This is a genomic window from Streptomyces sp. NPDC054757, from assembly GCF_053612185.1.
In genome coordinates, this window is record NZ_JBSHBW010000050.1 from 1 (window position 1) to 41,545 (window position 41,545).

General features: G+C 70.8%; 35 protein-coding genes and 1 pseudogene. 18 read left to right on the top strand and 18 right to left on the bottom strand.

Going from position 1 to position 41,545, the window contains the following annotated elements:
* Positions 1-73: 73 nt before the first annotated feature.
* The 3 genes from ACWGKJ_RS33840 to ACWGKJ_RS33850 all read right to left on the bottom strand — a co-directional run bounded on the left by ACWGKJ_RS33840 (position 74) and on the right by ACWGKJ_RS33850 (position 2,788).
* Complete coding sequence (locus ACWGKJ_RS33840; protein WP_385033695.1) at positions 74-835, bottom strand: GNAT family N-acetyltransferase; 762 nt, start codon at positions 833-835, stop codon at positions 74-76.
* Complete coding sequence (locus ACWGKJ_RS33845; protein WP_385033692.1) at positions 832-1,752, bottom strand: NADP-dependent oxidoreductase; 921 nt, start codon at positions 1,750-1,752, stop codon at positions 832-834. The genes ACWGKJ_RS33840 and ACWGKJ_RS33845 overlap by 4 nt, the downstream gene beginning before the upstream one ends.
* Before the next feature lie 193 nt (positions 1,753-1,945).
* Positions 1,946-2,788 (bottom strand): DUF1206 domain-containing protein, encoded by an 843-nt coding sequence (locus ACWGKJ_RS33850; protein WP_385033689.1) that lies wholly within the window; start codon positions 2,786-2,788, stop codon positions 1,946-1,948.
* Between the two features lie 153 nt (positions 2,789-2,941).
* Between ACWGKJ_RS33850 and ACWGKJ_RS33855 the strand changes: the two genes are divergently transcribed.
* Positions 2,942-4,090 (top strand): serine hydrolase domain-containing protein, encoded by a 1,149-nt coding sequence (locus tag ACWGKJ_RS33855; protein ID WP_453315897.1) that lies wholly within the window; start codon positions 2,942-2,944, stop codon positions 4,088-4,090.
* A 54-nt stretch (positions 4,091-4,144) separates the two neighbouring features.
* Here the strand turns inward: ACWGKJ_RS33855 and ACWGKJ_RS33860 are convergent.
* Both ACWGKJ_RS33860 and ACWGKJ_RS33865 read right to left on the bottom strand, forming a co-directional pair.
* Positions 4,145-4,870, bottom strand: a pseudogene (locus ACWGKJ_RS33860) (aldo/keto reductase); the annotation flags it as partial.
* A gap of 12 nt (positions 4,871-4,882) precedes the next feature.
* Positions 4,883-5,743, bottom strand: coding sequence for a D-alanyl-D-alanine carboxypeptidase family protein (locus ACWGKJ_RS33865; protein WP_385033683.1), 861 nt, complete (start codon positions 5,741-5,743; stop codon positions 4,883-4,885).
* Between the two features lie 171 nt (positions 5,744-5,914).
* Here ACWGKJ_RS33865 and ACWGKJ_RS33870 point away from each other — a divergent pair, with 171 nt between their 5' ends.
* From ACWGKJ_RS33870 to ACWGKJ_RS33885, 4 genes are all read left to right on the top strand, one after another.
* Complete coding sequence (locus tag ACWGKJ_RS33870; RefSeq protein ID WP_385033681.1) at positions 5,915-6,664, top strand: YqjF family protein; 750 nt, start codon at positions 5,915-5,917, stop codon at positions 6,662-6,664.
* A 74-nt stretch (positions 6,665-6,738) separates the two neighbouring features.
* Positions 6,739-7,404: a TetR/AcrR family transcriptional regulator gene (locus ACWGKJ_RS33875; protein ID WP_385033678.1), complete on the top strand. Its 666-nt coding sequence runs from the start codon at positions 6,739-6,741 to the stop codon at positions 7,402-7,404.
* A complete protein-coding gene (locus tag ACWGKJ_RS33880; protein WP_385033675.1) occupies positions 7,401-8,165 on the top strand; it encodes an SDR family oxidoreductase in 765 nt (254 codons plus the stop codon). The genes ACWGKJ_RS33875 and ACWGKJ_RS33880 overlap by 4 nt, the downstream gene beginning before the upstream one ends.
* 292 nt (positions 8,166-8,457) lie before the next feature.
* Positions 8,458-10,497, top strand: a complete 2,040-nt coding sequence (locus ACWGKJ_RS33885) for an ATP-binding protein (RefSeq protein WP_453315899.1) — start codon at positions 8,458-8,460, stop codon at positions 10,495-10,497.
* A gap of 74 nt (positions 10,498-10,571) precedes the next feature.
* On the opposite strand, the gene ACWGKJ_RS33890 is transcribed toward ACWGKJ_RS33885, so the two are convergent.
* Positions 10,572-12,701, bottom strand: coding sequence for a phosphocholine-specific phospholipase C (locus ACWGKJ_RS33890; protein ID WP_385034007.1), 2,130 nt, complete (start codon positions 12,699-12,701; stop codon positions 10,572-10,574).
* 457 nt (positions 12,702-13,158) lie between these two features.
* Here ACWGKJ_RS33890 and ACWGKJ_RS33895 point away from each other — a divergent pair, with 457 nt between their 5' ends.
* Positions 13,159-13,485, top strand: a complete 327-nt coding sequence (locus tag ACWGKJ_RS33895) for a (2Fe-2S)-binding protein (RefSeq protein WP_453315898.1) — start codon at positions 13,159-13,161, stop codon at positions 13,483-13,485.
* A gap of 161 nt (positions 13,486-13,646) precedes the next feature.
* Here the strand turns inward: ACWGKJ_RS33895 and ACWGKJ_RS33900 are convergent, their stop codons facing one another.
* Positions 13,647-14,342, bottom strand: coding sequence for an SDR family NAD(P)-dependent oxidoreductase (locus ACWGKJ_RS33900; protein ID WP_385030886.1), 696 nt, complete (start codon positions 14,340-14,342; stop codon positions 13,647-13,649).
* A 152-nt stretch (positions 14,343-14,494) separates the two neighbouring features.
* Between ACWGKJ_RS33900 and ACWGKJ_RS33905 the strand changes: the two genes are divergently transcribed.
* From ACWGKJ_RS33905 to ACWGKJ_RS33915, 3 genes are all read left to right on the top strand, one after another.
* A complete protein-coding gene (locus tag ACWGKJ_RS33905) occupies positions 14,495-15,349 on the top strand; it encodes an MmyB family transcriptional regulator (RefSeq protein WP_385030883.1) in 855 nt (284 codons plus the stop codon).
* 136 nt (positions 15,350-15,485) lie between these two features.
* Complete coding sequence (locus ACWGKJ_RS33910) at positions 15,486-16,556, top strand: 3-oxoacyl-[acyl-carrier-protein] synthase III C-terminal domain-containing protein (RefSeq protein WP_385030880.1); 1,071 nt, start codon at positions 15,486-15,488, stop codon at positions 16,554-16,556.
* Positions 16,557-16,827: 271 nt separating this feature from the next.
* Positions 16,828-20,052 carry a GH92 family glycosyl hydrolase gene (locus ACWGKJ_RS33915; protein WP_385030877.1) on the top strand — a complete coding sequence of 1,075 codons (3,225 nt, stop codon included), beginning with the start codon at positions 16,828-16,830 and terminating at the stop codon, positions 20,050-20,052.
* A 28-nt stretch (positions 20,053-20,080) separates the two neighbouring features.
* Here ACWGKJ_RS33915 and ACWGKJ_RS33920 read toward each other — a convergent pair whose 3' ends face one another.
* The 3 genes from ACWGKJ_RS33920 to ACWGKJ_RS33930 are packed head-to-tail and all read right to left on the bottom strand — an operon-like array spanning position 20,081 to position 21,759.
* Complete coding sequence (locus ACWGKJ_RS33920) at positions 20,081-20,356, bottom strand: DUF2087 domain-containing protein (protein WP_385030874.1); 276 nt, start codon at positions 20,354-20,356, stop codon at positions 20,081-20,083.
* Positions 20,357-20,405: 49 nt separating this feature from the next.
* Positions 20,406-21,455 carry an NAD-dependent epimerase/dehydratase family protein gene (locus ACWGKJ_RS33925; protein ID WP_453315900.1) on the bottom strand — a complete coding sequence of 350 codons (1,050 nt, stop codon included), beginning with the start codon at positions 21,453-21,455 and terminating at the stop codon, positions 20,406-20,408.
* Positions 21,456-21,492: 37 nt separating this feature from the next.
* Positions 21,493-21,759: a hypothetical protein gene (locus ACWGKJ_RS33930; RefSeq protein WP_385030871.1), complete on the bottom strand. Its 267-nt coding sequence runs from the start codon at positions 21,757-21,759 to the stop codon at positions 21,493-21,495.
* A gap of 230 nt (positions 21,760-21,989) precedes the next feature.
* Here ACWGKJ_RS33930 and ACWGKJ_RS33935 point away from each other — a divergent pair, with 230 nt between their 5' ends.
* Both ACWGKJ_RS33935 and ACWGKJ_RS33940 read left to right on the top strand, forming a co-directional pair.
* A complete protein-coding gene (locus tag ACWGKJ_RS33935; protein ID WP_385030868.1) occupies positions 21,990-23,270 on the top strand; it encodes an ROK family protein in 1,281 nt (426 codons plus the stop codon).
* Positions 23,270-24,238, top strand: coding sequence for a formylglycine-generating enzyme family protein (locus ACWGKJ_RS33940; RefSeq protein ID WP_385030865.1), 969 nt, complete (start codon positions 23,270-23,272; stop codon positions 24,236-24,238). Before ACWGKJ_RS33935 ends, ACWGKJ_RS33940 begins: the two co-directional genes overlap by 1 nt.
* 77 nt (positions 24,239-24,315) lie before the next feature.
* Here the strand turns inward: ACWGKJ_RS33940 and ACWGKJ_RS33945 are convergent, their stop codons facing one another.
* The 4 genes from ACWGKJ_RS33945 to ACWGKJ_RS33960 form a co-directional block, all read right to left on the bottom strand.
* Entirely contained in the window at positions 24,316-26,589 is a 2,274-nt protein-coding gene (locus tag ACWGKJ_RS33945) for an FUSC family protein (protein ID WP_385030862.1), read from the bottom strand.
* 87 nt (positions 26,590-26,676) lie between these two features.
* Positions 26,677-28,317 (bottom strand): APC family permease, encoded by a 1,641-nt coding sequence (locus ACWGKJ_RS33950; protein WP_385030859.1) that lies wholly within the window; start codon positions 28,315-28,317, stop codon positions 26,677-26,679.
* A gap of 186 nt (positions 28,318-28,503) precedes the next feature.
* The gene (locus ACWGKJ_RS33955; RefSeq protein WP_385030856.1) at positions 28,504-29,205 is read right to left on the bottom strand and encodes an SGNH/GDSL hydrolase family protein; all 702 of its coding nucleotides are present in this window, start codon (positions 29,203-29,205) and stop codon (positions 28,504-28,506) included.
* 285 nt (positions 29,206-29,490) lie between these two features.
* Positions 29,491-29,979 carry a hypothetical protein gene (locus ACWGKJ_RS33960; RefSeq protein WP_385030854.1) on the bottom strand — a complete coding sequence of 163 codons (489 nt, stop codon included), beginning with the start codon at positions 29,977-29,979 and terminating at the stop codon, positions 29,491-29,493.
* 544 nt (positions 29,980-30,523) lie between these two features.
* On the opposite strand from ACWGKJ_RS33960, the gene ACWGKJ_RS33965 reads away from it, so the two are divergent.
* The 3 genes from ACWGKJ_RS33965 (at position 30,524) to ACWGKJ_RS33975 (ending at position 33,492) form a co-directional block, all read left to right on the top strand.
* Positions 30,524-31,288 carry a GntR family transcriptional regulator gene (locus ACWGKJ_RS33965; protein ID WP_385030852.1) on the top strand — a complete coding sequence of 255 codons (765 nt, stop codon included), beginning with the start codon at positions 30,524-30,526 and terminating at the stop codon, positions 31,286-31,288.
* Between the two features lie 85 nt (positions 31,289-31,373).
* Positions 31,374-32,936, top strand: coding sequence for an MFS transporter (locus tag ACWGKJ_RS33970; protein ID WP_385030849.1), 1,563 nt, complete (start codon positions 31,374-31,376; stop codon positions 32,934-32,936).
* A 79-nt stretch (positions 32,937-33,015) separates the two neighbouring features.
* Entirely contained in the window at positions 33,016-33,492 is a 477-nt protein-coding gene (locus tag ACWGKJ_RS33975) for a VOC family protein (protein WP_385030846.1), read from the top strand.
* Positions 33,493-33,577: 85 nt separating this feature from the next.
* Here ACWGKJ_RS33975 and ACWGKJ_RS33980 read toward each other — a convergent pair whose 3' ends face one another.
* The 3 genes from ACWGKJ_RS33980 to ACWGKJ_RS33990 form a co-directional block, all read right to left on the bottom strand.
* Entirely contained in the window at positions 33,578-34,474 is an 897-nt protein-coding gene (locus ACWGKJ_RS33980; RefSeq protein WP_385030843.1) for a hypothetical protein, read from the bottom strand.
* Entirely contained in the window at positions 34,474-35,748 is a 1,275-nt protein-coding gene (locus ACWGKJ_RS33985; RefSeq protein WP_385030840.1) for a VWA domain-containing protein, read from the bottom strand. The genes ACWGKJ_RS33980 and ACWGKJ_RS33985 overlap by 1 nt, the downstream gene beginning before the upstream one ends.
* Positions 35,749-35,868: 120 nt before the next feature.
* On the bottom strand, positions 35,869-36,522 hold the full coding sequence (locus ACWGKJ_RS33990; RefSeq protein WP_385030837.1) for a phosphatase PAP2 family protein: 654 nt from the start codon (positions 36,520-36,522) through the stop codon (positions 35,869-35,871).
* A gap of 249 nt (positions 36,523-36,771) precedes the next feature.
* Here ACWGKJ_RS33990 and ACWGKJ_RS33995 point away from each other — a divergent pair, with 249 nt between their 5' ends.
* Positions 36,772-38,133, top strand: a complete 1,362-nt coding sequence (locus ACWGKJ_RS33995) for an NAD(P)/FAD-dependent oxidoreductase (RefSeq protein ID WP_385030834.1) — start codon at positions 36,772-36,774, stop codon at positions 38,131-38,133.
* 30 nt (positions 38,134-38,163) lie between these two features.
* Here the strand turns inward: ACWGKJ_RS33995 and ligD are convergent, their stop codons facing one another.
* On the bottom strand, positions 38,164-39,195 hold the full coding sequence (gene ligD, locus ACWGKJ_RS34000) for a non-homologous end-joining DNA ligase (RefSeq protein ID WP_385030831.1): 1,032 nt from the start codon (positions 39,193-39,195) through the stop codon (positions 38,164-38,166).
* Between the two features lie 74 nt (positions 39,196-39,269).
* Between ligD and ACWGKJ_RS34005 the strand changes: the two genes are divergently transcribed.
* The 3 genes from ACWGKJ_RS34005 (at position 39,270) to ACWGKJ_RS34015 (ending at position 41,512) form a co-directional block, all read left to right on the top strand.
* Entirely contained in the window at positions 39,270-40,334 is a 1,065-nt protein-coding gene (locus tag ACWGKJ_RS34005; protein WP_385030828.1) for an ATP-dependent DNA ligase, read from the top strand.
* A 198-nt stretch (positions 40,335-40,532) separates the two neighbouring features.
* Positions 40,533-41,033, top strand: a complete 501-nt coding sequence (locus ACWGKJ_RS34010; RefSeq protein WP_385030825.1) for a MarR family winged helix-turn-helix transcriptional regulator — start codon at positions 40,533-40,535, stop codon at positions 41,031-41,033.
* A 275-nt stretch (positions 41,034-41,308) separates the two neighbouring features.
* Positions 41,309-41,512, top strand: coding sequence for a cold-shock protein (locus tag ACWGKJ_RS34015; protein WP_385030822.1), 204 nt, complete (start codon positions 41,309-41,311; stop codon positions 41,510-41,512).
* The last annotated feature ends 33 nt before the right edge of the window (positions 41,513-41,545 follow it).

The following is a 41,545-nucleotide window of genomic DNA, read 5'->3' on the forward strand; positions in this document are numbered from 1 at the left end:
CGCCGGCGGGGTGGGAACCCCCGCCGGCGGCTGCGGGCGCCGGCGCACCGCGGTCTTCAGTACACCGCCGTTTTCAGTGCACCACCGTCGTGCGCACGTCCGCCTCCCCGGCGCCGGCGTCGGCGCGCACGAAGTGCTGCGGTACGAGTGCCGAGAGGAACTCCGTCCTGCGGCGGAGCCCGAACCCCAGGGACTCGTACAGCCGGACGGCGTTGGTGTTGGACTCCGCGGCGTGCAGGAAAGGCGTGTCGCCACGCTCCCTGATCTCGTGGGCGACGGCGCGGATCAGCCGGGTGCCGAGGCCCTGACCGCGCTGGGGCGGGTCCGTGCAGACCGCGCTGATCTCGCTCCAGCCCGGCGGCCGCATCCGTTCACCCGCCATCGCGACGAGCCTGCCCTCGCGGCGGATGCCGAGGTAGCTGCCGAGTTCGACCGTGCGCGGCAGGAAGGGGCCAGGACGGGTCCGTTCGACCAGGTCCAGCATCTCGGGTACATCGTCAGCTCCCAGCCGTACGGCCTCCGGATCGGGGGCGGCGGCCACGCCGTCGTCGACGAGCTGGACACCCGGCGCGTGGAAGACGATTTCCCAGTCGGTGGGCGGCGGCTCGCTGAACGCGGTGAGCGTGACGGCCCCGCCGGGCCCCGCGAGCGCGGCGGCGTCCGCCCAGTCGGCCGCTTCGGGCGCCTCGGGTGTGACGAACCAGGGCGCCACGTCGGACGGGTAGCACAGGACGCGGCCCCGTGAGCGCGCGAAGGGGGCGTGTGGTCCGGTCAGCGCGGTGCGGACCGGGTCGTCCAGGGGATGGGCGGCGCCGGCCGGCCGCGGGACGCTCACGGAGCCACCTCGATCACGATCTTGCCCCGGATGTGCCCGCCCTCCACCGCGCGCAGGGCTTCGGCCGCCTGCTCCAGCGGGTAGGTCCGGGTGACGCAGGCCCGCAGGGCGCCGTCCACGGCGAGGCGCGCCACGGCGTCGAGTACGGCCGCGTTGCGGGCGCGTACGACCGCAGCGCCGCCCAACTCCACCACCAGCTCCTTGCCGCCCGCGCTGATGAGGTTCGCCCGGTCGTCGACCAGCGCGGCCACCTCCTTGAGGGCCGCACCGCCGACAAGGTCGAAGACGGCGTCGACGCCGTCCGCGGCGGCTGCCCGTACCCGGTCCACCACGCCCGGCCCTGAGGGGACGTGCACAGCGCCGAGCGCCTCCACGAACTCCTTCTTCTCCGCACTCGCGGTACCGATGACCTTGACACCGCGGTGCCGTGCGATCTGGACCGCGGCCACCCCCACACCGCCACCCGCGCCGTTGACCAGCAGCGTCGAGCCGGGCGCCGGGTCGAGCTGCTGCATCCCGTCGTACGCGGTGGCTCCCGCGACCGGCAGGGCAGCCGCTTCGGTGAACGGCAGCGCCGCGGGCTTGTGCGCCGTGACGGCGACGGGCATCAGGGTGTACTCGGCGTAGCCGCCGGTCACCGGGTTACCGAAGACGGCCTGGCCCGGTTCGAACCCCTGCACTCCGGGGCCTGTCGCCACCACCGTCCCCGCGGCCTCGCTGCCGAAGACCTCGGGGAACGACGGCTCCGCGCTGCCGGGCCTGCGGTATCCCGTCCGGAGTTTCCAGTCCACCGGGTTCACTCCGGCCGCCCGGACGGCGACGAGCAGCTCTCCCGGACCGGGAACCGGCCTCTCCAGCTCGGCCAGGGCCTCCACCTCGGGGCCGCCGCTGCGGGTGAATACGTACGCCTTGGGCATGAACTCCCTCACTCCGGATCAGGGCACCGGCCCTGCGCACGGCCGGTGGTTCCTCCAGCGAGAAGTCCATTCCGGCTGCGCCTATTCCCGTCTGCCCGCACCCGTTCCAGGAGCTACCGGGACACCGGTCCGACAGCCGTACGCGAGGCCGCCAACGGCACGGTGACGCGGCCCCACGGCGACGCCCCCGGTCTCACACCTCGCGCCACCGGGCGTTCGCCAGGGAGAACGCGCCGAAGGCGGCGAGTCCGACCGCCACCAGCACCAGCAGCCACGGCCCGGCCGGAGTGCCGGTGAACGAGCGCAGGGTGTCGTCCATCCCCTTGGCCCGGCCGGCCTGGTGGTGGACGGCCGCGACGACGGCGAACCCGCCCGCGGCAGCGAAGATGATGCCGCGCGAAGCCCCGCCGAACATCCCGACGGTGTCCACGGCCCGCCGGGTGTTCCTCGACATCGCGGCCATCTTGAGGTGCTTGCGGTACTTGCGCATGACCGCGCGGGCGGCGATCCACAGTCCGGCGCCGGCCACCGCGATCCCCGCGGCACCGACGATCCACTGCCCTCCCGGCCAGCCCAGCGCTGTCGCCGTGACGTCCTGGGACCTCTTGTCCGTCGATCCGCTGCCGCTCCCCCGGTCACCGGCCGCGTAGGACAGCACTCCGTACGAGACGAAGCCGTAGAAGACACAGCGCCCCGCGGCCATGGCCCGTTTGCCGGGCTTGGTGCCATCCGGCCCCGCCTGGCCGAACAGCGCCTCGGACAGCCGCCAGAGGGCCATCCCGGCCAGTGCGATCCCCAGGACCCAGAGGAGTACGTGTCCGAACGGCCGGTGTGCGATCTCGGCGATGGCCCCGCCGCGGTCGGCCTGCGCTCCCCCGCCGTCGGAGAACGCGATCCGCACGGCCAGCACCCCGACCAGGATGTAGATCACGCCCCGTGCGGCGAATCCCGCCCGCGCTCCTGCCGCAACCGCCGTGCTGTCCGCCGCCCGTTTCGCCTGTCTGTGACCGCGCGCTGATGCAGTACCGATGTCCATGCCGTACCGGTTGCCCCGTGGCGGCCCGCCGAAGCCTGGCCTCCGCGCTGCGGGGCTGTGCGGGGCGCGGCAGACTGCGGAGTGTGCCGGCCGATGATTTTCCGCCGCGACCGGGGTCTCCCTCCTGACAGCCCAGCTCACGAAGGCGGACCGATGACCGGCTTGCAGACACTTCTCACGACGTACGTCGACGCGGGTACCGTGCCCGGCGCGGTGGCCCTGGTGGGCGGCCGCGACCGGGCCGAGTTCGCGGTGGCCGGCTCCTCGGACACCGGGGGCTCGGCGCCGATGGACCGGGACTCGGTCTTCCGTATCGCCTCGATCACCAAGCCCGTCACCGCCGCGGCCGTGATGATGCTGGTCGACGAGGGCCGGATCGCGCTCGACGAGCCGGTCGCCCGGCAGTGGCTGCCGGAACTGGCTTCGCCCTCGGTCGTACGCAGGCCGGACAGCCCGGTGGACGATGTCGTGCCCGCTGCCCGCGCCATCACCGTGCGGGATCTGCTCACCTTCCGGGCGGGATACGGATTCCCGTCGGACTTCTCGCTGCCCGCGGTCGGGCTGCTCTTCAGCGAGTTGCGGCAGGGCCCGCCGCAGTCCGAAGCGGTCCCGGCGCCGGACGAGTGGATGGCGGCGCTCTCCCGGATCCCTCTGCTGCACCAGCCGGGGGACGGCTGGCTCTACAACACCTGCTCGGACATTCTGGGGGTGCTGATCGCCAGGGTCTCCGGCAGCTCGCTCCCCGGCTTCCTGGCCGAGCGCATCTTCGAACCGCTCGGTATGACCGACACCGGATTCGCGATCCCCGCCGCCGAACGCCACCGGCTCACCGGCCTCTACCGGCCCACGCCCGGCGGCCTCGAACCGGTCGCCTCGGCCGACGGGGCGTGGGGCGGCCTTCCCGCGTTCCCCTCCGGCGCCGGAGGGCTGTTCTCGACCGCCGGTGACTGGCTGGCGTTCGCCCGGATGCTGCTCGCTGAAGGGGCCTCGGGCGGGCGGCAGTTGCTGTCGCCCGATTCGGTGCGTCTGATGACCGCGAATCATCTGACGCCGGAACAGCGCGCGTCAGGCACCCTCTTCCTGGAGGGCCAGGGGTGGGGCTTCGGCGGATCGGTCGACGTCACGGACGCCGATCCGTGGAACGTGCCCGGCCGCTACGGCTGGATCGGCGGTACCGGTACGGCGGCGCACATCGTCCCGGCCACCGGCACGGTGACCATCCTGCTCAGCCAGGTGGAGATGACCGGGCCGACGCCGCCCCCGCTGATGCGCGACTTCTGGCGGTACGCGGCCGGTGCCTGAGCGGGCCGCACCGGGACACGGACGGGCCGGTTCCGAGAAGCGGCGCCCGAGGGGTCAGCGCTCGCTGTCGAGCTGCGCGAACTGGGCCGGAGCGTAGCGCTCGCCGGCGACGGCGGAGGCGGGCACAGCCTCTTCGATCGCGGCCACGTCATCATCGGTGAGGACCAGTTCGGCCCCGCCGAGCCCTTCGGCCAGCCGCTGCGGGGTCCTGGCGCCGACCAGCGCGACCATGTCGCCGTGCTCACGGCCCTGGGCGAGCACCCAGGCGATCGCCAGTTGCGCCACGGTGGCACCCCGGGCGTCGGCGACCTTGCGCAGTGCGTCGCCCAGCGCGAGGTCGGCGTCGACGTTGTCCGCGTGGAAGCGCGGCAGATGCGAACGGGGGTCGGCGCCCTGTGGGTTCCAGTGGCCGGAGAGCAGCCCGTGCGAGAGCACTCCGTACGCCGTGATCCCGACGCCCAGTTCGCGGCAGGTGTCGAGGATGCCGGACTCGATGCCCCGGCTGAACAGTGAGTACTCGATCTGCAGATCGGTGATCGGATGCACGGCGTGCGCCCGGCGGATGGTCTCCGAACCGACCTCGGAGAGTCCGATGCCGCGCACATGGCCGGCCTCCACCATCTCGGCGATGGCTCCGACGGTGTCCTCGACCGGGACCTCCGGGTCGAGCCGGGCCGGGCGGTAGATGTCCACATGGTCGGTGCCGAGCCGCTGGAGTCCCGACGCATACGCGAACGGGGTCCCCGCGCGGCCGGACGGCCGGGCGAGGATCCCGTCAGCAATGCGGGCAGGCTACTTCTTGAAGCCGTAGTCCATCAGCTTCTTGGCGTCCGCGGTGCGGTTCGCCTCCGATGTGGACGCGAGGACGGTACCGATGACGGTCTTGCTACCCCGGGTGGCGGCGAAGACCAGGCAGTACTTGGCCTCCGGGCCCGACCCGGTCTTCAGGCCGATGGTGCCCGAGTAGCTGCTGAGCAGCTTGTTGGTGTTGGTCCACGACATGTAGCGGTAGCCACCGCTCTTCGTCGTGACCTTCTGCTTGGTCGACTTGGTCTTCACGACCGTGCGGAAGGTGGAGTACTTCATCGCGTTGCTGGCGAGCTTCGTCAGGTCACGCGGGGTCGAGTAGTTGGCACCACTCCCAATGCCGTCGAACGAGTCGAAGTGGGTGTTCTTGAGGCCGAGCGTCTTGGCGGTGGAGTTCATCTTCCCGATGAACGACTTCACCCGCGCGGCCCGGGTGGAACCGGTGCCGAACTTGTCGGCCAGCGCGTACGCCGCGTCACAGCCGGACGGCAGCATCAGGCCGTACAGCAACTGCCGGACCGTGACCTTGTCACCGACGATCAGCCGGGCCGACGACGCGTTCTTGGAGACGATGTAGTCGCTGTACGCCTTCTGGACCGTGACCTTCGAATCCAGGTTGAGGTTCTTCTGCGCGAGCACCACCCGGATCGTCATGATCTTGGTGGTGGAACCGGTGGAACGGCGGGTGTCCGCGGCCTTGGTGAAGAGCGTCTTCGCCGTGCCGTTGTTCATCACGAAGCCGCCCTTGGCGACGATCGTGGGCGCCTTGGGTGCGGCGGCCTGGGCCGAGGCGCCGAATGCCCCGGCCGTCGATACAGCTCCCGCGGTCACGACGACCACAGACATACGACGAATGCCCTGAATACCGATTTTCAAGATGAATACTCCAAATGCCGCTTCATCGCGGCCTCATGAGAGTGCCGCTCGCACATGAGACGAACGAGAGAGCCCGATGGATGCGGCGCGACCCGGGATTTTTCCGGGCACCGCGCGCCTGCGGTCTGCCATGCTGACGTCGTGCCGTACGGACCGAGCAGCCCCGAACCCATCACGGCAGACCCGCCCCGCGAGGAGCCCCGGCCGCTGCTCACCCAGTCCTGGCTGGATCTGGCCTTTCTGCACTGGGCGGCCGACCCGGCGGACGTGGCACCGCTGCTGCCGCCCGGCACCTTCCCCGACCTCCTCGACGGGGTGACGTACGTGGGGCTCGTCGCCTTCCGTATGCACCGGATCGGCTGGCTCGGGCTGCCCGGAGTGCCGTATCTGGGCACCTTCCCGGAGACCAACGTGCGTCTGTACTCCGTGGACGGCCGGGGGCGGCGCGGCGTGGTGTTCCGCTCGCTCGACGCCGCCCGCCTGATCCCGGTGACCGTGGGGCGTACGGTCTTCCGGCTCCCCTACGCATGGTCCCGGATGACCGTGGACCGCGAGGGTGACCACCTCACGTACACGAGCCGCAGACGCCGGCCGGGGCCTCGGGGCGCGTACAGCAGGATCGGGATCCGGGTCGGGGAGCGCGTACGGGAGCCCAGCGAGCTGGAGCATTTCGTGACCGCCCGGTGGGGGCTGCACACGAGTCTGCTCGGCCGTCCGCTGTATCTGCCGAACACCCACCCCCGCTGGCCGCTGTACCGGGCGGAGCTGACCGGGTGCGCCGAGAACCTCGTCGCGGCGGCCGGGCTCCCGGCCCCGGTGGGCGAGCCGGTCAGCGTGCTCCACTCCCCCGGCGTCCCGGTGCGCTTCGGACGGCCTCGGCGCGCCGACTGACACACCCGCCCGTGTTACCTCTGCACTGACCTGCCCGTTCGCCATTAATAATGGCCAGCATTAGAATAGCTGGCATGGCAAGGACATCAGGGCCCGGAACCCGGGAGAAACTGATCCGCGCGGCCGAGGAGATCTTCGCCGCCCAGGGCGTCGACGGTGCACAGCTGCGCGACATCATCCGGCTGGCAGGACAGAGCAATCCATCCGCCGTGCAGTATCACTTCGGCTCACGCGCCGGTCTGCTCGACACCGTGATGGCCGGACGGCAGCGGCGCACCGAAGCCGTCCTGACGGAGCTGCTCGGCGACGGCGGACAGGATCTGCACGGACTGCTCACCGCGCTCGTCGCGGCCGAGGCGACCGAGCTGCGCACCGAGCGCGGCCAGCGCTGTCTGCAGGTCTCCGCGCAGCTCAGCCATGAGAGCGGGGTCCGCACCCGCACCCCGCATCCGACGATCGAGGGCACCGTCTACTGGCAGCTCATCGGCCGGCTCGATGCCTGCCTGGAGGCGCTTCCCGAGCCGGTTCGGCTGGAGCGCGTGGATCTGGCCCTGACGCTGGTCGGCGCCGCGATGGCGGACCGCGCCCGTCAGTACCTCACCGGCGCGGAGCCTCTCACCGGCGAGCGGCTGTTCCTCGCCGATCTCGTCTCGATGACGGCCGCCCTGCTGACGGCCCCCGTACCGCATGAAGCTCCGGACGGAGCGGATGCCCGAGCAGAACGAAGGACTGAATCATGAACGATCTCACCGGAAAGACGGTCATCATCACCGGCGGCGCCCGTGGACTGGGCGCCGAGGCGGCCCGCCAGGCGGTCGACGCCGGGGCCCGGGTGGTGATCACCGACGTCCTCGACGAGGAGGGCGCGGCCACTGCGGCCGAACTGGGCACGGCGGCACGCTTCCTGCACCACGATGTCACGTCCGAGGAGGACTGGACGCGGGTCGTCGCGTTCGCCACCGCCGAGTTCGGCGAGGTGCACGGGCTGGTCAACAACGCGGGCATATCGGCCGGCGCGTATCTGGAGACCACATCGGTGGAGAGCTTCCGCCGGGTGCTCGACATCAACCTCACCGGCGTCTTCATCGGGATGAAGTCCGTCATCCCCGCGATGAGGGAGAGCGGCGGCGGCTCGATCGTCAACATCTCGTCGGCCGCTGGGCTGATGGGCCTGGCGCTCACCGGCGGGTACGGCGCGTCCAAGTGGGGCGTACGCGGACTGACGAAGATCGGTGCGGTGGAGCTGGGCACCGAGCGGATCCGGGTCAACTCCGTGCACCCCGGGATGACATACACCCCGATGACCGCCTCGGTCGGCATCGAGAAGGGTGAGGGGAACTACCCGAACACCCCGATGGGCCGGGTCGGCGAGCCGCCGGAGATCGCGGGCGCCGTGGTGTTCCTGCTCTCCGACGCCGCCTCGTACGTCACCGGGGCCGAGCTGGCCGTGGACGGCGGCTGGACCACGGGACCGACCGTCAAGTACGTCATGGGCCAGTGAGCCGGTGACGGCATGAGCCGCTGTCCCGCCGGAGGAGACCCTGACGCCCGCCGGCGGGGCAGCCCGGCCGCGGTCCACCGCGGCAACCTCCCGGTGCTCCGCCTCCCGGTGCTCCGCGCGGAAGGCATCGTCCACTCTGCCGGGGATCTCTGCAAACCGGGAGCCGATGACGACAGATTCAGCCAACTCTGTTTCACCATCTGATTGTTCACGATTCACTATCGGCCAATTCTGGCCGTTCCTCGTCGCGTGTATCGGCCCGGGATCGCCCCGGGTCCAAGATGTACCCGTGGTGGGAAACCTTCCCGTCGTCGCGACCAGTTTTGTCGGCAGGACCGGCCAGCTGCGCCGTGCGGCACGGGCACTCGAAAAGCACCGGCTGGTCACTCTCACGGGCGGCGGCGGGGTCGGCAAGAGCCGGCTGGCGTTGCGCGCTGCCGAGGAGGCCGGCGACGGGTACGCCGACGGGGTGTGGTGGGCCGACCTGTCGCACCTCTGCGACGAACGGCTCCTGATCGGCACGGTCTCCGACGCCGTCGGCCTCCTCGACCACGATCTGGCCCGCCCGGTGGAAGCGCTCTGCGAACGGCTGGCCGACCGCAATCTGCTGCTGGTCCTCGACTGCTGTGAGCGGATCCTCGCGGCGTGCGGCGATCTCGTGGGCGCGCTGCTGCGCGCGGCTCCGGGACTGTCCGTGCTCGCGACCAGCAGGGAGCCGCTCGGTGTACCGGGCGAGTACCTCCTCGACGTGCCGCCGCTCGCCGCGGACGGCGACGGCGAGGAGGCCATGCGGCTCTTCCGCGACCGCGCCGCCGCGGCGGCGCCCCGTCTTTCGCTCGACTCACCGGGGACGGCGGCGGTGGCCGCGGACATCTGCCGGCGGCTCGAAGGCATCCCGCTCGCGGTCGAACTGGCCTGTGCCCGGCTCGCGGAGTACAGCATCGACCGGATCGCCGAACGGCTCTCCTCCAGGATCGACTTCCTCAGCGAGTCCGACGCTCACCTGTGGCCCCGGCGGCACCGGGCGCTGCGGACCGCCATCGGCTGGAGCCACGAGCTGTGCGCCCCCGCCGAACGGCTGCTGTGGGCACGGCTCTCGGTCTTCCCCGGGACCGTCGCTGAGACCGACGTACAGGCCGTGTGCTCCGGCGGACCGCTGGCCGCAACGGACATCCCCGCGCTGCTGGAGCGGCTGGCCGACCAGTCCGTACTGCAGCGGGACGGCGCCCGGTACCGGATGCTCGACACCCTGCGCGAGTACGGCGCGATGTGGCTGGGCGAGCTGGGCGAGCAGCCGGCGCTCGCCCGCCGGCACGCCGCGCACTTCGCCGAACTGGCGCGCCTGGCCCACAGCGGGTGGCTAGGACCGCGGCAGGTCGACTGGTACCGCCGGATCGCCGAGACCGACGCGGATCTCTGCGCCGCGCTCGACCACCTCCTCACCGAGGACCCGGAGCGTGCTGTGGAGATGGCCGGGTGCACCGGACTCTTCTGGAGCTGCTGCGGTCATCTGCAGCGGGCCCGCGACTTCCTGGAGCGGGCTCTCGCCCTGGAGACGGAGAGAGGCCCGCACCGCACCCGCGCCCTGTGGGCCCTCGGTATCACTCTCACGCTGCAGGGCGACCACGAGACCGCCCGCGGCCTCGGCGAGCGGTGCAGTGTCGCCGCCTGGCACGACCGTGACACGGAGTCGATGCTCTCGGCGGCCCACGCCGTCAGCTTCAACTACCTGATGATGGGCCGCCCGCAGACCGCGCACGACGTCAGCGACCGTGCGCTGCGGAGTCTGCCGGGCGATCCGCTGGACGCGCCGTCGCAGATGCGGTGCCGGGTGATAAGAGTCTTCGCACTCTCCGCCCTGGGCCGTCTGGACGAGGCGTACGAGGACGCGACGGATCTGCAGCAGCTGAGTCTGCGCTACGGCGAGTACTGGGCCCGCGCCTACGCCGATCACCAACTCGCCCTGATACACCTGCTGCAGGGCAGGCCGCACGAGGCGGAGAGCCATGCGCGCTCCATGCTGTCGGGCAAGCACCAGCTCCACGACAGCCTCGGCATCGCCCTCGGGCTCGATCTGCTGGCCGGGGCGATCGCCGCGCGGGGCGACGGTGTGGAGGCGGCGCGTATGTCGGGTACCGGGCATGTCTACTGGCTGATGATCGGCCACCCGCGCCGCGGCACCCCCGAACTGGGGGTGATCCGGGAGGTCTGGGAGCGCAAGGCCCGCGAGGCGGCCGGGACTCCCGCCTATGAGCGGGCCTACCGGCGCAGTCTGACCGGGGATGCCGAGTCCGGCCTGGTCCGCGCGCTCCAGGGGAATCCGCCCGGGTGACCCGCCCGGGGCGGCCGGTGCTGTTCCGGCTGCCCCGGGCGGGGTTACCCGATCGACTGCGCCCCGGCGGGCCGTCAGCCCCGGCGCGGGCCCGGGTCGCTGGTGCTGGGGCGGCCGTTCTCCAGGTGTCCGGACCAGCGCCGGCTGAATCCGTGGTCGCCGTGGCCGGATTCGGTGACCGAGATGTCGTACCAGCCGGAGTGCTCACGGACCGGCAGGGTGACCTCGGTGGTGGCACCGGCACGCAGCCGGTGCGATGTGCCGTTCCGGGACCCGTAGGCATCGGCCACCCGGACCGTGCGGACGGCGCGGCTCCGGTTGGCGATCCTGATCCGTACCCGCTCGCCGCCCTGGTGGGTGAAGGTGGCGTGCAGGGCGTCGTCCGACGAACCGGCGAACTCGCAGACCGTCCCGTTGGGGCCGTAGGCGGAGAGCTGGTAGGCACCGCCGGTGGCGGCCGTGCGCCAGTAGTCGCTCAGGGTGTCCCGGGCGGAGACCGTGTAGCGGCGCGGAGCCGACTGCGGCTGCTTGCGGTCGTAGACGTAGAACGCGGCCCCGGCCCGTCCGCGGTTGGCGAACTCCAGCTGGAACCGGTCCTTGTGCGCGTCACCCTCGTTGACCTGTACGTCGTACGGAAGTGCACGGGCCCGGCGGACGCCCGGCTCCTGCTCGGGCATCCGCTGGTCCAGCGGGACCTGGTAGGGCTTGCCGGAGGAGACGACCGGCGCGGGGACCTGGAAGGAGACGGGCGCGGGGTCGGCGCCCGAGAAGTCGAGCGCCGAGGTGAGGTCGCCGCAGACGGAGCGGCGCCAGGCGCTGATGTGGGGCTCGTGGATTCCGAACCTGGCCTCAAGGAACCGCAGGACCGAGGTGTGGTCGAAGGTCTCCGAGCACACCCAGCCGCCGCGCGACCAGGGCGAGACGACCAGCAGCGGTACCCTCGCGCCCAGGCCGATGGGCTGGAGGCCCCCGGGGTCGGCGCCGGGGACCAGCGGGCTCATCTCGTCCGGGTACTTGCCGAGGTCGAGGATCTCGTCACCGAGGCTGCGCACCAGATCGCGGGAGACCATGCCCTGGGCGCCGGGGCCACTGGTGACCGGCGGCATGGGCGGTACGACATGGTCGAAGAGGCCGTCGTTCTCGTCGTAGTTGACGATGAAGACGGTACGGCCCCACACCTCCGGGTTGGAGGTGAGCGCTTCGAGGACCAGGTTGATGTAGGCGGCGCCGTCCGTCGGCGATGCGGAGGGGTGCTCGCAGTACTTGTAGGGCGGGACGATCCAGGAGACCTGGGGCAGGGTGCCGCGCTCCACGTCCTCGCGCAGTTCCTTGAGCGTGTGGTCCGACGCCCCCTTCTCCACCAGCGGTCCCGTGGCACCCTCGGCGACCTGGTACTGCTCGAAGAACATCAGTGAGTTGTCGGTGTAGTTGTCCGTGGGGCTGCCCGGCTCGCCCGTGCCGCCCTGGTACAGCTTCCAGCTGACCTTCGCGGCCTCCAGCCGTTCCGGGTAGGTGGTCCAGGTGTAGCCGTTGGTGTTGTTGCGCTCCCCGAGGCCGGGGCCGTTGGGGCGGCGCCCGTACACGTTGCGCGGGTCGCAGGTCCCGCTCCACAGGTAGATCCGGTTCGGCGCGGTGTCGGCGTGCACCGAGGCGAAGTAGGAGTCGCAGATGGTGAACGCCTCGGCCAGGGCGTAGTGGTACTGCAGGTCCTGCCGCTTGAGGTGGCCCATGGTGAGGGTGTCCTGTTTCTGGTTCACCCACTGGTCGTGGCGGCCCTCGTTCCAGGCCAGGTGTCCGCTGCTCCAGCCGTGGTCGGTGCCCGCCTGGTACTCCGTGGTGTTCTTGGGGTCGATGTACCAGGGCAGTACCTCGGTCGCGCTGTCCGGGAGTCCGCGCGCGTTGTAGCGCGCGGTGTGCGTGCCCGCGGCCGGCTGGTTCCAGACGGGTCTGCCGTTGGGCAGGAGCGCCGGGCGCGGGTCGCCGAAGCCGCGGACTCCGCGGAGGCCGCCGAAATAGTGGTCGAACGAGCGGTTCTCCTGCATCAGGATCACCACATGGTCGACGTCCTTGATGGAGCGGGTGCGGGAGAGGGCGGGCATGGCCATGGCCTTGCCTATCGCCGGTGGGAAGACCGAGAGCGCGGCGGCCGACGCGGCTGTCGCACCGCTTGCCTGGAGAAAACGCCGGCGATCAAACGTGACCATGTGGCTGCAACCTTCTGTTGGCAACAAGGGGTTTTCGAACACCTCCGATCATTCAGGGCCGCATCCCCTCCTGGGTAGCCCCCGGAAGGACTTGGAGTGATCAACCAGCCAACTCTGTGTTCACCGGGCCTCCATGGGCAGGCCGCTGTTCTGCGGAAATACCGCTCGTTGGCGGGCTGTCGTCCGCTGCCCTGTACCGTTCGGCGGCCGACGCGATGAGCGGCATGGAGCGTCATGGGCGGGAACAGCCGGACTCGGGGCAAGGCGGCGCGCCACGGAATTCCACGTGGAAATATCTGGAATCGCCGGGTCTTCCGGTATATCGGCGGGTCCACGGCGAGACGCCCGTTCCCAACCATCGGTTTTTGCCCAAGCTGTGTCCGAAACTATTCGTTCACCCTGCTGAGCGTCGCTGGGATCTCGACAACGACATATCCACGCCCATAGCGTCTCGCCCATGACAACCCCCCCGGACGACCGGAGATTCCGGCGTGAGATGGCCGTGGCCCACAGGTCTGGATGGCATCTCATCGACTTGCTCAGCGCACTTCCCGAGCCAGGCGATTCCCTGATGGTGACCATCCTGGGCGAGCCCGTCGTCGTCTGCCGCAATGCCGCCGACGGAGAGCTCGAAGCGTACCGGTGCCTGCGCCGGCCCCGTGGCGCGCCGCAGCCCGTACGGTGCGTCATACGCTACGGAATGATCTTTGTGAATCTCCAGCCGAACGATCACGAGGACATATCCGCCGAGAACCTTCGTACTGTTACCCCCCAGAGCGCCTGAGGCGGATCGGCGTCAAGCAGATCGCCCGGGTGCTCTCCCCGGACAGCGGCGCCACCGTGACCTGAACACGGTGGCGCCGCTGCGGTTTCCCGGCTCACCGGCAGAGCGCCGGGCCGGAATGCCGACGCCGTTCGCAGAGACGGCGGCGGCTGGGCAGGAAGTCAGGAGACCATGAGCAGACGGCTTTCCACTCCGATGTATTCGCCGTTGACCCCGTCGGCGTCGGGTGAGGCGAGCAGTTTGACGTTCTTCGCCGCCGCGGCCACCAGCGACGCGTCGACCCGGGTCTGCCAGGCGGACGCCGAGCGCGCGGCACCGCGTACCGAGACACGCTGGCCCAGCGGTGAGTTGAGGGTCACGACGTTGCAGGTGATGCCGTGAAACGCCTCGTCGCGGGCCATCCGGCTGACGAAACCGCGGAGCGCCGCCTCGGAGGTGCTGCCGAACTGCCGCGCGGAGAGACCGTCCTGGGCGGAGGTACAGAGGAAGATGACGCGTCCCTGCCCGCTCTCCCGGAGCGCGGGCAGCACCCTGCGGATCAGCCGGAAGGTACCGATGATCCGGTTGTCGGCGACGGAGACGAAGCGGTCGTCCCTCAGCATCAGATCGCACGACAGGTCGATGGAGGCGATCACGACGCCGACCGGCCCGTGACGCTCCTCGACGAGAGCGAGCGCCCCGTCGATCTGCGACTCGTCCGTCACATCGCAGGCCACGGTCAGGTCGGGGTCGTCGGGGACGTGCGGCCCGGAGTACAGCGCGGCGACGCGGTCACCGCACTCCTGGAGCGCCTTCGTGATCCCCTGACTTACCTCACTGTGACCATCAACGATGAGCACGGACCGCTGGGATGGCATTGCGAGTCCCCTACCTTTCGCGAATGCAGCAGACACTCTGCATTGTTCACCTGCGACAGGTCAGAGTCTTACGGCCGACGGCCGGTCTTTCCACGCAAAAGACATGCAGATAATTGTGAGCCCGCTGCTCAGCGGGCAGTTACGGGGGAAATATGACACTCTCGGCCCAGGACGCGACGGCGCTGCGCACGTTGCTGGAGAGCCGCCGGGCGGCCATCGCGCCCGAGACGGTGGGCTATACCGAGCGCAGCGGAGCCGGCCGCCCGGTCAACGGGCTGAGTCAGGAGCAGATAGACGCGCTGACACACCGGGCCCGGGGCACCTACGGGCGCCTCATCAACGGACCGGAGCACCGGCCGAATCCGACGTATCTCGGCGATCTCGCCCGGTTACTGAGGATGACGGAGCAGGAGTGGACGACGCTGTACTGGCTGACCCGGCGCGAAGTCCCCGCACCGCTCCACAACACCTCGGGCATGGAAGTGCCGGGCGCCTGGAAGGCCGTCGAGCTGATCCACGGCGTCATGGCCTATCTGGTCGACTCCGCCTGGAATCTGATCACGTGCAACAAGGAGTACGAGGAGCTCTTCCCCGGCGGGAAGGCGCCGCGGAACGCCCTGATGTTCATGGCGATCAGTCCGGAACGCCATGCGCTGCTGCTGGACTGGGAGCGCAGCTGGGCACCTTTCGTACTCGGCCAGTTGCGGCGGGCGACCCAGGAACGGCCGGAGAACAAGGACCTGGCGCGGATCGAGGAGTGCGTTCTGCGCGACCCCGTGGCCGGGCCGCTGTACGAGGCAACTCCCTTTCTGGCACTGCCATTTCCGGACGGGGCACAACGCCCTTTGTGGCACCCGAAGTTGGGCGAGGGGATGGTGAACGTCTGCGCCGCGGAGCCGGTCACGTCGGTGGGCTCCCGGCTGATCCTGCTGTCGTTCCAGCCCGGCCCGCCGGGAGAACACCGCAGAAACCCCGATCTGCGCGCGGCCCACAATTCACTGGGCTGAACAGCTTTTTGATGGGTGATCACACGAAGCCGCCCCCACGCATCACAGGTGATCAGACTGCGTAACTTTCGTGAAAGATGTATCGCACTGGCGTACGTTGTTCGTACATGTAATCGAGCATCAATGGGAGCCACCCATGCCCGCCTACGTCAGCCGCCCCGCGATCGTTCTGCCTCAATTCGAGGTGAGCACCCGCGACATCATCGACGACATCGCACGGAACCACCCGGACGACCCGCGGCTGAAGGTGTACGAGCGAGTGCTCGGCAACCTCCAGGTCGACAAGCGATACTTCGTGGCCCCCCTCGACTCACCGGTCATCTCGGGGGACGCGGGCATCACGGACCGGGTCAGCACCGGCTTCGACCACTCGGTACGGATGGGCGAGCAAGCTGCGCGCAAGGCCATGGCTCAGGCGGGTGTCCAGCCGTCCGAGATCGGTGCCATTGTCACGTCGCACTCCACCACCTGGGGCGTGCCGGCACACGATGTGCGGCTCAGCAACGCCCTCGGGCTACCGATGCACACCCGGCGCATCGCGATGACCACACTGGCCTGCGGCGGCGGCGTACAGGCGCTGATCCGTGGCGTACAACTGGCAGCGGAGGAGCCCGGAACGAAGGTTCTCGTGGTCGTGTCCGAGGTCATCAGCTCCGTGTACAACCACCGTGACACAACCATCCAGTCCATGATCTACAAAGCGCTGTTCGGCGATTCCGCGGGCGCCTGCGTCGTCTCCACGACCGCTCCCGGCACACCCGGAATCCGGATCGAGGATCCGGTGAGCGCGAACGCCCTCGAACTCCTGCTGCCCGACACCGAGGACCTGTACAGCGGCAAACTCGACACCAGCGGGCTGCACTTCGACAGCACGAAGGCGGGCCAGAAGGGTGCGCTGGACTCGATGCCGCACGTCCTCGACTGGCTGGACCACAAGGTGCCGGACTGGGCCGTCATCCACCCCGGCAGCCCCGGCATCATCACCGATGTCGCCAAGAGCCTCGGGCTGACCGAGGAGCACACGCGGCATTCGCGCGCCGTCCTGGCCGAGACCGGCAATCTGGGCGGGGTCAGTGTGCTGGCCGTGCTGGACAAACTGCATACGGCGCCGCCCTCCGCGGGCGAGTCGGGCGTCGCGGTGGCCTTCGGACCGGGCTTCGTCACCGCGGCACTGCGCTGTACGTGGTCCGCGCCCACCGGGGACTGACGGGGCTCGCAGCGGCTTGCGCGCCCTGATGCCCAGGACGACAGGAAAGGGCGCCCCGTGCTCGGCAAACCCTCCGAACGCGGGCTCCACGCCGGGAGACCACTGAAACAAGCGTCTGAAACAGGCGGGGCAGCGGCAGATGCCCCGCCCCGCCCCCGCCTCCGCCCCGCAGTCCTCGCCCCGCAGCCACCCCGTCGCCCTCTTGACCGGACACGGTCAGTTAGCTGAATGTGTGGTGGGCCCGGACCGCAACCCATCCCAGGAGGCAGAAGTGAGACGTTGGAAGACGCGCGGCGCGGTCGCCGCGGTCGCGGCACTGCTGTTCGCCGGAACGGCATCTCCGGCATCAGCTGCCCTGACAACGTTGTCCAGCGCCGATCCGCCTGGTGCGCGGCTCGTCGACGACCCCGCCGACTACGTGGATCCGCTGATCGGCACCGGAAGCGGCGGCTCCACCGTCGGCGAGATCAACAACTTCCCGGGCCCCGCCACTCCGTTCGGCATGATGCAGTTCTCCCCGGACACCGTCGGCTCGTACGCCGGTTACCAGTACCACAGCGACACCCTGCGGGGATTCAGTATCGATCACGCGTCGGTGGGCTGCACCGCCTTCGGGGATGTGCCGATCCTGCCGGTGACGGGTGACATCGGCCCAGCGCCGTGGGACAGGACCGAGCACTTCTCGCACACCGGCGAGAAGGCGGAGCCGGGGTACTACGCGGTGACCCTCGCCGACTCGAAGGTGCGCGCCGAGCTCACCGCGTCGACCCGCACCGGGCTCGCGGCCTTCACCTTCCCCAAGGGGGCGGACGCCGCCCAGGTCCTGGTCAAGGGCGGGGCGAGCCTCGCCGGTGACAAGCGGGCCGACATGCACATCGTCGGCGACCGGGAGGTCACCGGTTCCGCCACCACCGGGAACTTCTGCGGGAAGGGCAACGAGTACACCGTTCACTACGCAATCACCTTCGACCGTCCCTTCACCGCCCACGGCACCTGGGACGGCAAAGCGGTGTCCCAGGGCAGCTACGCGGTGGACGCGCCCAAGGCAGGCGCCTATCTGACGTTCGGCACCACCGGGTCCAGCACCGTACGCGCCAAGATCTCCATGTCGTACGTCTCGGTGGACGGCGCCAAGGCCAATATGGCGTCCGAGGTGCCCGGCTGGAGCCTCGACAGCCTGCGCAAGCAGACCCGCGCCCGGTGGACCTCCGCGCTGCGCAAGGTCCGTGTCGCGGGCCGGGACACCGGTCAGCTGAAGACCTTCTACACCTCGCTCTACCACTCGCTGATGCACCCGAACACCTTCAACGACGTGGACGGACGCTACATCGGCTTCGACAACAGAATCCGCAAGCTGCCCGAAGGCCGTACGCAGTACGCGAACTTCTCGGACTGGGACACCTACCGCTCGCTCGCCCCGCTCCAGGCCATGCTGTGGCCCAAGGAGGCGAGCGACATGGCGCAGTCCCTGGTCAACGACGCCACACAGGGCGGCTGGTGGCCGCGCTGGCCGTTCGCCAACGGCTACACGGGCCAGATGACCGGCGACAGCTCGGTGGCCCTCATCGCCAGTCTGTACGCGTACGGGGCCCGGGACTTCGACCTCAGGACAGCACTCAAGTACCTGGTCAAGGGCGCGACCACGGTGGACAGCACACCCGGCGCCTACCAGGAGCGCCCCGGCATCGCCGACTACGTGAGGCGCGGCTACGCACCGAACAACGACGCGGCGCGCGGCGACCACCAGCGCGTCGGTGGCTCGGAAACGCTGGAGTGGGCGATCGACGACTTCTCCATCGCCCAGCTCGCGACCGCGGCCGGGGACCGGAAGACCGCCAGGACCTTCACGCTGCGCGGCCAGAACTGGCAGAACATCCTCAACCCCGCGACCGGATATCTCCAGCCGCGCGGTGAGGACGGCCGCTTCCCCGACGGGCCGGGCTTCCAGCCGCCGCCCGAGGGCAAGTTCGGCCAGGACGGCTTCGACGAGGGCAACGCCGCCCAGTACAACTGGCTCGTCCCGCAGAACACCGCGGGCCTGATCACCGCGATGGGCGGGCGCGACGCGGTGTCGCAGCGCCTGGACACGTTCTTCACGAAGCTCAACGCGGGCCCCAACGAGCCCTATATGTGGGCGGGGAACGAGATCGACTTCGGGGTGCCATGGGTCTACGACTACCTCGGTCAGCCGTGGAAGGCGCAGAAGGCCGTACGGTCCGTGGCCACCTCGCTCTTCAGCCCCACGCCGGACGGCGAGCCGGGCAACGACGACCTGGGTGCCCAGTCCTCCTGGTACGTCTGGGCCGCGCTCGGCATCTATCCCGCGACGCCCGGCACATCCGATCTGGCCGTGCACAGCCCGCTGTTCGAGCGTGCGGTGCTCGACCTGCCGGGCAAGGGGCGCGACTTGGACATCCGCGCCCCGAAGGCGTCGACGACCACTCCTTACGTCCATGATCTGACGCTCGACGGACGGGACTGGGAGCGCACCTGGCTGCCCAGGTCGGCGGTGTCCAGGGGCGGGCGGCTGGACTTCACCCTGTCCGCCACACCCGACACCCACTGGGCGACGTCGGCTTCGGCCGCGCCGCCGTCCTACCGCACGGGCGAGCGGTCCTTCCTGGCGAACGCGACGCCCAACCAGGTCACCGCGGCTCCGGGCGGCGACGGCGCCACGGTCACCGTCGACGCCCAGCGCCTCGCCGGAGCGGACCGCGCCCTGACCGTCAAGGCGTCCCCGCCGAAGGGGCTGACGGTGTCGGCGCCCACACGGCAGCTCAGGCTGGACAGGGCCACCGGGACCGGAAGCGTCGGCCTGAAGGTCGAGGCGGGGAGGGAGACGCCCGAGGGCTACTACGAGGTTCCGCTGACCGTACGCGGTTCAGGGAAGGGGAACTCCGTACGGCTGTCGGCGATCGTCCTGGTGGCGGCGGACGGCAGCCCGGCTGCCGCCTACGACAGCACCGGGATCTCCGACGACGCGGACCACGGGCAGGCCGACTTCGACGGCGCGGGCAACAGTTACTCGCGGCAGGCGCTTGCCGCCGCCGGTCTGCGGGGCGGAGCGCGGGTCGAGGTGTCGGGCACGTCGTTCGTGTGGCCCGCGGCTCCGCAGGGCCGCCCGGACAACGTGGTCGCGAACGGCCGGACGCTCGATCTCTCCCGGAGCGGCAAGGACGCGAAGCGGCTGCTGTTCGTCGGCGCGGCCACCAACGGGGATCACCAGGACAGCGCGAAGGTGACCTTCACCGACGGCAGCACCGGTACGGCTGATCTCTCGTTCGGTGACTGGACGCTGCCGGGCGGCGGTTCGGACCCCGTCCTCGGGAACACGCTGGTGGCGCGGGCCGCACACCGCAACCAGCCCGGTGGCACCGGCGGCCCGGCGGACGTCTTCGCCACCACGCCCTTCGACGTCCCGGCCGGAAAGCGGATCAGGAGCGTGACGCTGCCGAAGAATCCGCAGCTGCATGTGTTCGCGGTCGGGCTCGGCTGACCGACGGTCCTCGGGACAAGCACAGCGCCTACCGGCCCCGCCGGTAGGCGCTGCCGTCCCTGGAGCGGGTCAGCAGGCCCGCCACCACGAGATAGCGGCGCAGCGCCGCGCAGTCGTCGTGCACCGTACGCAAGGCGTCGTTGACCTCGGGCTCGGTGTACTCCCGGCCCCGCTCGAACAGGGTCTCCGCGAGGTGGCCGAGCAGCTGCTCACGGCGGGCGGCCTTGCGCGGGATCGCGGTGAGACGGCCACGGGAGAACAGCGCCATGACCCCGTGCGAACCGCTGGATGCGTTGTCGGACATGGCCGGAAGCCTTCCGCACGGAGCGCCCGCGGAGCAACGTCTTTTCGCGTTACCCGGCCGCGTTGGTCCGGTGGGCGGGGGCCTTGCCGTCCGCGCGGGCGAGCAGTGCCTCCTCCTCCTGGACCGTGTAGCCGCGGCGGATGGGCGGTTCGCCGCGTTCACGGTCCCAGGCGAGGACGTCCGCCGCGGTGGTCTCCAGCGGTGTCGCGGGCAGGCCGGCGGCGCGGGCCCTTGCCGGACTGCGTTGCTGTGAGGGCCAGTTGGGCCGGACCAGGGGGAACATCCGTGATCCGGGCTCCGGGGGCACCCGTACGGTCTCCGCTTCGGTGCCCGCGGCCCGCGCACAGGTTTCGATCAGGCCGCCGAGGGTGGTCGGCTCGGCGGGCCCGACCGCGTGGTAGACACCGGGCCGGTCGTCCATGAGCAGGCGCACCACAAGCCCGGCCAGGTCGCGGGAGTCGATGACCTGCACCGGCTGCGCCGGGTCGGCGGGCAGCGCGATCCGTCCGCCGCGTGCGGCTCTGCGCACCCAGTAGGTGAAGGTGTCCGATGGGTCGTGCGGCCCTGCGACTTTCCCGGGGCGCACGAGCGTCGCGCGGGCGCCGTACCGGGCCAGTACATCGTCCTCGCAGGCCACTTTGGAAGGGCCGTAGGTCTCGTCGTCCAGCGACTCGGTGCTGTCCACATGGCGTACGGGTGCGCGGCGCGGGGTGTCCTCGTCCGAGCCCGGCCCCACCCCCGAGCGCTGGTACACCGCGTGGCTGGAGATGAAGAGGTACCGGCCGCAGCGGTCCCCGATGGTGTCCATGGCCTGGCCGACGTGGCGCGGCACGTATCCGCTGACGTCCGCGACCGCGTCCCAGCGGCCGTCGCGCAGTGCCCCGTACTCCCCTGTGTCGCGGTCGCCGGTGAGACGGGCCGTGCCGGGGAAGAGATCGGCGCCGGTCCTCCCCCGGCCGAACAGGGTCACGTCCGCCCCATGGCGGAGTGCCTCCTCCACGATGGCGCGGCCCACGAATGACGTACCGCCGAGAACCAGAACGCATAACCGCCGAGCATACCGGCAGCCCGTACCGGCGGCCGGCCGCCGTCTCCTGATACCGGATCAGGCACCGGCGCCGTCCCCTGACAGCGGGTCAGGGAGTGTCGCCCTGCCAGTCCCACAGCAGCGCCCCGGCCGCGCGCGGGCCGTACCGCGCGTGGCCGCCGGGGCCGTGGGAGCCTATCTCCGTCGCCAGGGCCGCCCCGTCCATGAGGCGTGGGCCCGGCCAGCCGGTGACGTCGAGCAGCAGGCCGTCGAGCGGTCCGCCCACCAGCTCCCGGTAGTCGTGTCCCGGGCGCGGGCCCGGGTCCGGGTCGTCGTGGTCCGCGCCGTAGACCCGGCGCCAAGTCTGTCCGTTCATGCGGTTCAGCATCTCAGCCACCACTGACAACCGGCCGGGCCGAGCAGCGTACGGCGCGCGCCCCCTCGCTCAGCTGGGACCCGTCTCTCTCATGGGCCGGGTGCTGTACGACAGTCAGCTGACCGGAACCGCAGGGATGCCGGGGTTTTAGGTCAACCCTTCGGAATTAAGTGCGTGTGAATTCTTCCGCTGCATTGACAGAAACAACATGAACGGCGGAGCATGCGGCCATGGCAGAACCGACCGATGCCCTGCAGCGCTTGCGCAGGGCCAACGAAGCCGCCGTACTCGGTGAGCTGCGCCGCTCCGGCGCACTCAGCCGCGGCGAGCTCAAGACCAGAGTCGGTCTCTCCCGCACCACCCTGTTCGCGATCGTCTCCGACCTGCTTATGCGCAAGGCAGTCATGGAGCAGCCCGCCGCCGACTCCGCGCTGCCCCGCGGCCGCGGCAGACCCGCACTGGAGATCTCGCTCAACGCCCGCGGCGCCGAGCTGATCGGTATCGACCTCCAGCGCAACCGGATCCATGTGGTCATCGCCAACTGCGCCCATGAGGTGGTCGGCCGGTCCAGCGCCCCGCTGCCCGTGGACAGCGGTCCGGACGAGCGCGCGGCGCAGGCGATCGCGGCAGTCGAGGAGCTGGTGCGCCGGGAGGGGATCAGCCTCACGCCCATCGAGGGAATCGGCCTCGGCCTGCCCGGTTTCGTCCAGGATCCGGCGTCCGGCGACCCGGACAGCAAGACGCCGTTCGCCCAGCAGGTCGCCTCAGCACTGGGCCGCCGCTTCGGTGTTCCTGTCGTCACCGAGAACAACTCACGCCTCGCCGCCCTGGCCGAGGTCACCTGGGGTGCGGCCCGGGGCCGCGACAACACCGTCTTCCTCGCCTGGTCCGACTGGGTCGGTGGCGGGCTCGTCGTGAACGGCGTGCTGGTGCACGGCGCACACGGCGCGGCCGGCGAGATCGGCCACACCAGCTGTGATCCCGACGGGCCGCTCTGCCACTGCGGCGGCCGGGGCTGTCTGGAGGGCATCATCAGGATTCCGGCGCTGCTGGCCGCCTGCGCGGAGCGCGGGGTGGCGGCCGGGGACGCGGCCGGGCTGATCGCGCTCGCTGCCGAAGGCCGGCCGGAAGTGGCCGCCGTGATGCGCGGCGCCGCCACCACCGCCGGCCGGGTCCTCGCGGCCCTCGCCGCCCAGGTCGACCCCGAATGCATCGTGGTCTACGGCGAACCGGCCGCGCTGGACGCCCTGGTCCTGGCCCCGATCCGGGAGCAGCTCGCCGCCCTGTCCCTGCCCTCCGCCCCCCGCACCCTCACGGTCTGCGGCTCGGACCTGGGCGCCGACGCCGCCGCGCTCGGCGGGGTGGCTCTGCTGCTGCACACCACAGGACAGGATGTGGACGAGCTGCTCGGCCGCCCGGTTCCGGGCCCGGCCGCGCCGGATGAGACCGTGGCAGGCCGGCCCGGGGCGGCAGCCACCGCGGCCGGCCCCGACCACACGGAAGGTATGTGATGAGTGCGTGCTGCGGACCCGCGCGGGGTACGGCACCGGGCGCCGGGGCGACGGTCCCCTCCCCTCCCCCGGCGGACTTCGCCGTCCCCCAGCGCCGTCCCGCCGATGTGCTGCGCGGCATGGTGCCCATACCGGGGGGACCGTTCCTGATGGGCGGCGAGGACGCCGACGCGTTCCCCGCCGACGGTGAGGGGCCGGTCAGGGAGGTGAGCGTCGGCGCGTTCCACATCGACGCGGTCTGTGTCACCAACGGCAGGTTCGCCGCGTTCGTGAAAGCCACCGGATACCGCACCGAGGCCGAACTCATCGGCTGGTCCTATGTGTTCGGTGCCTCCGTACCCCCGCAGGCGCGCCATGCGGTGCTGCCGGGCACGGTCCCGGGAGCGCCCTGGTGGCGGGCGGTGGCCGGTGCGTACTGGCGCGAGCCCGAGGGCCCGGGCTCGTCGGCCGGGGACCGCCGGGGCCACCCGGTGGTCCATATGTCCTGGAACGACGCCAACGCCTACGCCCGCTGGGCCGGCAAACGGCTGCCCACCGAGGCCGAGTGGGAGAAGGCCGCCCGTGGCGGGCTGTCGGGCGCCCGCTTCCCGTGGGGCGACGAACTGACGCCGCGCGGCAGGAACCGCTGCAACATCTGGCAGGGCGACTTCCCGCTCCGCAACACCCGTCACGACGGCGGCGGTACCGATCCGGCCACCGCGTACGCCCCGAACGGCTATGGGCTCCACAACACTTCGGGCAACGTCTGGGAGTGGTGCGCCGACCGCTTCAGCGCCGACTGGCACAGCGCCGACCGCCCGGAGACACGTACCGATCCCGCCGGCCCGCCCACCGGGGAGAACAGGGTGCTGCGCGGGGGCTCGTACCTCTGCCACCGTTCGTACTGCAATCGCTACCGGGTGGCCGCCCGTACGTCGAACACACCCGACAGCACGACCGGCCACGGCGGGTTCCGCTGCGCGCTCTGACCCGATCGGCCTGTCGTCCGGTGCGCCGCCGCGCCCTGTGAGGGGGCGCGTGGTGGTCTCCCGTACGGGCCGGGGCCTCAGGCCGCCTTGCGTTCCTCGCGGGCCGCGATGGGCACATCGAGGGTGCGGGCGAGGCCGACGACCCCTTCGTCGAGGCGCTGCAGATGCCGCAGCACGCGGAAGGTGACCGTGCCCGACCGCAGGACCTCGGACGAACTGCTCTCCAGCATGGCGGCGATGCTGGCGCCGGACTCGACCTCGCCCCCGGCGTTCTCGTCCGCCACCCGCGCCGCGATCACATCGATGTTGTGGGCGATCCGGACACCGGACCGCTCCAGCCGCGGGTCGGCCGCGACGGTCTTGCTGTAGGGCACGAGCTCGGCCGTCGCGGCGAGCGAACGCGCGTGGTACGCACAGGTCTCCAGCACCGCGACCAGATAGCGGGCCGTCTGCCGGCGCACCCGCAGCGGGGTGATCGGGTGCGTCAGGGGCTGGGTGGAGCGGCGCAGGTCGTCCAGGGCGGTGTCCAGATCGCGCGCCATGTCCAGGAGGTCGGCCGGAGGTCCGCCGCTGAGCTGGGAGACGGCGGCCGACGCGACGTCCCGCAGCCGGTCGAGCACCGTGCCGAGTTCCTCGTCGGTACGGCGGTCGGTGTGCACGGGGAGCACCAGTACGGCCGCGATGACCCCGCAGGCGGCGCCGAGCGCCGTCTCCTCGATCCGCAGCACCAGGACGGAGAGGCTGTAGGTGTTGAGGAGGGTGTAGAGCAGTCCCAGCATCGCCGTGACGAAGAAGGACATCAGCGCGTAGGAGAGGGGCGCGGTGAAGAACATCCCGAAGATGAAGAGCAGGACCAGGGCGAACGCGGTCCAGGTGTGGTTGCCGACGAGCCCCGCGAGAGCGACACCGGCGACGACGCCGAGGACCGTGCCGAGCAGCCTCCGGTAGCCCTTGACGAGGATCTCGCCGGTGGACGCGGTGTTGAGGAAGACCACCCAGCAGGTCAGCACCGCCCAGTACCAGCGCTGGCTGGACAGGAACTCGCCGCCGACGATGGCGAGCGTCGAGCCGACCGCGACCTGGAACGCCGTCCGCGTGGTGCGCCGCTGGAGCCCGGTCTCGTCCTCATCGGTCTCCTCGGCGCGGGTGATGGCCACGTCCTCGGCCTCGAACTCCTCGCGGGAGCGGGTCGTCTCGGGGGTGTCGTCCGACTCGTCCTGCGGTCCGTCCAGCGCGAGCCGCAGCCCGAGCACGGAGCGCGCTGCCTCACCGAGGCCGCGGAACACGTCCTGTACGGCGAGTGAGGCCCGCGGCAGATTCTCCTCGTCCCGGTAGCCGAGCAGCCTGTTGCGCAGATGGGCCAGGGCCGTGCCGCGCTCGTCGGGGGAGAGCCGGGTCACCACCAGATGCAGCGCGTTGAGGTCCCGGCGCAGCAGGGCGGTGATCTCGTCCGTACCGCCGATGCCCGGGGCGCCGGACTGTCCGCTGCCCGGGGCGGCCGGGATCCGTGCGTTCGGCAGATGCAGGGTGAGGGTGTCGGCGCGCTCCGCCGTGCGGGCGTTGAGGAGCAGCATACCGAGGCGCTCGGCGGCGATCTCGGCGTCCGCGATCCTGCGCTGGACCAGTGCGGCCGATGCCGGGTCACGGGTGCCGGTCTCCAGCTGGCCCTGGATCATGAGGGCCGTCTGGTGGAGCCGGGCGGTACGGCCGCGCAGATCGTCGAGGACCTTGTCGAGCTGTCCGGGGGTGGCGTCGAGCACTTCTATCTGGGTGGCCACCAGCTGTGCGAGCCGGGCTCTGAAGGCTTCCCGCAGCCGGCCCAGGGTGCGCTCGGGAGTCTCGGGCACGACGGCGAACCGTACGACGGCACTGCTCACGAAGGCGATGGTCAGCGTCAGATACAGCTGGGGCAGGGTGGCGACCGTGGCGTGCACGAACAGTGAGACGAAGTAGACCTGGAAACCGATCAGGCCGAGCGCCGTGCCCCGGTCGCCGAAGCGGCGTGAGTAGACGGCGCCGAAGATCAGCACGACGAAGAAGATGTCACCGGTGATGATGCGGGCGTTGAGCAACGCCCCCAGCGACATCGAGGCGAGGGCGACGGGGAGGCCGAATCCGAGGGTGATGGCCTGCCCGCGTACGTCCTTCTCCCTGATCGCGAAGGTGGAGACCATGGCGGCCATCGCCCCGGCGACCAGGAGCGGAACGGGCGTGTGGAAGAGCGAGAGCACGATGAGCGCGAGCCCGATCGCCGCGACGGTCCGCAGCCCCGCCATCAGTCGCAGGAATCCCGGGTCGGATGCCGCGTAGCGGTCCCAGGTTCCGGTCCGTGTCCGCCGTGTTGCTGCCATCGCGCTGCCGTACTCCCCTGTTCTCCGGCCCGGGTCCGGTGTCGCCCCCCAGCATCGCATGGCCCGGTTCTCCGGGATCCGAGCAGGTCAGGGGCGGCTGGGATCGGGCAGTCCGGGGGTGCTCCCGGGCTCGGTCCGCGGGTGCGCCCTGAGGTGCCCGGCGCCTGAGCGGACCGCCCAGCCGAAGACCGCCAGCGAGACGGCGGCCACCACCGCCGAGTCGTACGGGGCGGGCAGCCTGGCCGAACCGCCGAAACTTCCCAGCCAGGACAGCAGGGTCAGCGCGGCCAGATAGAAGACCAGCCAGGCGCCGTGCCGCAGCTCGTCGCGCGGGGGCGGCCCGCCGGAGCCCCGCCGCAGGATCAGGAACAGCGGAACGCCTATCAGGACCATCGGCAGCGCGAGCCGCAGGTTGTGCCAGCCCGACCAGAAGACGAACTCACCCGCCACCATGAAACTGACGGGCGCGATCCAGCGCACTCCGGGTACCCGACCGTCGGCCCTCAGCACTCCGCGCTCCCGGTCGTGCGCCCGGAACACCGCGGCGGCGACCGCCGACGCCGCGTAGATGAGCAGATACATGTCGCCCATGACGCTGACGATGTCCTGCCAGCCGCCGAACGGCAGCATGAAGACGATGATGACCGCGAGGTTGAGCAGCAGCGCCCGGTGCGCCACTCCGGAGCGGGGGTCGATCCGCATGAAGAAGCGGGGCAGCAGGCCGTTCTTGGCCAGCGCGTAGGTGTGGCGGGCGTCGATGGCCACACCGACGTACGCCGAGCCGCCCGGCGAGAGCACCGCGTCCGCGTAGAGGAGGGTCGCGAGCCAGTGCAGGTTGAGCACCAGGGCGAGCTGGCCGAACGGCGACTCGAAGTTGACACCGCGCCAGCCGTGTCCCAGCAGGGAGTCCGGGACGGTGAAGAGGAACGCCAGCTGGAGCGCGAGGTAGACCACGACGGCGAGTGCGATCCCGGTGAGTACGGCGGCGGGCACGGTCCTGCGCGGGTTGCGGGCCTCACCGGAGAAGTCGAGGGGTGACTGGAAGCCGTTGACGGAGTAGATGATGCCGCCGCCCGCGAGGGCGGTGAGACAGGCGGCGTAGCCGTACGGTGCGAAGCCGCCGTGGTCGGTGAGGCGGCCGGAGTGGGTGCCCGAGAGGAAGAGGGCGATCACGGTGACGACGGGGATGACGACCTTGAGCAGCGACACCAGGTTGTTCACCCGTGCGAACAGGCGTACCGCGAACCAGTTGAGCGCGAACAGCAGCACACTCAGCGCGGCGGCCGCGCCGAAGCCGGTCGCGGTGAGTCTGCCTCCGCTGTAGAGACCGGGCACGTAGTGCGCCGCGTACTGCATGATGGCGCTGATCTCAGCTGCCGTACCGCCGATCGACAGCAGGACGGACCAGCCGACCACGGTGCCGACCAGCCGTCCGCTGGCGTACAGCGGCCAGCGCACGGTGCCGCCGCCCTCCGGACGGGTCGCCCCGAGCTCCACCATCACCAGCGCGACCAGAGCGCACAGCGCGCCGGCGGCGATCCAGGACAGCAGGGCGGCCGGGCCGGCGGTCTGGGCGGCGTAGAGGGCGGCGAACAGCCAGCCGGAACCGAGGATGTTGGAGAACCCGATGGAGGTCAGACCCCAGAACCCGAGGTCCTTGCGGAGCCGGTGTTCCTGGGAGAGCGCCTCCGGGACGGAACGTAACTCGGACGGCTCGTTCTCCGGCACGTGACACGTCTCCTCGCCTGGCTGCGTGATCTACGGATGCCCAGAGCGCCACACTGTAACCACGGGCACCGCCCGTACCCGCACATTCGCGCCACTGTGCGGTCGGCCGTTCGAGGGGCCGGTCGGCCGGTGGACCGGGGTGCTCGGTGGCCGGTCAGCCTGTGGGCGGGGGGTGCCCGGTGGGCGTCAGTCGTCCCGGCCGGGGGTCGCGCCGAGCGCGAGGGCGCTGTCCGGAACGCCGCCTCCCGGCACGGCCCCACCGGTCACCAGGTCCACCCACGCGCGGGCCAGCACACGGTGGCCGAAGGGCGTGGGGTGCACTCCGTCCCCGGCGACGTGCGCGGCGCCGCCCGCGCTGCGGGCCGCCTGGTTGAGCAGCCCGTCAGCCGCGAGCAGCGCGGCGTCGAACTCTTCGGCGAGCCTGCGCACCACGTGGATCCGCGGGTCGAGATCCTCCCGCCAGGCCCACTGTTCGGGGTGCACGGGGACCAGGAAGGGTTCGACCAGGAGAAGCCGGGCTCCGCAGCTGTCCCTGATGCGGGTCAGGATGTGGCGGTAGTCCTTCTCGTACGCGTCGACGGTGGTGGGGCTGCCCGCGTCGTACCGGCGCCAGGTGTCGTTGACCCCGATCATGACGGACAGCAGGTCGGGGGCGAGCGCCACGGCGTCCTTGTGCCAGCGGGCGCGCAGATCGGCGACGCGGTCTCCGCCGATACCCCGGTTGACGAAGGTGAATTCGCTGTCCGGGCGGGCCGTCCGCAGCAGGTCGGCGCTCATTCCGGCGTAGCCATGGCCGAGTTCGTCAGTGGAGTGGACCACGCGGTCCGCGTTGGTGATGCTGTCGCCCTGGAAGAGAATGGTCGCGCGGCTGGGCAGCTGAAGGGGCACAGGGACTCCGTGAGAGCGGCGAGTACGGCGGGCCGGCCCGGAGGGCCGGGTTCCACGGAAACGTACTACCGAAGCCGCGCACTGATCGAACCCGTACGGAAGACGGTGAGCGCCTGGACAACTGCGCCGTATTCGCCTCTTCCGGGTACGGGGAGGGAATCGGACAGCAGAGCCATGAGTGAATTCCTGACGCACCGAGCGCGGTGCGGAATGGCAGGCGGTTCGCGGGATCCTGAGCGTTCCCACAGGAGCCTGCTCATGCGCTCGGACACTGATTCAGCTGTCTCAGAAAACGAACGGCCCCGGCGACTGCGCCGTCGTGGCCGTGCAGTTGACCGCCACACCGAAGATGGTCATCGAAAGCGCCGTACCGCCGGTGTACGAGTCGAGGTGGTCGCCCGCTGCGACCTTCCCGGTCAGCGGGCCGATGGTGACGGCCGAACCGGCCGCGAGGTCGGGGTTCTTCGTGCCGGAGAACACCGTGGTGCCGCTGCCGTTCTTCGCGAGGGTGAGTTTCGCGGTCATGGAGTCCTTGGCGACGTGGACGGGCGTGGTCACTGCCGAGGTCAGCGTGATCGTCGCCGCCGTGCCGCTCTGGGTGGCGGTCAGGGTGGCCGAACCGCCGCCCCAGACACCGCAGTTGTACGTCGCCGTCACAGTCTGCGGCGTCACCGCTGATGCCGACGAGGTGAAGCCGAGGCCCACCACCGCCGCCGCTCCCACAGCGACCGCGGCGCGCAGGGCGGCTCTGCTGCTTCTGCTTCCGTGTCTCATGAAGTGTTCCTTCCTTCGCGTCAACTGACCTTTCGAGCGCACCGGTACCCGCCCCTTTCTCCCCCGGGTCGTCTGCCGATTTCCTGGCAGCTCTCAGAACATTTCCGGAGAGAGAATGTTTCATCTGACGGGCCGTCGGATGCCGTTGTTCATTGATGCGCGGGCGGTAAGTGATTACAAGGGACACGGCCTTGATTCTTAACGGCCGATCTCCGCGGTGGAATCAGAACTGACCTGAACAAGCCACTTCCGCCCTGACCCGGACCCAGGCCGTCCGCGGCCCGGCTCTGCGCGGTCCCCGGCCCGGCATCGGAGCGGCATCGGAGCGGTCCGGGAGCGGTCAGGGAGCAGTCCCGTGGGCGCCGCCGGTGGCGGATCCTCTCCCCTGCCGCCCATCACCCCAGGTCCAGGCATCACCGCAGGTCAAAGCTGGTGGCGTAACAAAGGCGAAATATGCTGGACGTACCTTGGGCGACCGGTGGTGAACGGCATCACCGGGTCGCGCCCCCGGGCGGCGGCGTACGGCAGGGACGGAGCGGCGACCATGGAACACACACCGCCGGGCTCTCCGGAACCCTCTCCCGCACGGCGCGCCGACCGGGCCCGCAATGTGGCCGAGGTGCTGCGGCAGCAGGCCGCCGCCGGGCTGTACCCCACCGGTTTCCTGCCGGACGAACGCCTGCTCTCGAAGGACTTCGCGGTCTCCCGCAACACGGTCCGCCAGGCGCTGCTGATCCTGCGGGACGAGGGCCTTGTCGAGCGCAGGCGGGGTGTGGGAACGGTCCTGCTCAACCGCAAGCACTCGCATCCGCTGGAACGGCTGGCCGGGCTGGCCGAGACGCTGAAGTCGCACGGCACGGTCGACAACGAGGTGCGGGCCGCGGGCACGCTCGTCCCGCCCGCGCAGGTCGCCCGGCGGCTCGCGGTGGCCGACGGCGAACCGGTAGTCCGCCTTGAGCGCCTGCGGCGGCTGGACGGCGCCCCGCTCTCCCTGGACCTCACCTATCTCCCGGTCGACATCGGGCTGCCCCTGCTGGACCTCGATCTGGAGAACCAGGACGTCTTCGCGCTCATCGAGCAGTCCTGCGGGCAGCGGCTGGGGGCCGCGGAGGTGACGGTCCAGGCCGTGAACGCCGATCCCCACACCGCCCGGATCCTGGCGGCGCCCGCGGGGACCGCCCTGTTCGCCGTGGAGCGCCTCAGCAGGCTCGCGGACGGCCGCCCCGTCGACCTGGAATTCCTCTCCGTACGCGGCGACCGGCTCACGCTCCGGGCCGATCTGCACCGCACCGCACCGGCCGCCGGCTGACGCGTCCGCTTCCGCACCCCTCTCCCCTGCCCGCTCCACCCCGACCGAGGGTGTGCTCGACGCGCCCGCCGACCAGGAGGGTCCCTTGCCCCGTCGCCCGGCCGTTCCAGAGCCTGTCCGGCCCCAGTCCCCGCCCTCGTCCGGCCGTACGGAGAGCCGTACGGACAGCCGCCGCACGGACAGCCGCCGCACGGCCGGATCGCGCGCGGCCGTTGTCGTCATGTGCCTGTGCGTCACCCTGGTGGTGGGCATGGTCTCGGCCGTCAATCTGGCGATCCCCTCACTGTCGGCGAGTTCGCTCCACCCGTCCGCGGCGGCCGTGCTCTGGGTGGTCGACGGGTATGTGGCGGTCTTCGCCTGTCTGGTCGTACCCGCGGGGGCGGTGGCCGACCGTATGGGCCGCAAGGGTGTGCTCCTCACCGGCCTGGTCCTCTTCGCTCTCGGGTGCGTGCTCGCCGCCGCGGCGCCCGATGTGGGCGTGCTGATCGCCGGGCGGATGGTCAGCGGGGTGGGGGCCGCGGCGGTCCTGCCCACCACCCTGGCGCTCATGGTCACCGGCGCCCCCGACGGCCGGCGGTCGCGGCTCATCGCCCTGTGGGCGTCCATGACGGGGCTCGCCGCCGTGCTCGGGAACGTCGGCGGCGGCGCGGCGATCCAGGGCGGGTCCTGGCGCTCCCTCTTCCTGTACGCGGCTCCCCTGGCCCTCGCGGCCCTGCTGCTGGCCGCGCTCGTCGCCCCCGCACCTCCCCGCCACACCCGGCCGGTCGGCCCGGTCAGCGCGCTGCTGCTGACCCTCGGCTTCCTGGCCCTGCTCTTCGCCGTCGTCTCCGGACCTGAACAGGACTGGGGCAGCGCACAGGTCCTGGGTGCCTTCGCAGCCGCCGTCCTCCTGCTGACCCTCTGGACCGTCCACGCACTGCGCGAGGAACACCCGATCCTCGACCCCCGGCTGCTGGCCGGCCCGGCCGTCCGGGCGGGCGCCGTGGGCATGGTCTCCGTCTTCCTCGGCATGTTCGGGCTGTTCTATCTGAACGGCCAGTACCTCCAGTACGTCAAGGGCTACTCCGCGCTGGGGGCCGGGATCCGGCTGCTGCCCATGGCCGCCGCCCTGCTGCTCGCCCCGCGCTGCACGACGGTGCTCCGGCTCCGGCTGCAGAGCCGCACCGTCATCAGCCTCGGACTGCTCGTTCTGGCCTGCGGCCTGTGCACCGTCTCGCGGGTCGGTCCCGACACCCCTTACCCGGTGTACGCACTCGGGGCGGGGCTGACCGCGGCCGGGTGCGGGCTGGCCACGCCGCTGCTCTCCGAGACCCTGATGTCGGCCCTGCCGCCGGACCGGGCGGGTCTCGGCTCCGGGCTGCAGAGCCTGACCCGCGAACTGGGCAGCGCGCTCGGGGTGGCGCTCACCGGCACCCTGATCACCGCGGGTTTCACAGCGAGGCTGCCGGCCGGGCTGCGGGGCCCGGACGCGCCCACCACCGTGGCCGGAGCGGAGGCCATGGCCGCCGGTCCGCAGCTGCACCGGGCCGTGATCACCGCCTTCACGGACTCTCTCGGCACGAGCATGCTGGTGCTGGCCGGTCTGGTCGTCGCCGCGGGCGCTCTCGTCCTCACCTGGCTGCCAGAGGAGTCACACGTACAGATCTGAGCCGCTGCGATGAGTCCGGGCCCGCACGGGAGTCGGTACAGATACGGAAGCGGACACACGACCACCGCAGGAGACTCCCATGCCCCGGATCACCCCGAATCTCTGGTTCGACACCGAGAGCGAGGAGGCCGCCGCGTTCTACGTGTCGGTGTTCCCCCGCTCGGAGATCAAGTCCGTCACGCACTACACGGCGGCAGGCCCGCGACCCGCGGGCACCGTACTGACCGTCGATTTCGTCCTGGACGGCCAGGAGTACACCGCGATCAACGGCGGTCCCCAGTTCACCTTCAGCGAAGCAGTCTCACTGATGGTCAACTGCGCCGATCAGGACGAGATCGACTACTACTGGGCCAAGCTGAGCGAGGGCGGCCAGGAAGGGCCGTGCGGCTGGCTGAAGGACAAGTACGGCGTGTCCTGGCAGGTCGCTCCCAGCGGGATGCACGAGATCCTGACCGACCCCGACCCGGCGCGCGGCGAGCGGGCGATGCGGGCCGTGTTCGGCATGAAGAAGCTCGATCTGGCCGCGATCCGCGCCGCCGCCTACGACCAGGCGTAGGGCCGGTGGTCAAGGTGCCGCCTGCCTTCAAGCACCGCAGGGCCTCCTGTCCGGCGCGGTCCGCGCCGGACAGGAGGCCGCTGTCTCAGACGGCCGGCGGGCGCCGGTAGAAGGAGCGGCCGGGCCCACGCGCCATCCGGTATCCGGCGACACCCGCGAGGGCGCCCAGGATGCCGCCGCCCACGGTCCAGAGCCAGCGGTCCGACCACCAGCCGGACGACCAGCCGTCCTCCGGCTCGGCGGCGATGCCGGCGGGCGCCGCGTCCGAGGAACCGTCCGCCTCGGACCGGTCGGAGCCGGCCGACGGGTCCGCCGTGGACGACGCGGCCGACGATGTGGACGAGGACACGTCCGGGGCCGTGACCGCCGTCAGCGGGGACGACAGCGAACCGTCCACGGCGTGTGCCCCGCCGCTGTCGGACGAGGTGGCCACGACATCGGCTCGCACCGGCAGTCCGAGGTCCTCCTGCGGGAGGCTGGTGACGGTCAGCCGGATGTAGTAGCTCCCCGGCAGCGGGTCGTTGGCCCAGGGTTCCGCCCAGGACCGGACCGTCCGCAGATGGCAGGTCATGGTCACGGTGGCCGCGTCCGCCGCGGCCACCCGGGTCTGGCTCCCGTACCGGCACGACTGCCGCCTGCGCAGCCCGTCGTAGACGTCGAGCTGCCAGGTCGACGCGCCGTGGCGGGCCGCGGCCTCCGGCAGCTTCACCGTGGCGTCGACCGTGGCCGACTGGCCCGCGTCGGCGGGAAAGACCCAGTACAGATAGTCGCCCGTCGAGGCGTTCGCGGTGGCGTGCCGGCCCTGCTGGATGGCGGTCGCCGTACGGAATGCCGTACCCGCCTGGGACGGCGCGGAGTTGCCGTCACCCGAGGAGGACGAGGACGGCGAGGGGGTCTCCGTGTCGGCCGCGGCGGCGCCGGCCCCGCCGATGAGCGCCAGACCCGCGAGTACGGTGAGCGGAAGTATGCGTCGGATCCGCATCAGTCGGTCCTCCCGGCGAAGCGCAGACGTGAGATCCAGCCCCAGAGCACACCCGACACCAGGCCGGTGAGTACGAGGACGCCGAGCAGCCACCAGCCGCGGCCCAGCCCGAAGGCGGCCACGTCGGACGCGTCGTCAGGTGCGTCCACGACGGCGATGTTCAGTTCGACGGGCAGGCCGGGCGTGGTCTTGACCGATGACGGCGCCGAGAAGGAGTTGCCGACCTTGAGGCAGACGGTCTCCGCTGTGTTGTCGGCGTTGTGGGCGTCGTCGGAATCGACGGCCGGCTTCGGGTAGCGCAGCCCCGTGGAGATGGCGTCGGTGCGCCCGGTGCCGGACTCCTGGCCCCGTACGATCTCCCGGCCGTTGACGGTCAGCGCCCTGAGCAGTACGCCGTAGTCGTTGTTGACGGCGCGGTCGGCGGCGACGCTGACGGATGCGCGCAGTTCCTGCCCCGGGCGGACGTCCACCCGGTACCAGCGGTGCTCGGCGAACCTCTCCCGGTCGCTGTAGAGCCCGGCCTTGAGCTGCGGGGCGTCCGTGCAGGTGTCCGCGCCCTCGGTGGCCACGGGGGTGGCGACCGGGTCAGCGGCGCGGTCCACCAACTGCGTGACGCGCCCGGAGAGTTCATTGGTGTGGCGCACGGAGGTGTACGTACCGCCGGTGGCCTCGGCGATGCAGGTCAGCTGCTTGCGGGTCTTGGCGTCGGGCACCAGGCCCAGTGTGTCGATGACGAGGTGGATGCCCTGGGCCGCGATGTCGCGTGCCACGACGCACGGGTCGAGCGGTGCACAGGTGTCCTCGCCGTCGCTGATGAGGACGATACGGCGGGTCGCTTCACCGCCCTTGAGGTCCCGGGCCGCCGCCTGCAGGGCGGGGCCGATGGGTGTCCAGCCGGTCGGCGCGAGGGTCGCGACCGCGGTCTTGGCCTCGGTCCGGTCGAGCTGTCCGACCGGGTAGAGCTGACGGGTGTCCTTGCACCCGGTCCTGCGGTCGTTGCCGGGGTAGTTGGCACCCAGCGTGCGTATGCCGAGCTGCACCTGCTCGGGCACCGCGTCGAGCACTTCGTTGAACGCCTGCTTCGCCGCCGTCATCCGCGAGCCGCCGTCGATGTCGCGCGTCCGCATCGAGCCGCTGACGTCGAGCACCAGCTCGACCTTGGGCGAAGGTGTGCCGGACGGTTCATCGGCGGCGGCGCCGGTGGGGAAGGTTCCGACGACCAGGGCAGCCAGGAGCGTGCACACCCCGGCCGCCAGCCGTTTTCTCATGATCATCACCGGATCGTACGGAGCCTCCCCCCATATCTCCAAAACGGTTGCTGGGACGGGGAGTTCGGCCTGCCCGCCCCTGGCACGCCGAATCCGTACGAGGCCCCGGAAGCCGGTGCGAACCGGTTACGCCAGGACGAGAACGGCTGCCGTGGCCGCGCCCAGCGAGGCACCCGCGAGGGTCTGCGCGACGGAGTGGTAGGCGAGCGCGACCCGGGACCAGCAGACCGCGGCCACCAGGACGTATCCGGTGATCCACCACGGCGTGTGGACGGCGGCCAGCATCGCGACGACCGCGGAAGCCACCGCCGCGTCCACACTGATCTTCCAGACCGTGTTGACCGCGAGCAGAACGACGGTCATCGCCCAGAGGGCGAGCATGGCCAGCAGGATGCCCCGGGGCGCGCCGCCGGCGGTCATCAGGGCAGCGCCGGTCCCGACCGATCCGAGGATGACGAGGAAGATCGGGGCGCGCTGCCTGCGGTCGACCACATGCCGGTCGCCCCAGGTACCGCGCCGGCGCTCCCACTCGATGTACGCGGCGGGTACCAGCCCCGCGCACACCGCGCCGAGCAGCCCCCAGGGGACGCCGGTCCAGTCCCCCGCCGCCGCGACGCCGATACCGGGCATGCCCACCAGCAGAACGTTGCGCGGCTGGAATACGTCGGTGACCGTACGGGCCACGGCCGTACCGGTCGTGCGGCGCTCCGCCCCGGCACGGCCCGATGAGCGGTCCCGCACGGCGTCGGTGTCGGTGTCGGTGTCGGTGTCGGTCGTCATGGATCCGCACGATACCCGGCGGCGGTGGCGGCTTCCGAGGGCGTGGGACCGGGCCGACGGCGCTCTTCCGGGCGCGATCCGTCCGGTCATGGGTGCCCCTTCGTGGTGTTCAGCAGGCGGACTCTCCCCGGGCCCGCGAAGATGGGTGTGCCAGGCAGCGGTCAGGGCGCGATTCACACGTGCCGTCACCCGTCCCACGGGGCAGGCGGGGAGGGTACGACCGTGCAGACCTGAGAAGGGACGAACACCGTGGGACGACCCAGGATTCTCGTAGTGGGCGCCGGATTCGCCGGAGTGGAGTGCGTACGCCGTCTGGAGCGGCGGCTCATTCCGGGAGAGGCGGAGATCGCGCTGGTGGCGCCCTTCTCCTACCAGCTCTATCTTCCGTTGCTGCCCCAGGTCGCCTCCGGCGTCCTCACCCCGCAGTCGGTGGCCGTGTCGCTGCGCCGGAGCCAGAAGCACCGCACCCGGATCATTCCCGGCGGGGCCATCGGGGTCGACACCAAGGCGAAGGTGTGCGTCATCCGCAAGATCACCGGTGAGATCGTCAATGAGCGCTACGACCAGATCGTGCTCTCGCCGGGCAGCATCACCCGTACGTTCGACATCCCAGGTCTCCTCGACAACGCGCGGGGCATGAAGACCCTGGCCGAGGCCGCGTACATCCGCGACCATGTGATCGCCCAGCTGGACCTGGCGGACGCCAGCCAGGACGAGGCGGAGCGGGAGTCGCGGCTCCAGTTCGTGGTGGTCGGCGGCGGCTACGCGGGCACCGAGACGGCGGCCTGTCTGCAGCGCCTCACGACGAACGCCGTGAAGCACTATCCGCACATCGATCCGAAGCTGGTCAAATGGCATCTGATCGACATCGCGCCGAAGCTGATGCCGGAGCTGGGCGACAAACTCGGGCAGAGCGCTCTGGAGATCCTGCGCGGGCGCGGTATCGAGGTCTCGCTCGGGGTGTCGATCGCCGAGGCCGGCCCGGACAAGGTGACGTTCACCGACGGCCGGGTCCTGCCGTGCCGCACCCTGATCTGGACCGCGGGTGTCGCGGCGAGTCCGCTGGTCGGCACGGTGGGCGCCGAGACCGTACGCGGACGTCTCGCGGTGACACCCGAGATGAACGTCCCCGGGCTCGACGGTGTCTACGCCCTCGGCGACGCGGCCGCCGTACCGGATCTCGTCAAGGGGGGCGACGCGGTCTGCCCGCCCACCGCACAGCACTCGATGCGCCAGGGCCGGAAACTCGCTGACAACATCGTGGCCTCGCTGCGCCGCCGGCCACTCCAGCCCTACGTCCACAAGGACCTGGGGCTCGTGGTCGACCTGGGCGGCAGGGACGCGGTGTCGAAGCCGCTGGGAATCGAGCTGCGCGGTGTCTCGGCGCAGGCCGTGGCCCGGGGTTACCACTGGTCGGCGCTGCGCACCAATGTCGCCAAGACCCGGGTGATGACCAACTGGATGATCAACGCCATCGCCGGGGACGATTTCGTACGCACCGGTTTCCAGTCGCAGAAGCCCGCCACGCTGCGGGACTTCGAGTACACGGACGCGTATCTCACTCCGGAGCAGGTGCGCGAGCACACCGCGTCGATGACCGCCCACGGCTGACCCACCCCGGGTCCGGACGCCGCTTCCGGGCTATGCGTCGCGCTCCGAGCCGTGCCGGTGCCTGGCACGGCTCGGCTGCACGCGGGTGGGCTCGCCCGGCATCTTCGGGTACTCGGGCGGATACGGCAGGTCGCCCAGGCCGCGGTCCCGCTCGTCCTTGTCGGCCAGTTCCAGCAGCGCGTCGAGACGGAAGCGGTGGTCGTCCATGTCCGCGTGCACATCGCCGGTGCGGGAGTAGCGGTCCCGCATGGAGGCGATGTCGAAGTCGGCGGGGCGCGCGCTGTCGACCTCGTCCCAGCGCAGCGGCGCCGAGACCTGGGCGCGCGGGTGCGGGCGGACCGAGTAGGCGGAGGCGATGGTGCGGTCGCGGGCCGTCTGGTTGAAGTCGACGAAGATGCGTTCGCCCCGCTCCTCCTTCCACCAGGCGGTGGTCACCCGGTCCGGCATCCGGCGCTCCAGCTCGCGGGCGCACGCGATGACGGCCCGGCGCACCTCGGTGAAGGTCCAGCGGGGCTCGATGGGTACGAAGAGGTGGAGTCCCCGGCCGCCGGACGTCTTGGGCCACCCGCGCAGTCCGCCGAAGTCATCGAGCACGGCGCGCAGTTCATGGGCCGCGCGCACGGCGTCGGTGAAGTCGGTGCCGGGCTGCGGGTCGAGGTCGATCCGGAGTTCGTCCGGGTGGTCCGGATCCTGGCGGCGCACCGGCCACGGGTGGAAGGTGAAGGTCGCGAACTGCGCGGCCCAGAGCACCGCGGCCGGCTCAGTGGGGCACATCTCGTCCGCGGTCCGGCCGCTGGGGAACGTGATGGTGCCGGTGGGGATCCAGTCCGGGAGGTTCTTCGGGGCACGCTTCTGGTAGAAGGACTCGCCGTCCAGCCCGTCCGGGTACCGCTGGAGTGTGGTGGGGCGGTCCCGCAGCGCGCGGGTGATGCCCGCGCCGACCTCGATGTAGTACTGGGCGAGATCGAGCTTCGTGAAGCCCCGCTCCGGAAAGTAGACCTTGTCGGGACTGGAGAGCCGTACGGTCCGCTCCCCCGCTCTCAGCTCCACTGCTGCACCCATGCGCGTCACGCTAGGCGCAGGCCGCGTACTTCGCATATCGGGCGGGGAGCGGTCTGCGGCCGCAGAATCCGAGTATGGATCTGCCTGTTCTGCCGCCCGTCAGGCCCATGCTGGCCAAGTCCGTGAAGAAGATCCCGCCCGGTATGCAGTACGAGGGGAAGTGGGACGGTTTCCGGGCGATCGTCTTCCGGGACGGCCCGGAGGCCGAGCTGACCAGCCGTACGGGCAAACCGCTCACCCGGTACTTCCCGGAGCTCGTTGACGCGCTGCGGGACAATCTGCCCCAGCGGTGCGTCCTGGACGGCGAGATCGTCATCACCCGGGACGGCAGGCTCGACTTCGACGCGCTCACCGAGCGGATCCATCCCGCGGCCTCCCGGGTGCGGCTGCTCGCGGAGCGGACCCCCGCGTCGTTCATCGCGTTCGACCTGCTGGCCGTGGGCGACGAGTCGCTGATGGCGACGGGCCAGGGCGTCCGGCGCGAGCGGCTGGTCTCGGCGCTGGCCGCGGCGGGGCCGCCGGTGCATGTCGCGCCCGCCACGACCGACGCCTCGGTGGCCGGTGACTGGTTCCGCTCCTTCGAGGGGGCGGGGCTCGACGGCGTGGTGGCGAAGCCTCTCGGCCTGCCGTATCTGCCCAACGAGCGCGCGATGTACAAGATCAAGCACGAACGCACGGCCGACACGGTGGTGGCGGGCTACCGGCTGCACCGGTCCGGCCCGGTCGTCGGGTCGCTGCTGCTGGGCCTGTACGACAGCGAGGGCGTACTCCAGCACGTCGGTGTCTGTGCGGCGTTCTCCATGAAGCGGCGCGCGGAACTCGTCACTGAGCTGGAGCCCCTGCGCATGGAGTCGGCCGACGGGCACCCCTGGGCGGCATGGACGCAGGAGACGGCGCACGAGACGGCGCGGCTGCCGGGAGCCCCCAGCCGGTGGAGCGGCAAGAAGGATCTGTCGTGGATCCCGCTGCGGCCCGAGCGGGTGCTGGAGGTGGCGTACGACCACATGGAGAACGGTGTGCGGTTCCGGCACACCACCCAGTGGCGCCGGTGGCGCCCGGACCGGTCCCCGTGGAGCTGCACCTACGCCCAGCTCGAAGAACCGGCCGGTCCGGCGCTGGCGGACGTTCTCGACGCCTGATCCTGCCGATGGCGCGCCCGGAGACGTGTCCCGGAGCCATGCCCCCAAAGCCGCGCCACCCAGGTGCCTCGCGGACCGGCACCCGGCAGGTACTTGCAGGCGCTGCTTAATCGCTGGCGCGTTAAGCTGGTGAGCGCGGAGAGCGCCGACACCCCGGGCCGACACCCGCCCAGGATGCTCCCGCCCGAGGAGGCCCCGATGACCGCGACCGACCCGGCGATGACCGCCCTGAGCCAGAGCTGGTGCGCCCTCTCCCTTCTGCACGGAAGGATCGAGGCGCATATCGAGCGCGCGCTCCAGACGGGCCACGGGCTGAGCGTGCGTGAATACTCGCTGCTCGACGTTCTGAGCCGCCAGCACGACGGGGAGGGCGGCCATCTGCAGATGAAGCAGGTCGCCGACGCGGTGGTCCTCAGCCACTCCGCCACGACCCGGCTCGTCACCCGCCTGGAGGACCGGGGGCTGCTCGCCAGATATCTCTGCCCCACCGACCGGCGCGGCATCTACACCGATGTGACCGCCGACGGGGCACTGCTCCTCGCACGGGCCCGCCCCACCAACGACGCGGCTCTGCGCGCCGCTCTCGACCGGGCGGCGGCCGACCCGGAGCTGGCCCCGCTGGTCAGAGCGGTCGAGGCGCTGGAACCCGTGAGGGCGTCGGCAGCCGGGGCGCCGGCGGGTGAAGCAACCGTCATTTAATTCCCGTCGGCCGGAATAACGGCACCATGTGTTGATTTCCCACGATCCGGACACGCGCGGAGAAAATCTTCCCCGCGTCGTGGTGCTCAGCGTGCTAGTGTCGTTACCAGTTGCAGTTGTGGTTCCCAAAGACTTCAAGTGCTCTCACTGGCTTTCGGTGCCGGTGGGCGCACTTTTGTATTTTCGGAGTATTCCGGACGTGGTAATCATCGCAGCGACGTGGGGTTCGCACAGTGCGGGCCTCCGGGCATTTTTGCCACTAAGGAGAGATTCACATGGCTGCTGGCACCGTTAAGTGGTTCAACGCGGAAAAGGGCTTCGGCTTCATCGAGCAGGAGGGTGGCGGCGCCGACGTCTTCGCCCACTACTCCAACATCAACGCCTCGGGCTTCCGCGAGCTCCAGGAAGGCCAGAAGGTGACCTTCGACGTCACGCAGGGCCAGAAGGGCCCGCAGGCCGAGAACATCGTTCCCGCCTGACGCACCACACAAGCTGGGGCCCGCACCTTGGGG

Coding starts and splice junctions, on each gene's coding strand:
- ACWGKJ_RS33935 (WP_385030868.1), top strand. CDS start 21,990: ATGGCAGAACCGACCGATGCCCTGCAGCGCTTGCGCAGGGCCAACGAA.
- ACWGKJ_RS33855 (WP_453315897.1), top strand. CDS start 2,942: ATGACCGGCTTGCAGACACTTCTCACGACGTACGTCGACGCGGGTACC.
- ACWGKJ_RS33940 (WP_385030865.1), top strand. CDS start 23,270: ATGAGTGCGTGCTGCGGACCCGCGCGGGGTACGGCACCGGGCGCCGGG.
- ACWGKJ_RS33975 (WP_385030846.1), top strand. CDS start 33,016: ATGCCCCGGATCACCCCGAATCTCTGGTTCGACACCGAGAGCGAGGAG.
- ACWGKJ_RS33880 (WP_385033675.1), top strand. CDS start 7,401: ATGAACGATCTCACCGGAAAGACGGTCATCATCACCGGCGGCGCCCGT.
- ACWGKJ_RS33980 (WP_385030843.1), bottom strand. CDS start 34,474: ATGCGGATCCGACGCATACTTCCGCTCACCGTACTCGCGGGTCTGGCG.
- ACWGKJ_RS33985 (WP_385030840.1), bottom strand. CDS start 35,748: ATGATCATGAGAAAACGGCTGGCGGCCGGGGTGTGCACGCTCCTGGCT.
- ACWGKJ_RS33920 (WP_385030874.1), bottom strand. CDS start 20,356: ATGTCCGACAACGCATCCAGCGGTTCGCACGGGGTCATGGCGCTGTTC.
- ACWGKJ_RS33960 (WP_385030854.1), bottom strand. CDS start 29,979: ATGAGACACGGAAGCAGAAGCAGCAGAGCCGCCCTGCGCGCCGCGGTC.
- ACWGKJ_RS33930 (WP_385030871.1), bottom strand. CDS start 21,759: ATGAACGGACAGACTTGGCGCCGGGTCTACGGCGCGGACCACGACGAC.
- ACWGKJ_RS33890 (WP_385034007.1), bottom strand. CDS start 12,701: ATGGTCACGTTTGATCGCCGGCGTTTTCTCCAGGCAAGCGGTGCGACA.
- ACWGKJ_RS33875 (WP_385033678.1), top strand. CDS start 6,739: ATGGCAAGGACATCAGGGCCCGGAACCCGGGAGAAACTGATCCGCGCG.
- ACWGKJ_RS33905 (WP_385030883.1), top strand. CDS start 14,495: ATGACACTCTCGGCCCAGGACGCGACGGCGCTGCGCACGTTGCTGGAG.
- ligD (WP_385030831.1), bottom strand. CDS start 39,195: ATGGGTGCAGCAGTGGAGCTGAGAGCGGGGGAGCGGACCGTACGGCTC.
- ACWGKJ_RS33990 (WP_385030837.1), bottom strand. CDS start 36,522: ATGACGACCGACACCGACACCGACACCGACACCGACGCCGTGCGGGAC.
- ACWGKJ_RS33895 (WP_453315898.1), top strand. CDS start 13,159: ATGACAACCCCCCCGGACGACCGGAGATTCCGGCGTGAGATGGCCGTG.
- ACWGKJ_RS33900 (WP_385030886.1), bottom strand. CDS start 14,342: ATGCCATCCCAGCGGTCCGTGCTCATCGTTGATGGTCACAGTGAGGTA.
- ACWGKJ_RS33945 (WP_385030862.1), bottom strand. CDS start 26,589: ATGGCAGCAACACGGCGGACACGGACCGGAACCTGGGACCGCTACGCG.
- ACWGKJ_RS34005 (WP_385030828.1), top strand. CDS start 39,270: ATGGATCTGCCTGTTCTGCCGCCCGTCAGGCCCATGCTGGCCAAGTCC.
- ACWGKJ_RS34010 (WP_385030825.1), top strand. CDS start 40,533: ATGACCGCGACCGACCCGGCGATGACCGCCCTGAGCCAGAGCTGGTGC.
- ACWGKJ_RS33910 (WP_385030880.1), top strand. CDS start 15,486: ATGCCCGCCTACGTCAGCCGCCCCGCGATCGTTCTGCCTCAATTCGAG.
- ACWGKJ_RS33850 (WP_385033689.1), bottom strand. CDS start 2,788: ATGGACATCGGTACTGCATCAGCGCGCGGTCACAGACAGGCGAAACGG.
- ACWGKJ_RS34015 (WP_385030822.1), top strand. CDS start 41,309: ATGGCTGCTGGCACCGTTAAGTGGTTCAACGCGGAAAAGGGCTTCGGC.
- ACWGKJ_RS33845 (WP_385033692.1), bottom strand. CDS start 1,752: ATGCCCAAGGCGTACGTATTCACCCGCAGCGGCGGCCCCGAGGTGGAG.
- ACWGKJ_RS33965 (WP_385030852.1), top strand. CDS start 30,524: ATGGAACACACACCGCCGGGCTCTCCGGAACCCTCTCCCGCACGGCGC.
- ACWGKJ_RS33865 (WP_385033683.1), bottom strand. CDS start 5,743: ATGTCTGTGGTCGTCGTGACCGCGGGAGCTGTATCGACGGCCGGGGCA.